Here is a 57,671-nt window from a genome sequence, read left to right as displayed (position 1 = left end):
GCTGGCGATAACCGGTGTGCTGGTGTTCGGCGTGGGCTGGTTCATGGAAAGAGCATTCCGCAAGTGAACGGTGGCAGGCAGGTTGGCATTTCCCCGCGCAGCAGCGTGCTGCGCCCGGGCTTGATCATAAATACTCTTGGGTGTAGGCTATGCGAAAAATATTGGCAATGATACTGGCCGGCGGCCGCGGGGATGAGCTTTCGGTGTTGACGCAAATGCGCCCCAAAGCCGCGGTGCCCTTCGGCGGGTTGTATCGCGTGATCGATTTTCCCATGAGCAATCTGATGCGCTCGGGAATCGAGAATGTCGGCATTCTCTCGCAATACCGCTCTTATTCCCTGATCAATCACATCGGCAACGGCGCCTCCTGGGAAATGGTGGGCCGGGAGCGCAGCGTCACCGTGCTGCCGCCGTTTACGAAGCAGAGGTATTCGGATTGGTACCGCGGCAGCGCCGACGCGGTTTTTCAAAACCTCGGCTTCATTCGCGTGCATAATCCCGATCTCGTGCTCGTGCTCTCCGGCGATCACGTCTATGCGATGAATTATGGCCCGCTCATCGATTTTCATCTCGAACACGACGCAGACTTGACCATCGCCTTCACCCCCACCGACCGCTCGCAAGCCTCGCGTTTCGGCTTGGGCCGTCTGGAGCTGGCGGCCGGCCGGCGCGGCGGCCGGCTGGTGGAATATCTCGAAAAGCCCGAGACCATTCCCGCTTGGCCGGAGCAGCGCTATTGGGCTTCGCTGACGATTTACCTGTTCTCCGCCAAAGTGCTGGCCGAGGTGCTCCGCCAGTACATGACCGGCGAGCCCAAGGGCTATGAATTCGGCCGCCACCTCATCCCGGAGATGGTGAAGAAGCATCGCGTGTTTGGCTATTGGGATGACGGCTACTGGGGCTACACCCGCACCATCGACGAGTATTGGCAGACGAACATGGATATGCTCGGCGAGCATCCCAGGATCGATCCCGAACAATGGCAGGTGCGCACCAATCTCGCGCACGATCTGGTGCGCGACCGGCCGCCGGCCCACGTCGACTCCGGCGCCCAGATCGAGAACTCCCTGCTCTACAGCGGTTGCCGCATCAAAGGCGCAGTGAAGAACAGCATTCTCTTCCCCGGCGTGGAGATCGGCGAGAACGTGCAGGTGGAAGATTCGATCTTGATGTTCGATGCCAAAGTCGCGGCCGGCTGTCGCCTGCACAAAGTCATCACTGATGCCGAGGTGCACATTGCGCCGGAGTGTGAGATCGGCAACGGCGACCCCGCGGTTCCCAATGAAGAATATCCCCAGCTTCTACGCAGCGGTATCACCCTGATCGGGCGCGGCGCCCATCTCCCCGAGCGCCGCAAGATCGGTTCGAACTGCATCGTGCATCCCAATCTGACGCCGGCCCAGTTTCGCGAGCGGGAGTATGAATCGGGAGTGTCGATCTCATGAAAAAGACCCTGGCCATGCTGCTCGCCGGCGGTGTCGGCAGCCGGTTGAACATTCTGGCGCATGCGCGCGCCAAGCCGGCAGTGCCCTTCGGCGGCCTGTATCGCATCATCGACTTCACGCTGAGCAACGCCCGCAATTCCGGCATCATCAACGTCGGCGTGCTCACGCAATACAAACCGCTCTCCCTGATGGAACACATTGGCAGCGGTGAGCCGTGGGACTTTGTCGGCCGCATGCGCGGCGCCAAAATTTTGCCGCCGCGCACCGGTGAAAAAGACTCCGATTGGTACAAAGGCACCGCCGACGCCATCCGCCAGAATATCGACTACATCCGTAATTTCGATGCCGATCAAGTGCTGGTCCTGTCCGGCGATCATATCTACTACATGGACTACAGCGAGATGGTCGACTTTCACAAGAGCCGCGGCGCGGATCTCACCATCGCCATGATGCGCGTGCCGTGGGAGGAGACCCGCCATTTCGGCATTGCCACCATCGATGAGCACGATCGCATCATGACCTGGGAGGAAAAGCCCAAGCAGACCAAGAGCAATCTCGCTTCCATGGGCGTTTATGTCTTCAACACCGATTTTCTCTATCACTGCCTGCGCACCATTCCGGAGCATGATTTCGGCAAGCACGTGATCACCGAAGTCATCAAAACCCACACGATTTGCGCCTATCCCTTCACCGGTTACTGGCGGGACGTGGGCACGCTCTTCGCCTATTGGGACGCCAACATGGATTTGCTGCGGCCCGGCTCCGGCCTCGACCTGCCGCGCTGGAAGGTCTACACCAACCTCGAAGAGGAAGGCCGCTCCGGCGACCGGCCGCCCACGCGCATTCTCGACGGCGCCAACGTCGTCAACAGCATCGTCGCGCAAGGCTGCGTCATCGAAGGTGAAGTGCGGAACAGTGTGCTCTCGCCGGGCGTTCGCGTTGGCAAGGGCGCGGTGGTGAGTGATTCGGTGGTCATGCACGACAGCGTCATTGAGCAGGACGCCGCGCTTTCCTTCGTCATCGCCGACAAGCTGACCCGTTTCCGGCCGGGCTGCCGCGTCGGCTTCGGCGACCGATCCCGGCCCAACCGCCGCTTCACTGATCATCTGAGCGAAGGGCTGACCATCGTGGGCAAGCTGGTGACGGTGCCCACCAAGGTGACGATCGGTTGCAACTGCATTATTCATCCGCAAAGCACGGAAATCAGTTATCATTCAGATTTCGTAAAGGACGGCGAGACAATCGGTTTCAATTAAACCAGCCCGTTGGAATTGATCAGGAGCCCGAACCGTTTTCCACGCTCGGAACCGAGTATGATTCCCCTGTGCATCATGGTTTTGCCGGATTGCCTCTTTGCCATTGGATTTCTCACACGCACGACAACGAACTTCTGTGAAAGCCATTCTACTTGCCGGTGGCATGGGGACGCGCTTGCACCCCCTCACCCTCACCCGCCCAAAGCCGCTGTTGCCCATTGGTAATCTTCCCATCATTGCGCGCATCATTCTTGCCTTGCGCCGGCAGAACATCCGCGAATTCCTTTTTCTGCTGCATTACCAGCCGGAGGCGTTCCTCGCCCAGCTCGGCAACGGCGAGGCTTTTGATGCCGCCTTCGAGTATTACATTCTCGAAAAAGATCTCAGCACCGCCGGCAGCGTGCGCTTCATTCGCGAGCAGATCCACGAAACGTGTTTGATTCACGCTGCAGATATTCTTACCGAAGCGCCCGTGGCGGCCATGCTCGAGTTTCATCGCAGCAAACGCAGCCTGGCAACCATAGCCCTGTGTCCGCAGCCTGCGCCTTTGTCATTCGGCATCGTGCGGCGCCAGCCGGAAGGCCGCATTCTGCAGTTTCTCGAAAAACCCACCTGGCCGGAAGTCTTCAGCGATTGGGTGAATGCCGGCGTCTATATCATCGAACCGGAATTGCTCGACCACATTCCGGAGTCCGGCGAGCAAGTCTATTTCGAAAAACATGTCTTTCCCCAACTCGCCGCCAAGGCCGCGCCGCTGTACGGCTTTCCCATTCAAGGCTACTGGCGCGACGTGGGCACGCCCGAAGACCTGCGCGTGGCGAATTTGGAATTTCTCGACGGCAAGCTGACGGCGGCATTTTTGACCCGCGAAGAAGCAGCGCGCCATCGCCAGGAGCGCAGCTATCTGGCGTACGGCGAGGGAAATCGCATCGCCAGCACCGCCCTGCTCTCGGAATCCGTCATCCGCAGCGGCTGCCAAATCGCGCCGCATACCCGCATTACTCGCAGCGTGCTGCTGGACGAGGTGAGCGTACTCGAGGGCGCGACCATCGACTCGGCGATCGTGATGGATCGCGTGCAAATCGGGCCGGCTGCGCGGCTGCTGCCGCACAGTCTGGTGGGCGAAGGCGCGCAGATCGAGGCACAATCCGTCATTCAAGCCAATGGCATCGTGCACCCCCGGCAGCGCGTGGCCTCGGGGCAGATCGTGGCCACACAGCGCGCGCTGCCGGTCGGCTATTTGCGGCGCTTGGTTGATTGCGGCGATCTGGTGGCAACAGACTTCAGTGCGGACTTTTTGAATTGGCTGGGCAGGTCTTTTGGCGTTCATCAAACCGCGCAGCGCCCTGCTTTGTTGGAATCCGGTGTTGCGCACACCGGCGGTGAGGCGGCCAGCATTCTGCTGGCTGCCGCGCACACGGCAGGTTCGGCGGAGGAAATTGCGCCGCTGCTGGCAGGGCTGCTTGCCGCTGGCTGTGAGGTCGCGTTGCTCCAGCCTGCCAGTGTGCCGCTGGCTCGCCAAGCTTTGCTCTCCCGGCGATACGCCGGCGGCATTTATCTGGGCAATGCCGGCGATGCCAATCTCTTGCGGGTGATTTTGCTCGATCACCATGGCCACGATTTTTCCACCGCTGCCACCTGCGCGCTCGAGTTCGAAGAATTGTCCCACCACCGCGGCATGGGCCGGTTCGAGAACCTGGATGCCGAGCAAGTCCGCCGCGAATATGTGAGCGCCCTGGCTGACTTTTTGGCCCCGCCCGCGGCGGGGATTCCCGCTTGTCATGTGCACGTGAGCGAAGCCGGACTTGGGCAGCTCGTCGCGCACTTCGCCAAAGCGCTTTCTATGCCGTTGGCAGTCGTGGTGGATGAACCGGCTGCGCGGCCTCACACGATTTGCGGCAGGCGGGAGAGTTGGTGTTTTTCTCTTGCGAGCAACGGTGAGCGGCTGCGCTTGCATCATGCGGACACCGGCCGCGCGGTCAGCGATTTGCTGTTCAGCCGCCTCCTGCAGCAGGAGGAATCCGCCACGCAGATCTTCAATTGGCTGATGGACGCGCTCGCGGGCACCGGCGGCCGCACCGGCAGGCGCGTTTTGTCGATTGCGGGCGTGCGGCCGCGCTTTGCGGAATTCGGCCGCACGGCGGGCCTGGAGTCCTGGTTTGGTTTTGACGGCCGCGGCGGAATCATTCATTCCGCCTGGCAGGCACATCCGGACGCGCTGGTGGCGCTCGCCTGTGTGCTGCCGCGCCTCGCTTCCGTGCCGGCATTAGAGTGGCAGGCCGATCCGCTGGGCCATCAGTTCTTTTCCTGCCCTGCCGAACTCAAGGCGGAGTTGATGCGCCGGCTGCTCGAACGATTTGCGGCCGAGGTGACGGGCATCAGCGACGGTGTGCGTTTCGGTGGGGAATTGGATTGGGTGATCGTGCGTCCGTGCGCCAGCGCAGCAGCCTTGGAGCTGTACTATTGGGAGAACGCCGGCCGCAGCGCTGATTCGTTCATCGCGCGGGTGTTGCACAGCCTGCAGGAGTGGAAGCAGGAAGCAGAGGGCCGGACGCCAAATGGCCGGTGGGAGTAGAAGACGTCGCGCCGGCACGCTGAGGTTCCTGCAACGCGTAGATGCAGTTTGGCGTTGTCGTGTCTGGCATGGTAGAAGGCGTTGCGCCGGCGCCAAGGTTCTGCAACGGCTTGGCCGTTGCATTCAAAACCTCAGAAGTTTCGGGTCGCTCGAAGTTTTGGAACCCCCCGGTTCAGCTTGGATTGGAACATTTTTGAGCGGCCACTACCTCGACAATGGCAAGGCAGAAAACTCACCCCGTAATGCGAACCAACTGCATCTCAAAGAAAATCTCCGATTGATAGAAATAACCGAGTCGATGGAGAAGACTGGCATCCATTGGGTTGTTTCTATCAGTTGGAAATATGGCTTTGCTTCTGAAACGACAATTTCACTTGGCAGGAGCCCGATTCCCCTCTCCTTTCAAGCGAGGGGAGTTACAGGCATTCTTTTGATTCGCTTTCCTCTTTCTCGTTCGAGCGCCACGGCTGGGGGAAATGCGCTGTTGGGCAGCAACAAATCTGGCTTGACATTGCCGAGCTACATTTCCTCGTAGAACGTAATCTCCACGATTTCGACCTTCTTGGTGCGGCGCGGCAGTTTGATTTCGACGAGATCTCCCACCTTGTGCTTCATTAATGCCTGGGCAATCGGCGATTGATAGCTGATGATGTTCTTCTCCAGATCAGTTTCACCGTCGCCGAGGATGATGTACTTTTCCGCTTCCTGGGTGGCAGTGTCGACGATGGTGACCATCTTGCCCAGCGTGACGATGCCTTCCGGCAAATCGCCCCTGCGGATGATGCGGGCGTTCTGAAAGCGTTCCTGCAGCATGCCGAGCTTGGCCATGTAGTTGGCCTGCTTGTTTTTGGCGGATTCATATTCGGCATTCTCGCGCAGATCGCCGTGCTCGCGCGCCGTCGCAATTTCTTTGGCGATGTCGGTCTTTAAATATTTCTCGATGCGCTCGATTTCCTTGCGCAGTTTCTCGTAGCCGGCTTCGGTGAAATAGTACTGCTTCATGACTGAGAGCTCCTTGAACAGAGTGATGCGGCGCCGCTTGCATGTCGGGATTGCCTCCCCCGCAGGATAAAGCAAAGCCATTCCGCAGGGCTGGAATGGCTGAAGGGTCAACGCATGATTTTGGAAGCGCGAAAATATACAAAATTCACCTGCCGGTATCAACCTCTTTTCTCCGGAAATTTCTTCGCAGCACCCGCCGCCGAGGTCACGGCCAAATTTCAAGTTGCGAATATCACTGTCCGGCCTTACATTCGCCCACAAAAAAAACGATGCCACGCACGATTCCCGATAATCAAGTCTACCTCGATCGCATTTCCTCCGCCCGGCGCAGGGCGTTGCAGCTAAAGCTGCTGCAGTGGTATGCCATTGCACGGCGCGACGTGCCCTGGCGCCGGCAGCGTGACCCGTACGCCATTTGGGTTTCGGAGGTGATGCTGCAGCAAACGCAAACCGCCAAAGTGCTGGATTACTACGAGCCTTTTCTCCGGCGCTTCCCCACGCTCACCGCGCTGGCGCAGGCCCCGCTCGATGACGTGCTCAAGGCGTGGGAGGGCATGGGCTACTATGCACGCGCCCGCCACTTGCACCAAGCCGCGCAATACGTCAGCGCATCCTTGCAGGGCGACCTGCCACGCGACTACCACAAGCTGCTGGAAATTCCGGGCATCGGGCCTTACACCGCAGCCGCAATTGCCAGCATCGCCTTCAATCGCGATCATGCCGTGGTGGATGGCAACGTCGAACGCGTGCTGTGCCGGCTCTTCCGCGTGACGGTGCCGCCGGCAGAACCGCGCGGCAAGCAGCTCTTGCGCGCGCTGGCGCAGGCGTTGCTCAAAGCCGGGCAGGCCCGCGATTGGAATCAAGCGGTAATGGAATTGGGCGCGCTGGTGTGCACGCCGCGCCGCCCCAGTTGCGGGCAGTGTCCTGCAAAGAAATACTGTTGTGCCCACAATCACCTGCGCGACCCGTCGCGGTTGCCGGCGCGCCGCCGCAAGCCGCCGGTGCCGCATCATCACCTGGTCGTGGGGCTGGTATGGAAAGAAGGCCGGCTGCTGATCGATCAGCGCCCCGCGCGCGGCCTGCTCGGCGGATTGTGGGAATTCCCCGGCGGGGCGCTGGCGCAAGGTGAGCGGCATGGCACCGCGCTGCGGCGCGCCCTGCGCCGGGAGCTGGCCGTCGAAACCAAAGTCGGCAAAAGCTTGATGACGGTCGAACACGGCTATACTCATTTTCGCGTGACGCTGCACGTATACCATTGCCGTTATCTCCGCGGCGAGCCGCAAACCGTGCGCTGCCAGCGCTGGAAATGGGTGCGGCCGGCGGAATTACAGAATTACGCCTTCTCCACCGCAAACCGGCACATCATTGCCGCGCTGACCAAAGATCTCGGAGTCGTATGAGCAGTATCGCTGTCACAAATCCGCGGCCGGAATTCCATTGGCGCCTCTGGCTGGGGCTTACGACGCCCGATGCCGACGAAGAAACCGTGGTCGATGATGATATCGGTTCCCGCCTCGGCGAACCCTGGAAGGTCATCCTCTACAACGACGACATTCACACCTTCGACGAAGTCATTGTGCAACTGCAAAAGGCGCTGGGCTGCGGTCAGCAGCGTGCCGGGAAAATCGCCTATGAAGCGCACACGCGCGGCAAGGCCATTGCCTATCACGGCGAATTCGCGGAGTGCTTTCGTGTCGCCGGCGTGTTGCGCGAAATCCAACTACTGGTAGAAATTGAAGGCTGAAGCGGCCCGCTGGCCGCCGGCTGCTCATCGTTTTGCTCTCGCCCTCGTCATGGAAGACCGCCACTATCTCCTCTTCAACGAGATTCAAGCCTCGCACTGGTGGTTTCAGGCGCGCAATCAAATCATGCGCGCGCTGCTCGACGAACACCTGCACAACCGGCCGGCTGTGACCAGCACCGCCGGTCTTGCTTTGTTGGACGTGGGCTGCGGCACCGGCGCCATGCTGCCGATGCTGCGCGAATTCGGTGCGGTTACCGGCGTCGATGCTTCACCGCACGCCGTTGCCTTTTGCCGGCAACATGACCGCAACCGCGTTTTTCTCGACAGCGATCCAGCCTGGCAGTACGCCCGCTATGATGTGCTGACCTTCTTCGATGTCATTGAACACGTCGATGATGATGCCGCCCTGCTGGCGCACTATCTGCGCTGGCTGAAGCCGCACGGCCTGGTCGTGATCACCGTGCCCGCGTTCATGTGTTTGTGGAGCGAGCATGATGAGATCAACCACCATCGCCGGCGGTACAGCAAATCCCGCCTGCTGCGGCTGCTGCAAGCCACCGGGCTTCAGCCGCTGCGTCTTTCCTACTATAACAGCCTGCTCTTTCTCCCCATCGCCGGCTGGCGGCTGCTGCAAAAGACTTGGCCCTCGCGGCCGCATCCGCCGCGCTCCGATTTCGAAACCTTGCCTCCGACGAATCGCTGGCTGCAGGCCATCTTCGCCGCCGAGCGGTTTTGGCTGCGGCGCGGTTCTTTTCCGGTGGGATTGTCTTTGGTTTGTCTGGCGAGGTTGAAGGCGTGAGGCCGCGGCACAACCGCTGGTGGGGGACAACCAACCCCAGGAAGCCAAATTCAGCACTGCGCTGTAACGCACGCCGGGAATTCCGGCAGTGTTTTCACGTGAGCGCGCCCGCCACCTGCAACATGCGCTGCTTGGCTCGAAATTCCTGTGCGGTGTCGACTTCAGCCAGTCCCCGCTTGAGCAGGTGCATGTTGATGAAGGTTTTGTTCTTCAAATAGAGATATGCCCAACGCCGGTTGTTCTCGTCGCATTCCTGTCGATCGAACTTCAAGAATACTTTCTGGCCATCAACCAGCTCCTGCATGAAGCTGATCGCCGCGGTTTCTCTCTCCGCAACCGGCTTGATGCCGAGCAGACGGATCTTGAGGCCCCCGCTCAGCTCGAGCAAGTGTGGGGCTTCGACGCGCGTCACCGCGTAGTACTTTGTCTTGTCTTTTTCCCGGCCGCTGATTTTTGAGCCGAAATGCTGCTGGCGCGGATCGACTTTCTTGTCGAACTTCACCTGGTCGCGAAAAACGTAGGGTTGTCTTGCAATCGCGGCATCGAAATCTATCGCCGCAGGCGGCTGTTCGATGATCTCCGCCTGGCAGGAGCTGTCTGCGCCGAACAGACTGTTTTCTTCGATACCCAGACGGCTCTTGATGACGGGCAGAAACTCGCGATTGATTTCATACCCGACCGAATTTCGCCCCAGCTCCTGCGCCGCCACGGCGGTAGTACCGCTGCCCAGAAACGGATCGAGCACGGTCTCGCCGGTGAAGGAGAACATGCGAATCAAGCGCCGCGGCAGCTCCACGGGAAATGCGGCGAGATGCTGATTCTGTTTTTCGCCGGGAAAGTTCCAGTGGCCGTGAAAATACTCGTTCCATTCCGCCGTTGTCATCGTCGAGCTTTCCTTTTGCGCCGGCGTCGGCTTGGGCGATTTGCCGAGCTTTTTGAACAGCAGGATGAATTCGTAATCGAGCTTGACGATGCCGTTGCGCGGGTGGGGAAAGGAGCCCATGATGGTCGCGCCGCCGCTGGTGTTGGTGGTGGTCACCTTCTGCCAGATGATCGCGCCCATGTAATCGCAGCCGATGGATTCGCAAAATTTGATGATTTCGGTGCGAATCGGAATGATCTTGTAGCGGCCGTAGTAAGCCGCGCGCGCGAACTGATCGCCGATGTTGATGCACAGCCGGCAGCCCGGATGCAACACGCGATAGCATTCCTGCCAGACGAGATTAAGATGGTTGATGTACTCTTCGTAGCTGTCGTTGAAGCCGATCTGCCCGGCATGGCCATAGTCTTTGAGCTGCCAGTAGGGCGGTGAGGTGATGATGAGATGGACGGAAGAATCCGCCAGTTCCGTCATCGCGCGGGCGTCACCGAGAATGATCTTGTGTTGTGTGGAGGCGATCGTCATTTTGTTTCCTCTTGAGATTCAATCCGGCTGCTTGTTCTCTTCCGCCCGCCGGCGGGCGCGCAATGCCCGCGCCTGTGCGAGTTCGATTTCCTCACGATGGCGGTTGGCTTCCTCGAGACTGCGAAATTTGAAGAGGCCCGCGGGATAGGAAATCGGATTCAATCGGTTGGCAAAGCGCCACAGCGCGGCCACTCTTTTGTAATAGGCGGCGTCGGGAGAGAAAGTCCACAAAGCTGCTTCGGCGTCTTCATGGGATTTGAATTTGTAAACCGGCATGGCAGGTTCGAGTGAATCAAAGAAGTTGCTGACCGGAGGAACGTGACTCAATCAGTTTGCGCAGAAAGTGGGCATCGGCTTTGTCCTTGTCGCGCAGGGTGTCATGTTTGAGCCGATACAAGGTTTCGGGCGAGGCCACCCTGATCTTGATGCCTTCTTGTTCCATGACTTCATACTGCAAATCTTCATAAACCACGGCTTCGCCCAGTCGCGCCATGAGGTCAACATAAAAGTGGCCGGGCGCACCGAAGCGAATAACCGCGTAGCGCTGCAACTCCGGCAGTGAGATTTCATCGATTGCCGGATCGTTGAAAACCGTCTTTAGAGCCGCACGCAGCTTGGCGATATTTTCGAGAGTAGGTCTCACGAAAATATCGATGTCACGGGTCAAGCGCTCCAGGCCGTGCAGAATGACGGCCACGCCGCCGATGAGAATGTATTCGACTTCCTGCCGGTCGAGGGCCTCGAACACGGTCAGGAAGCCGGCAAATTGATCCTTCATGTCAACCCACCAACGATTTGACGCCGGTCTCAGGCTGCTCCCGCGGTCAACGGCAAGGCTGCCGGCTGGCACTTTTCAACAAACTCGCGGAAGCGCTGAATCGCGGCGTGTTCGCGCTCGCCCAGGCGGTAGACAAAGCCGTCGAAATAGGCCTGTACTTCGGCGCTGGTCAAGCCTAGGCGCTTGCCGTGCATGCGGCCCCATTCGGGCTGGCGCTGCTCGGCGCTGTTGGCGGCGCGCTCGAGTTCCGCCACCAGTTGGTCGCGATCTTGCCGGCTCATGTCACGACGAATCGCCCAGACCGCGAAGACGAACGGGAGGCCGGTCCACGCATGCCACTCATGGCCGAGATCATAAACGTATTGAAAGCCCGCCAGGCCGGCCTGCAAGCGGCGCAGGGCCTCATCGCCAATCACCAGCGCGGCCTCGAAGCGGCCGGCCTCTTGCGATTGAAACACGGCGTGCATGCGCTCGAGCTGGGCGCGCACACCGTATTTGTGCTGCAAAATGACCTGCAAGAGTTCCATCGAGGTCGAAGTGTCGGCGGTGACGCCGATGCGCTTGCCTGCCAGCTCATGCCACTTGTGATTGGAATAGAGCCGCACGCTGTGCGCCAGGTCTTTCACCGCAATGCCGTAATCCAGCAGGTCATAATTGTGCTCGACGCGGAAGTAGTCCATCAACGAGAGCGGGCCGCCGTCGATTTGATTGCGCTCGGCGAGCCGCCCCATTTGCTGCGGTGACATCGGCACCTGATTGACGCGCGCCGGCTCGAACTCGCGGTAGAACGGCACACAATTGAGATAGGGAATCTTGCCGAGCGCGCGCGGCGCGTGCACCGCCAGCGGATTGTAGAGAATGTCGCGCTCAACCGGAATCTTGCCGCCGCTGCGAATCAGGCCGATGATGTGGTCCTTCGCCAGCGTCACCGGGCTGGTGGCGTGCGCCGCATGCGCGATGCGCTCCTCACCGACCGTGCCGTCCATGTCATCCGCGCCGAAATGCAACGCCACCGGCGCGACCTCCGCGGTGAGCATGATCCAGTAGGCCTTGATGTGCGGGAAGTTGTCGAGCATCAGCCGGGAGACGGCGATGGTTTTCAAATCATCCACCGCGGAGGTGTAGCGGTCGACCACGCCGTTGTCGCCGGGCTGATAGGCCAGCGGAATGAAGGTCAGAAAGCCGCGCGATTCCTCCTGCTGCTCGCGCAGCTTGATCAAATGCTCCACGCGTTCCTCCAGCGTTTCAATGTGGCCGTAGAGCATGGTGGCGTTGGTGGGAATGCCCAGCTCGTGCGCAGCGCGATGCACTTCGCGCCAGCGCTTTTCTCCGATCTTCTGATTGAACAGCCGCCGCCGCACGCGCTCGGAAAAAACCTCGGCGCCGCCGCCCGGCATGGTGCTCAGCCCGGCTGCCTTGAGCTGGCGCAAGACTTCTTGAATCGGCAGCTTGAATTTCTTGGAGAAGAAGTCGATTTCCACCGCGGTCCAGGCTTTGATATCGATTTTGGGAAAGTTGGCTTTGATTTGCCGCATCATGTCGAGATAGAATTCCCACGGCCACTCCGGATGCAAGCCGCCGACGATGTGCACCTCCTGCAGCTCGTGATTGAGCTTGCCGAGGATTTGCGTCATGGTCATGGCGTAGGCGCGCTCGTCATTGGCTTTTACCGCGAAGTCACAGAATTTGCAGGACAGCACGCAGATGTTGGTGGGATTGACCTGGCGATTGACGACGAAGTAAACCGCGTCGCCGCTTTTTTCCCGCTGCACCGCGTGCGCCATTTTGCCGAGGCTGAGCAGGTCCTCAGTTTGCAGCATGGTCACGCCGTCTTGCAGATCGAGCCGTTCGCCCGCCTGGATTTTTTCCCAAATGGGGAGGAGTTTGTGGTCGTGGAATTGGATTGCAGACATGAATGCCATGATTGATTCTTCCTTCGTTATCTGGATGCAGTATTCTTCTGTTTGCAGTAAAACCGACCAATCGTCATCGCCAATACTCCTCCCATCTCTTTTCCACACGCGCGCGAATCTCCTCCGTCATCACCAGCGGCCCGGGATAGCCCGGCTTCCAGGTGGCGTCGATGCCCATCACCCCCCGGTAGATCGGGCTAATGCCGAGGAGCGACTGCTCGCTGAAAATCACATCGCGCTCGGCATCGAAGCGCGTGAAAACGCCCCAAATGTAGCTTTCCCGGGAATGCAAATCAACATCCGCGCTCACCGCGGCAATTATTTTCAATGCGCGCAATTCCGGCAGCTTGACCAGCCGCGCGATGATTTCCCGGCCCTCGCCCGCGGTTTTCACCAGGAGCAGCGTTTCATCATGCAGGCAGGCTTCCTGCACGCCGGGAAATTCCTGCGGCAAGCGCGCCAGAACATTTTCCATCCTCTCCCTCTCTCCCTCGCTCCCGATCTCCCCCTCACCCTGTCTCCCCCTCGCCCCGTCCTTCACCGTGGCATCCAAGATCATTTTGCTGCCGAGATTCATTTTGAAAGAAGTGAAGTCCAGCGTGTCGAGCGGCACTTTGGGAATCATTACGAAATCGTAGTGCGGATCGAAATTCGCCTTGATCGCGGCGAGCACGGATTTCCAGTCGCGCACATTCACATGATCGGACACCAGCACGATGCACTTGGTGAGCGAAAGCTGATCCGTGCCCATCAAGCCGAGCGCGGACTTCATCGCTTCTTTCTGATAGCGCTGCTCCACCGCAACCACGAGCAGATTGTGAAACCCGGCTTCATAGTAGGCCCACAGACTTTTGATTTCCTTGTGAATCAGGCGGGCAAGCGGCCTGAGAATTTGCTGCGTGGCGTCGCCGAGAAATTTGTCTTCCATCGGCGGCTTGCCGACCACGGTGCAGGGATAGATCGCGCCACGGCGATGCGTGATCTGGTTGAGGTGAAACACGGGAAAATCGGCGGCGTGTGAGTAGTGGCCGAAGTGGTCGCCGAACGGACCTTCGCGCCGGCTTTCGTCGAGCGGCACCCGGCCCTCGAGAATGAATTCCGCCTCGGCGGGCACCGGCATGGCGATGGACTTGCCCTGGGCCATGGGCACGGGCGCGCCGCGCAAAAAGCCCGCGAACATTACCTCATCGATGCCCTCCGGCAGCGCTGCAATCGTCGCCAGCAGCGTCGCCGGATCTGTGCCCAGCGCCACCGCGATTTCAAATTCCCGCCCGAGCTTCTGCGCTTGATAGTAATGAAACCCGCCGCCCTTTTGAATTTGCCAGTGCATGCCGGTGCTGCGATCGTCATAGACTTGCATGCGGTACATGCCGACGTTGCGCTTGCCGTCGCGCGGATCGTGCGTGAAGACCTGGCCCAGCGTGATGAAGCGGCCACCGTCTTCCGGCCAGCATTTTTGAATCGGCAGGTGGGAGAGTTGCGGCGCGCTGATGATTTGTTGCGAGAGGGCGTTGCGGCTGCGTTTGGGCCGTGCCGCGAGCAGGCGCTTCACCACCGGCCAGTGATCGACGACCAGCCGGGGCCTGGGTGGCATGGCGGCTTCGACGAAATGGATCAGCTCTTCGCCCAGTTGATCGGGATGCCTGCCGAGCGCCAGCTCGAGGCGGCGCTCGCTGGCGAGCAGATTGATGGCGAGCGGAAAGCGCGCGCCTTTGACTTTTTCGAACAGCAGCGCCGGTCGCTGTTCCCGCAGGGCGCGCACCGCGATCTCAGTGATCTCCAATTCGGGATCGACTTCGACTTTGACGCGATGCAATTCACCGAGGGATTCGAGGTGGCGGGCAAAATCGCCGAGGGCTGGAAAGGGAAAGGGCATGTCGAATTGACCTGTAAAGCAAGGAGTCTATGAGTCCGTTGAGTGGTTTCCATCGGTTGGAAGAGCCTGTGCTGTTTTCGCAGCGACGCCAGCTTGAAAGGACTGGACGTTACTTCGCAATTGCAGCAGCGTCTCGCGCAACCCTTCCTCCAGCGGCCGTACGGTGTAACCCAGTTCGCGCCGCGCTTTCGCATTATCTCCAAGATAAGTCACTCCGGCGGAAACGCGCAGAGTCTCTGCCGCATACGTCACCGGCAACGGCAGGAAGGTACCGAAGAAGCCACTGAGCGTCGCCATGAAGCGCAGCAACCCCGGCTTGCCGCGCAACCGCGGCGCTTTGATGCCGGTGATTCGTTCCGCGATTTCAAATGCCTCGATCAAAGTGTATGGCGGCCCGGCGATGATGTAGCTTTCGCCGGGCCGGCCTTTTTCCATCGCCAGGAGATGGCCGCGCACCACGTCATCGACATGCGCCCAACAAAAGGCGGTGCGCTCGGGCAGCAGCGGCAGCCGGCGCTGCAGGTATTGTTTGAACGTCACGGCGATTGCACTGGTGTCGCCCGGGCCGTAGACCAGGCCCGGTTGCACGATTACCAACGGCAGTCCGGCGGCGGCCAGGGGCACGGCGACTTGGTAGTGCGCCAGCCATTTCGTGCGATCATACTCACTCAAATGCGGCCCGTCGTAGCGATAATTCTCCTCCACTTTCCGGCCGTGCGTGTCGGAAAAAACCGCGAGCGTGCTGGTGTACACGCCCTTGGGAATGCCAAGCTCCCGCATCAATTCCAGCACGTGGCGCGTGCCCGTCACGTTGATTCTTTCCGCCATTGTACTATCTTTGGCGCCGATCTTGTACCATGCCGCGAGGTGAAAGACGCCGTCGGCGCCGGCCATGGCCGGCCGCATGCTTGCTTTGTCGGTAATGTCGCCGGTTGCGAGTGTGATGCCCGCCTCTGCGAGTGGCGCGGCTTGGCCGGCATTGCGCACCAGCGCCACGACTTCATGGCCGTTGGCGACCAAAGCTGTGGCCAGCCGGCCGCCGATGAAACCGGTCGCGCCGGTGAGAAAATATCTCATCGCGGCTCCGGCAGTGCGCACGCCCGTTCCGTCGCACGGAGCGAAAAGGGACAGAAGGATTCGAATACGGTCATCAGGCGGTTTGCCGAGGTTGTGATCACATCATGTTTTGGATTTTCTCTCTGACGCTCAAAGGGTCGGCCACATCTTCGAAAATCACCTCGATGCCCGCCGTGCCCGAGCTGCTGAATTCGACGTTGCCGATGCCGAGCAACCGCTGCATGAACGTTTGCGTTACGTTGATGTTGCGGACGTCTTCCACGCGCACCGATTTGATCTCGCGCGCGATGTATCCGCGCCGGCTTTCGATGGTGCCGCGTTCGACCGTGAAGCGCCAGGCGTAATGGCGGAACATCATGATCAAAGCGAGCAGCAGAAGCGGCACGGCAAAGAGGGAGAGCGAGGCGACCAGATTGCGGCTGTCCTGCGAGGCATACGCCTCGTACAGCGCCGCGAGAATGCCGGCCACGAAAAAGAGGGCTAAAAACATGATGCCCCATTGCCGCCGCCAAGCCGGACGAGTGCGATAAGTCATTTTGCCGTCACCCTCTCACATTTTCCCCGGCAAGATGCGAAAAAGCCGGGCAACCTGCAAGTTGGAATTCTAACCGGCAAGGAGAAGAAACATGTGGCACTTGAGCGCAGAGAGTCTGTTGGTGGCCGTGTTGCTGGCGATGCTTGGGGAATGGGCCGCAGCGGCGGAGTCCGGCCCGGGCCGGCCGCGCACCCGCCAGGCCGGCGTCGAAGTCGGCATTTTGCCCACCGGTCCGTTGAATGCGATCACCGACGTCAACGGTGTCAAAGTCGGACATTGTACGTTGTGGCGCGGCGATTCGATTCGCACCGGCGTGACCGTGATCCTGCCGCACGCCGGCAACCTCTTTCAGGAGAAGGTGCCGGCCGCGGTTTACTGCGGTAATGCGTTCGGCAAGCTGGCGGGTTCCACGCAGGTCGTGGAGTTGGGCACGCTGGAAACCCCGATCGCCTTGACCAACACGCTGAGCGTGCCGGTGGCCATGCAAGCGCTGGTGAAGTACACGCTGCAGCAAGCCGGCAACGAAGAGGTGGCCTCGGTGAATGCGGTGGTGGGTGAGACCAACGACGGCTGGTTGAATGACATTCGCGGGATGCACGTGCAGGAAGAGCACGTGTGGCAAGCGCTGGCCGCAGCCAAAACCGGTGAAGTGGAAGAAGGCAGCGTGGGCGCGGGCACCGGCACGCAATGCCTGGGCTTCAAGGGCGGGATTGGCACTTCCTCGCGGCGGCTGCCGCAGGAGTTGGGCGGATACACCGTCGGGGTGCTGGTGCAAACGAACTTCGGCGGCATTCTCACCATCAACGGCGCGCCGGCGGGACGGGAGCTGGGCAAGTTCTATTTGAGCGAGCAGGTGGCGAAAGCGCAGGACGGCGGATCGTGCATGATCGTGGTCGCAACGGATGCGCCGCTCTCCCCGCGCAACCTCGAGCGCCTCGCCAGGCGCGCACTGTTCGGATTGGCGCGCGCCGGCGGGTTCATGGCCAACGGCAGCGGCGAATACGTCATCGCATTTTCCACGGCGTATCGCATTCCGCATCAACTACCGGCGGCCCGCCTGCATATCGCGAACGAGCTGGCGAACGAGGCCATGACCCCGCTTTTTCTCGCCGTGGTGGAAGCCGGCGAAGAGGCCGTTTACAATTCTCTGTTCAAAGCGACAACTGTTGTGGGAAGAAGCGGACGCAAGCTGGAGGCGCTGCCGTTGGCAGAGACGATCGCGCTGTTGCAGCGCTATCAGGTGCTGCATTTGCAGAAGCGTCTGCCCGGACTGCCGCAAGGCGGGAAGGACTAAACCGCGAACTCCCACGCCGGCCTGGCATGGGAGCATCGCAGCCATACATGAGGTGGAGGTTGTTTGCGATCACGCTGACGGAGGAAGATTGCCGTTGGATTCAATGCGCAGCCAGTCGATTTCCCACAATTGCAGGTTGCCGCGCGCATGCGGTGTCCCATTGTCGTAAAGACGCAGTGCACGCGGATGCTTGGGTGTGCCGATCAACCGGCAACCGTCGCGAAATTCGATTTCGAACTTGTTGGCCCAGAGATTCCGCCGCAGGGTCACGACGTGCGAGATGTTTTTCAGGTAGGCGACATTGCGCAGTGCAATCTTGGTGTTGCCCATGGCCGTCGCGAATGTCAGCAGCCTGTTTTCCGCCTGCACCGTGATTTCGGAACCATCGTACAGTCCCGCATGGATGGTCAACAACGGCACCACTTCATGGTTGCGATGTGAGGGGACTAGGAACATATTGTTCTCCTTGGGCGATTGGTTTCCATGCTGAGCCGGCGCGGCTCAGTGCGCCGTTTGCACGGCGCTGCTGCGGGCTTTCTCAACCGATTTGACTTCCACGGTGAAGAAGTCTTGGCTGAAGAGAAACCAGACGAGCAGGAAGAGGAACACAAAGAATTTTACCAGTCGCCACATCCCCTTGAGTGGACTGCGTCTGCCAACGGTGTCAAGGGAGGGCGACTCACTTCCATCGAGAAGTGAGAGCAGCAACACCAGGTCCGATGCCCGCATTTTGCACCTCCTTGGCGAATATGAATGCACAACACGAGTATGAATTGACGAAGCAGTCTGGAGAATTGCCGGACCGCTTTTGCTGACCATTGCGACAATGGTGTTGCCGGCAATTCCTGAAAGCTTTGGCCGTTTTTCGCGGCTGGCGCGGCGGCCCGCAACCGCAACCTCAGGACAAGTGCACCTTGTCCGGCTTTGCAACAAAGGAAGAACAGGTGTTTTCGCGCTGACAGGGATTCTGACTATTCAATGACCATTGCCGGCCATGAGTTCTTTTTGGTGGGGAAAGAATAATACCGCGTGGTCACAAGGCGGGCTCGTTGTCACAACATAAGCGAGGGAATGAGGGCCAGAAAATCCAGGAAACTCCCGGCAGTCACGTCATCATGAAGTGGCGTTTCGAGTGCCGGCGCGGCGCACATGATTTGCGATTGGTCGCCTCCGAGGAACGCCGGCACGAAGAGGAATCTGCTTTTGCCCTCCGCTTGCGCCGGCAACGGCACGCTGTGCATGAATCTGAGATTCTCCAGCTTGCCGTTGACGCTGGAGAATTTCTCCGTTGGCCGCGTGCCGGATGTGGGGATTTGTTTACTCTCCCAGTAACGATAAAACTGCCCCAACTCAACCGTGGGAAACGAGTAGAAGCATAGCACAACGGAAAGCAGGTTTCTGAGTTTGGGCAGCAAGTCTTGCGCTTGCATGTATGCCGCTTCGCCTTTTTCCAAGCGGTGCAAGTGTTCGGTCAGCGTTTTTTCTGCCGGGAGAAATTCCGCGCTGGTCATCACGCCGGGCCAGTCCAGCGCGGTCAGCGGCGCGGCTCTGAGCAGGTGGTTGGCAAGACGCCGGATGTGCAATTCCTTGAGCACGCGTATCGCCAGAATCAGCATGCGACGGGCTTGCAGAACCGGCACCAGGCGGGCCGGCCATTGGTGCCGGGCATCCAACTGGCCGAAAGTCTCCTGCCAAAACGCCGGCCAGTCAAACGCGTCGGCATAGGGAGTCTGCGCTCGATAAAAGGCGGGCGCAGGCTGCAGGGTACGGGCCAGGCGTTCGGCATCGTGTGCCGGCGGAAAGAGTTCAGGATGATCGTAGGTGGCATGCACCAGGGCCGCCGCCAGCAGTTCCGGCGTGGAATGAAAATAGACCTGCTGGCCGTCGTGCTTGTGCCGCACCGTCCAACTGCTGTGCATGAAGAAACATTTCGGAAACCAGCGCCGGCAAGCTAGTTCGAAGAGAATCCACCGGCCTTCATCGAAGGTCAAGGTCACGCGCTGGCGCGTGCCTTCGGGCGCCTGCAGTTCCAGCGTGAAGGATTCGTGCGAAACGGCACTCTTGAAGAAGCCCGGTGGCACCGTGAGCCACAGATTTTGCATCATGCGCGGCTGGCGTTCTTGCAGGCAATCCTGCATGTCCTCCAATGTCTGGCGGCGCAGTTCCGCCAGGAATTCCGCTTCGACGTTGCTTGCCTTTTCAAAGGCGCTGGTCAGCTCCGGAAAAAAAGCCTGGTGGCTGAAGGCGAAGCCGGCGTCACGTTCATCGATGAGCAGTTCTGCGGCGGCGTGGATGTTGTGCATTCGGGCCGCGACCGGGCTGATGTCGCTACTGATGGCAAAAGTATTCGCCCCGCGCCGCCGGCTGCGGAGGAAGAAGTACGGCCGCCGGCATTGGCGGAAGAGGCGGGCGAGATATTCCACCATGAGACGGTCACGCTGGCTGCCCTTGAAATCATGCTGGCCGACGATCACGTTTTCCGCCGGCCAGATGGCGGCAGCCTCCAGCAATTCGGCGCGGCGGCCGGGATAAGCGGTGTTGACCAGAAAGAGCGGATAGCCCTCCGGCGCCAGGCGTTTCAACTCCGCCAGCAGCGGATTGGCCTGGCTGTAGGCTTCATAGCCCCGGGCCCCCAGCGCGACGTGGCTGTAGAACTGCTCCGCCCAGGCGTGAAACAGAGTCCAACTTTGATCGCTCTTGGCATTGCGGCTCGGTACCAGTTCGCCGCGCGCCGCCTCCTGCCACTCTTCCATGCCTTTGCCATTCATTTCGAATTCCTTTTGGGCAGAGCTGCCCACCCATTGCTGCAGCTTGTGGAAGATGAAAGTGAGGGCATTGTGCACGTAGATGTTTTCCTCGCTGGCGCTGGTTGCGCCGTCGTGCGCTGCGGTGAGATAGAGCGCCATCAAGTCGAGCAGCGCGCTGAAGCTCGCCTGGGCCGCGGGCAGGCAATAGGGCAGGAACCTCTGCAGCACCGCGAGCTTTTCGCGGTCGCTGTAGTGCTCACTTTCCTTGTGCGGCGGCGTAATGGGCGCCTGCAAGAGGCCGATCAGTGCCGGCCAGCGCAGCTCAGTCACGGCATGCTGCTCCAAGAACGCGGCGGTGTCAATGATTTGAGAGAAGGATTTGGCCGCAATGATCTCGCCGTGATCGTCGTCGTAGGAAAAATAATCCAGATAAAGATCGACCCAAAAGAGGTCGTAAGGATTGCCCCGCAGCATTTGGCCTTTGACTTTGGCGATGGCCTGGCAGATGCTGGCGGCAAAATCCACATGCACGGCGTTGCCCAACAGCATGCCGAAGTTCCCGCGCAGCAGTTCGCGCAGGTTGGCGTTGTCTTCAAGCACGAGAATTGACCAGCAACTCTTCACGGCAGTCACGGCGTTCCCTCCCGAGATAGATGTGCCACAGGTAGTCTTCCAGCCGGATTTTGAAATCCGGTGTTCCCGCTCCTTCCGTCAAATGGATAAGGTATCGCAGAATCTGCAGACCATGAATTTCGTAGCCGTAGCGTAACAGCGCCCGGACATCCTCTACAAAAAGCTCCTTGGTGTCGGCACTGTTGCGGAAGTCATAGCTGAAATAGATGCCGTTTTCCCGCGGTTCTGCCGCAACGTGCATCACGCATTCCTGGCAGCCGGTGAGCGGCGAGGGCGTGATGTGGTTGAAGAAGTTGCACAGCAGGTTGTAGAGAATCGCTTCCGTGTCGAGCAAGGCCTCTTCACTCATCAGCAACGGCGGTGCCTGCACGTCGATGCGCGCCGCACCGGCGAGATTGCTGAAGCTATCGCGCAAAATGTTGAGACAAGCGCCCGCGGGCCGGTCTGGGCAGGCTTGCCGGTGGGCCTGCAGAAAACCATGTACCTCGGTGCGGCGGGAATCGGCATCGAGCCCAAACGCAGGATGGCGATTGCGGCGAAAGCTGGCGCGGAAGCGCCGGCTCTTGAGCCAGCCGCGCCAGGTCGAACAGAAGACATCGGTGAATACACCGGCGAGGTCCACGGGTTTCCGGTTCAGGCTGAGCTCCTGCTCCTGCCGGTCGCCGCGGCGCCGCAGCAAATAGTGGCGCATCACTCGTTCCTTGTGGCTCTGCTCGATCAACTGCTGCGCGGCCAGATCCGATTCCATGCCCTCCATCATGTCCGCAATCAACACCTCCCGCACCGTCTTGCTGTCATGCATCAACATATCGAGCATGCGCGCGCGTTCTTCATCGACTTTGTGTTGCGCCTGTTCATTCAGCGTCTCCAGTACGATTACTGCCTGGCCGAGATGGCTTTCGAGAATCGGCAGGCATTTCTCCCGGCCGGGCAACTGAGACCAATCGAAGATGAAGAGCAGGCGGTGCGCGAGAACAGTTTTGGGCACGGCATGCAGCTTGTCGAGACACAGGCGGGAATCGAGAGCGGTCAAACGGCCGATGAATTCGGGAGCTGCCGGCGCGAGTCCCGCCGGCCAGCGATGCTCTTCCAGACGCTTGCTGATTTCTCCCGGCTCCAGCTTGAAGGCGTACATCGTGCCGGTATCGCAGTCATAACAATAGTGGAAGGGCAGCTTGCTGTTGATGAGCTGCAGCAGATCGGCCACTGATTCGACGTGGTCGCGCGTGAACCGGCTGATGAGACGGCTGTTGTAGGCGTCAAAAATCATCGCCGGAAAGTAGTGATTGACGTAAGTCCAGCCCTTGGTCAATACGCGGCTGAGCTTCTCAGCAACGTTGCGGGTGCGATGGAAGTAGTCGGCAGGCAAAGCGAAATAGGCGATGCCGTAGTAGATGCCGTGGAATACGATGGGAAAGACGCAGTTGTAGAATTCGAAAACTTGAGTGCGGGCGTTGAGGTAACTGATGACGGGCGCGGGATTCGAAGTGCCCCAGTTCAGCAAATCATAAAGCTGGCCATAGAGTTCGTAGAGATCGCGGTCTCCGGGCTGCAAATCGAAGTATTCATCATTGCGCTTGAACGGCTTTTGATGCAGCACGGCGAACCTGTCCCGCAGGCGGTAAAAATCAATGGCATTGCTGGGAATGTCGATCTCGCGGCACAACACTTCCTCGGGCCGGCGATGGGCTTCGTCGTAGCGATAGTGATTCAGATAGATTTTTGAAAAACTGCTCTCATCTTCGCAGGCGCGGCGATAAAGCTGGCCGCAAATGTCCCAATAATGTTTGGTCGGCAGAAAGCTCACCAGGCGGGCGAGATGATTGGAAGTCAGGTGTGGGACGGAGCAGACCGGCTTGTTGTCCAGGACGATTTCAAAAAGTGCGCGAACTTCTTCTTCCGGAGCGTTCCGCAAATCATCCCACAGGTACCGCTTCAGCTTGGTGAAGGCGGGATTTTGCTGGCGCTGTTCATTGACATACCTCTGCGCGTGGCTCAAAAGCTGGCGCAGTTCGTGTTCCGGCAGCGGCGGTTTGAGGCCGTAGTTGTGAAAAACTTCGTCTCTGAAGTCGAGCAGGGAAAAATTGAAGCTCAGGCCCTCTTCGAGGCGAAACTTTTCGATGCATTCGTCGATGATGTCCGCGTAGAAGCGTTGCATGGCTTCCGTCCAATCAGCATGAGACGATTGGCTGCCGGTGCGGAGCTGTCGGGCACGAGGGGAACGGTTTTTATCGCTTCCAAGCCGGCTTGCGCCAGTTCGGCCGCCAGCGCTGCGGCGGTGAAGAAATACATGCGATGGCGGGCGCTTCGGCTGCCGGCGCTCAATGTCCGGTCGATCACGAATTCATCGGTTGCGGGCGATCCTGCCGGCGTGCGGGAACTGGCCTCTTGCGCCGCCGGAAAGGATTGGTGCAGCTTGAACGCCGCCTCGCAATGCGAGGTTTCTTGCCCGTGGCCGGCGGCCTCGCGCAACTCGAGATAGCGCTGCACCGTGGCAAAATCTGCCAGAAAAACGCCGTTGGGCCTGAGCACCCGCCGGATTTCAGCGAGCAGGCGGCGGCGGCCGGCGGCGCCATAGAGATTGAGCAGGCTGAAGACACCGAGTACCGCGTCAAAGCTTTCCTCTTGAAAACCGAGAGCCAGAAGATTGCCTTGCGCCAGCCCCGGCCGCGGATTAACAAAGGATTTTTTTGCGCAAATGTCAAGCATCGGCCGGCTCAAGTCAACGCCCACACAGGTTTGCCGCGGCACCGTGGCGATTTCCGCCAGCATGGCGCCGGTGCCGCAGCCCGCCTCCAAAATGCGGCGCGGCGGCGGCAGCAGCTCATCGAGCGCGCGCTGAATCAAACCGGCCCACGCCGGATAGTCGATCAGATCATAGAAATCGTTGTAGAACGGCGCAAAGGCGTCATAGAACTCGCGGAGGTACTGGGCTTCGGTGATGGGGGAATCGGGCATCATCATGGAGAATCGAAAACCGGCCGGCGCGGCGGGGAGAGGGGCAGAGCAGTGGCACCGGCCAATGGGACGTCGTTATCCTGTAAAACTCGTCTTATCCCCTGGTGTCATCCAGTGGGGATCTTGTGAAGTTGCTGGTGCATCTCGTATTGCTCACAAGCTTCGTCTGAATGACAAAACCGGGAGCTGTTTGCCGCAGGCCGCTAGAACGAGGCGAGAGGATCACCGTTTTGTATGCGGCGATCGTCCTTCCGGCAATGGCCGCGGCCAGCTCAGGCAGCATGCGGCACCGTCGCCCATTGGCTGCCGTAGCGCCGGTGCACCATGTCGACAATGCGCCTGCTGAAGCAACCCAGGCAGTATTGCTGCTCACGGAGGGTGTGGCCGCAGGGCTGCCGGTGCAGTTCCGCGATCATTTGATGGAACAGCGAATCCCGGCTGAGCGAGCGTTGCATGAGCTGCGGCAGGTCGGGCGTTTCGGCGAAGCTGCCGCTCGCCAGCTCGCGATAGTCGGGCGCCTGCAACAGATCGCACGTGCCGAGCCAGTAGCCGTCGTAGCTCAAGCGCGCGCTGCGCCAAAAGTACTCCGGCACCATGCGCAGAATGAAATCGATTTCGGCTTTGCCGAAGCGCTGGCGAATGTAGAGCGAATGCAGTTCGTCTTCTTCGATTTGCTCCGGCTCCAGAATGCCGGCATAGAACAGAGGCAGGGTCTGATCGCCGTTGAGCAGGATCGAAAAGCGCATCTGCCGGTCAGCGAGATTTTCCGCCAGCAGGCGCAGCCGGGTGACGAAGGCCAGAAGATTGCTCGCCGCCAGCGAGGGCACGTGCTTGTCAACCGCAGCGATGACCGGCTCGAAGTAGAAATAACTCGAGAATGCCGAGAGATGCTTGATCATCTCGAGCACATCAAAAATGTTGTCGTTGCGCAGCACGGTCGAGCTGCCGACGCGGGTGGCGGGCAGCCGCTCTTGGGCGAGCTTGAAATTGGCCACGACGCGGTCGCGCGTGCCGGAACGAATGAGGTTATGGGATTCCCAGCCGTCGATCGAAATGTCGATGAAGTCAACCGGCGTTTGTGCGAGCCGATCGAGATGCAACGGCAGCGTGAGGCCGTTGGTGATCAACCCGATCTTGGCCTGGGGCGCGAAGCTGGCGCGACTGGCACTCGCGGCAGTAATCGCCAAGCTGAAGTTCTTCGACAGCGTCGGTTCCATGCCGCTGAAAGTCAAGACGCTGACCTGCATGCGCAGGGCCTGGCGGATGGCCTCCTCCAGCAATTCGGCGGACAGCGCCGGCCGGCTGCTCTTGGGATAGTTGTCGTGGTAGAAGCAATGATTGCAAGTGAGATTGCACGCTTTGTGAAGATCAATATCGAACCACGTCAACTTGGCGTTTTCCACCAACAAGCGGTGCAGCGGCCCCACGCCCTGCGCTGACACCAGCGCGGAATCCGGCGCCAGCAGCGCCTCCCAGGCTTCAAAGGTCGAGACGGACATGCGCGCTCACGAGGCCGTGGGTTGACTGGTTGCTTTGCGTTTTGCGCGGCTCTTGATCAACGGCCGAAGGTCTTTGAGTTCCGACTGAAGTTCATCCCTGCTCTCGCTGCCGGCGTCCTTGCCTTTCCTCAACGGGATGCCATCGTTGAGGATTCCGTACTTTGATCCTGCTGCACCTGGCATCTTAGAGCCCTTTCCGACCTGCTGGAGGGCATTCCTTTGCTAAGAAGCCTTCCTTGGCAAAACCTTGGTGATTGCGAGAAACAGAGACACCGGCTAAAGATGGCGGCTCTCCGATCTCCGTGATTGTGTCAGTTGAGGTCATTGCGTTTTCATCCTTTGGCTGGCTCCCCATACACGGCACAGCGGAGATGGAATAATGAAAAAACCACGGTGTGGCTCTTTCCGCATCCTTCGCACAGAACTGCAGAATGGGAAGGTAGGAAGCGACAGCGTGGCGTCAAAGGGCGGCTGTTTACGGTTATGTGGTATCGAATTGGTGGCCGGGCTCAGTAGCATGGCAATGGCTTCATTCGATACCTCGACCGGCGCAGCCTTCATGATTCGAGTCGAACGAACTTGAAACACGAATGCGCCTAAAAATACAAGTTCAATGGAGTCACTGCGTAAATCTTCGGTGATGATTTCTCTGTAAAATTTTTCAATGATAATGCTTCGGGCATTCCTACACAATTCTGTTCTTTCATGAGCAGGCAAAATCTTCTCGGCTCATTGTGACAACCTGTATGCTGATCTTGTGTCACAGGCAAGTGACGGGCATTGAACTGGTTTTTTTCGCCGCTCCTCTCCACACTTCCAGCAATTGAATTCTCCATTCGTTGTGACTTGATGGTAATAATTCGTGTATGAATCGATACGACGGCATCGTTCATCCCCAAATGATTGAGATGAACCCAGCCCATCCTCCGCAGTCAGCTTCTCATACGCCGGCATTGCACCCGCACGCTCTCCACGTCTGGCGCATTTCGCTCGATCAGCCCAGCTCGCTGCGCGACAGCCTGCAGGATGCGCTTTCCGCTGATGAGCGCGAGCGCGCCGACCGTTTCGTTTTTGCAAAAGACCGCGAACGCTTCGTGGTGGCGCGGGCGGCGCTGCGCGACATTATCAGCCGCTACTTGCACGTGGCCGCCGGCGACATTCGATTCGAGTACAGCGAATTCGGCAAGCCTGGCCTTGCACGACTGCATCAGAGCAATCTGCAATTCAATCTCTCTCATTCCAACGGCGTGGCGCTGCTCGCTCTCACTCTGACCCGCCGGCTCGGCATCGATGTCGAATTCCTCCGGCCGGTAAATGACTTCGAACAAATCGCCCGGCGCTTCTTTTCCGCCAACGAATCAGCGACGCTGTTTCGCCTGCCCGCAGCGCAACAGCCACTCGCATTCTTCACCTGCTGGACACGCAAGGAGGCTTACATCAAGGCGATCGGAGAAGGCCTTTCCCATCCGCTTGAGCATTTCGATGTTTCATTGGCGCCCGATCAGCCTGCTGCCCTGCTCGCCACCCGCCCGGATCCTGCAGAAGCCGCACGCTGGTCACTGCATAGCCTCACCGCCGGCGCGGGCTACGTCGCGGCGCTGGCTGCCGAAGGCCGCGATCACCAACTCTCCTGCTGGCAATGGCAGCCAACCGGCATTCCCCATCGTTTTTCTATTCACCCTCCCGAGGCACACCTCAACCGCTAGCCCAGGTTGAAAGCGCGCCCACAATTCCCGCAGTTGGGGCAGGTTGTTTTTATAGAAGTATATCTTGCGACGGTTAGGGCTGAGCAACGACGCGCTGCGGAAATTTGTGAGCGTCCCCGAGCAACCTGATCGACTTTCACCCTGCCTGATTCACTCGTGTGAATACACCGCACGGATGAACCGCAACCAAAATGACAAAACCTCACGCCCAGACGCGAAGAATACGTCAAGTTGCCTGCTTGCGCCAACTTTGCGATTCTGCGCTTTTGCGTGAGGGTACTGTTTGCAGACATTGAACGTGCAACAGACTGGTGCTCTGCTACCGTAGTTTCGTAGTCCTGCCCCCTTGTGGGGCATTGTTGCAACCGCGAATTCAGTGGCTTCGACAGCGACCCACAAGGGGTCGAGACTACAAAGAATTAGGGTGACAGTGCACTTGAAGAAGTGAATTGATCACACCAGCCTCATTTTCAGTGCTCGTGTGATTGGGTGTGCAGTGGACAACACCGCCTGAGCGATGACGACGACAGCCAATTCCTGGATCAACACTTTCACTCTCCGGCCGCAGGCGCGGCTGCGGTTGTTTTGTTTTCCTTATGCCGGCGGCAGCGCCGCGGTCTACCGGCCCTGGCTGAATCACCTGCCGGCGAGCGTGGAGCTTTGCGCGGTGGAACTGCCGGGGCGGGGCGCGCGCCTGCGGGAACGGCCCTTTCAGCAACTGGGGCCGTTGGCTCAGGCTGCCGCCGAAGGTCTGCTTCCTTTTTTGGATAAACCCTTTGCCGTTTTTGGCCACAGTCTCGGCGGCTTGCTTGCGTTCGAAGTCGTGCGGCTGCTGCGCCGGCGCGGTTGCGAGCCGCTGCATCTGTTTGTTTCATCGCGGCGCGCGCCGCATGCGCCGGAAAACGATCCGCCCATTCACCATCTGCCGGAATCCGCATTTGTCGCGGAGGTGGGTAATCGTTACAACGGCATTCCCAAAGCTGTGCGCGAGAGTCCCGAGTTGATGCAACTCATGCTGCCGGTGATGCGCGCGGATTTTGCCGTGTTCGAAAGCTACGTGTACGCGCCGGCGGAGCCGCTGGCATGTCCGATTTCCGTGTTTGGCGGCCGCGCCGACCAGCGCGTGGCGCAGGAGCATCTCGCCGGCTGGCGCGAACACACGCGCAGCACCTGCACCTTGCGCCTGTTCGAGGGCGGCCATTTCTATTGGCAGGATGAAGTAAACCGTGCCGCGCTGCTCGCCGCGATTGCACAAGAACTGAAAATCTATCTGGAAAAGTGAAGGCTAGATAGGCAAGTTACCCGCTTGAAGCCCTGCTATAAGCGGATTTCTACAATCTGCCAAACGCAAATTGGGGACAGTGATGTGATATGATCTATACCAGTTTCCAGGAGATTCCATTTCACAGTAGCAGTCCTGAGAGACTCAGGCAAATCTATGCGGTGCTTTATTTCATGAAGCACGGCTACGATCCTACCGATGCTATCAGGAAAGCGAAGAATCGTTTTCCTACAGTGAAGGACTATCAGACAATCCAGGATAAATGTACCAGGCAGTTTGCTGGAAATATGGAAACATTTGTCGCGTGGTATCACTCAGGCGAGATGCTCTCAAGGCTCGTTGAGACAAACCGACTTGACGCGCATGATTCACAAATATTCACTGAGTTGTTAAGTTGCAGGCACCCTGGCGGGCCCACTTACAATAATCGTCAAAAACCCGCAATCATCTGTCACCTCTCAGATTATGCGGCAGATGTCGATACGGCTTTCGAAATCGTTCTTGAGGAAATTGAGAGCGCGATAGAGAATCTCAATCACGATGGGGCTAAGGCTTTCGAATCGAGTGACTACGATTTGGTACAGACTCTTCGTCAAGCCGGACATCGAATGACTGAGTTTCGTGACAAAGTCTACGCTCTTCAAAAAGAGTGGAATTCCAGTTTCATTTCGGAAAGAACCCAGTTTTCGAAAAGCGAAAGACAGAGCAAACGGACTCAAAAGCTCAGTCAAGGCCTTCGAACTCGAGAAGATGAGCTTCGCATTCCCATACTTCGGGCTCTAACCAAGCTCGGGGGAGCCGCAGCCTCAGTTGATGTCTTAAGAGAAGTAAGAGAGTCAATGAAATCTGCTTTGAATGAGTACGATCTGGCCACCCTTCCGAGTTCGGGCATGCTTAGGTGGGAAAACGCAGCGCATTGGGCGCGCTATGAGATGGTCAAGGATGGATTGCTGGCGTCTGGCTCGCCAAGAGGTGTCTGGGAACTAACGCCCAAAGGCAAATCCTGGTTGGCCTATCAGAACGGCAACATCAATCTGTGAATCCAGAAGATTGGCAGGTTCGCTTGCCAATTCTTCCACAAACCAGACCGGATGAGTTCGGCCGTGCGATAAGACAAGTTCGAGCTTCACAATATGAGTCTATTGCAAAAGCACCCCCAAAGCAGCTCACCGCTGTCCCTTGAGGAGAACTAGCCATGGTCGTGGGGAAACCGCCGGCAACGGCGGCCGAGAACGTTTCGCTTACAAAGGCGCTCACCCTGTTGAATCGCCTGTTCACACATCACGAAACCGTCGAGGCGTTGCTGCAGCAGGCCGCGCAAATTGCAGTCGAACTGCTGCCGCTCGATCATTGCCGCATCGCCTTGTTCGCCGAAGACAGTGTCACGCTCGAGACGCGCGGCAGCTTCAGCCGCAATGGCGGCTACCCGGTGCGCACTTTGGCCGACGGCATTCTGGAAAACCTGAATCCCGGCGTACGCATGCAAAGCAGGGCTGAGGAGGCTGGTGATGATAACCTCGAATGGTCGGGCGAGCTAAAAGTCAACGGCCAGGTCATCGGCCATTTCTACGGCTGGCCGGAGGCCAGGCTCAGCGGGCTGGAGGCTGTTCGCCAGCGCGAAGCGTTTCTGGCATTGGGCGCCCAAATTGGCCGGGCGCTGGAAGCGCAGAAAACGCGGCACATGCTGGCTTCCCATTATACCATGCTCGCCTTGAGCCGGAACGCTGATGATTCCGCCAGTCAGGAGCCGCTGGGTTCCCATATCCTGGCGGCGGTCAAAAGTCCCGAAAAAGTGGCGGTAATCGTGGCGCGCTCCTTCTATCGCGATTTGCGCAAGGCCGGCTTTGAGCCCAAGCAGGTGCTGGTGGTGGCCTCGGAATTGATCGAGAATTTGAATCTGGCCTTGCGCCGCACCAAAGCCAAGACCGAAGAGGAACACGAATCCGATTAAGCCCGCACCATTCGACAGCGGTCCGAACCGGCGCGCGTCGAATTTCGCGACCGGCAAAATCGCCTGCCGTCGCGCACGCGCCCGACTGCAATTCGCACCCGGCCGTCAACGTGCCGTTCGATCCACTGAACGTTGGAGAACAAGATGAACGCCAATCCGCCTGAAGTTGAGATGCTTTTCAAAGTCGTCATCAATCACGAAGAACAGTATTCCATTTGGCCGGCGGACCGCGAGAATGCCCTGGGCTGGCGCGACGCCGGTCCCACCGGCACCAAGGCCGAGTGTCTGGAATACATTCAGCAGGTGTGGCAGGACATGAGGCCGCTCAGCTTGCGCCGGCTGATGGAAACCACCACACCCGCCTGAGGAATTCTCCAGTGAGGTTGCACGTGCGCCGCCACGCGCGCCTGTTTTTACCGCCAGGAATCGAGGGAATTTGCAGCGAGGATGATCATGACTGAACCCCGCGATGACATGCCGTCGTGCGTCGAGTTTGTCGCCGAGGAACCGACGGCGACTTCCGCGTTTTCGAATGAACCGATCGCCATCATCGGCATCGGTTGCCGTTTTCCCGGCGGCGCTCATTCGCCGGAAAAATTCTGGCAGCTCATCCGCGACGGCAGCGATGCCATTACCGAGATCCCGCCCGATCGCTTCGACATTGCGCGATTCTACGATACCCGGCCCGCCACGCCCGGCAAAGTCATCAGCAAGTGGGGCGGCTTTCTGCCGGACGTGGACAAGTTCGACGCCACTTTCTTCGGCATCTCGCCGCGCGAAGCCGAGCGCCTCGATCCGCAGCAACGCTTGCTGCTGGAAGCCTCGTGGGAAGCTCTGGAAAACGCCGGGCAAACACCCGAGCGTTTGGCCGACAGCCCCGCCGGCGTGTTCATCGGCATGTGGATCAATGATTTCGAGGATCGCCTGTTCGCGGATCCCGACAAGATCGATTTCTACATGACCACCGGCAGCGGCCGTTACACCGCCTCCGGCCGGCTGTCTTACATGCTCGGTCTGCGCGGCCCGAGCGTGACGCTGGATACCGCCTGCTCGTCCTCGCTGGTGGCAGTGCATCTCGCTTGTCAGAGTCTGCGCAGCGGCGAATGCCAGGTGGCGCTCGCCGGCGGCGCCAATGCGATTCTGCGGCCGCACATTAGCATTGCCTATTCGCAGTCGCAAATGCTCGCGCCTGACGGCCGCTGTAAATTCGGCGACGAACGCGCTGACGGCTACGTGCGCAGTGAAGGCGCGGGCATCATCGTGCTCAAGCGCTTGTCGCAGGCGCTGGCGGACAATGACCCCATCACCGCGCTGATTCTGGGCAGCGTGGTGAACAACGATGGCCGCAGCAGCGGCTCACTCGGCACGCCGGGCGTGGCCGGCCAGGAGGACATGCTGCGCCAGGCTTATCGCCGCGCCGGCATTGCTCCCGGCAGCGTGCATTACCTCGAAGCGCACGGCACCGGCACGCGCGCCGGTGATCCCGTGGAGTTGGAAGCCATCGGCAATGTGTTGGGCGCGGATCGTCCCGCCGGCCGTCCGATTTTCGTGGGATCGGTCAAGACCAACATCGGCCACACCGAAGGCGCAGCGGGAGTGGCAGGCTTGATCAAAGTTGCGCTCAGCCTGCAGCATCGCCTGATTCCCCGGTCACTCCATTTCGAGAAGCCCAATCCCAACATTCCCTGGAGCCGGTTGAACGTTGCCATTCCAGCCACCGCGCAGGATTTGTCCACAGTCGCAGGCCCGCTCTGCGGCGGCGTCAGCGCTTTTGGCATTTCAGGCACGAATGCGCACGTCGTCCTGCAGGAATGGCAGGGCCAGGTGACTGAGACGCCGGAGAAATCAGTGGCCGCGTCTGCTGCGGCCGCCGGCAACGGTGCTACGGCAACCGGCAGCAATTATCTGCTTCCGCTTTCGGCGAAGACACCGGAAGCACTTGTCGATTTGGCGCGCGCCTACAAAGAGCATCTTGCCGCCACGGCTGACCCGCTGCCGGAGATTTGCAGCACCGCCGGCTTGCGCCGCGTGCCTCATGAGCAACGCCTGGCCGTGGCTGCGAGCAGCACGGCTGAAATGGTTGACAAGCTCGAAGGCTTTCTGCAGGGGGAAAAACGGCCGGGACTGGTGAGCGGCAGCAAAGAATCGGAAGAAAAGCGCAAGATCGTCTTCGTCTTTCCCGGCCAGGGTTCGCAATGGCTGGGCATGGCGCGCGGCTTGTTGGTGCGGGAGCCGTCGTTCCGCGCGAGTATGCAGCAGTGTGAAACGGCCTTGCGCCAATACGTCGATTGGTCGCTGCTCGAACAGCTCGCGTTGGCAGAAAGCGACAGCCGCTATCGGCTCAACCAAATCGACGTGATTCAACCCACTTTGTTTTCGATTCAGGTTTCACTCGCGGCGTTGTGGCGCGCGTGGGGCATCACGCCGGAGGCGGTGGTCGGCCACAGCATGGGAGAAGTGGCGGCCACGCATGTCGCCGGCGCTTTGAGCCTGGAGGAGGCCAGCCGCATCATTTGCCGCCGCAGCCAACTGTTGCGCCGCACCAGCGGCAAAGGCGCGATGGCCGTGGTCGAATTGACCATTGCCGAGGCCGGCAAAGCGATTCAAGGTTATGAAGACAAGCTCTCGATTGCGGTCAGCAACAGCTCGCGCTCGACCGTGCTCTCCGGCGATCCGGCCGCGCTCGACGCAGTGATTGCGCAATTGGAGAAGCGGGAAGTCTTCTGCCGCCGCATCAAAGTGGACGTGGCTTCCCACAGCCCGCAGATGGATCCCTTGCGCGAAGATCTGCTCGCGGCCATTCAAGGTTTGCAGCCACAGCCCGCCGGCGTGACCATCTGCTCGACGGTCACCGGCGACTTCATCCCCGGCGAGCGCCTCGACGAAAAATACTGGGTCAATAATCTGCGCCAGCCGGTGCTGTTTTCCACCGCGGTGCGCCGCCTGCGCGAGAGCGGCCACGACATTTTTATTGAGATCAGCGCGCATCCGTTGCTGCTGCCCGCCATTCAACAAGAGTTGCAGCAACTCGAGTTGAGCGCCACCACCCTGCCCTCCATGCGCCGCGACGAAGATGAGCAGCTCGTGATGCTGGAAGCGCTCGGCGGGCTTTATGTTCTCGGCCATCCTCTGGACTGGCGCCGGTTGCTACCGCAGGGCTGCCGGGCCGTGCGCTTGCCGAACTATCCCTGGCAGCGCGAACGGCACTGGATCGACGAGCGGCCGTCAGCGAACGGCCGTCGTGTGGCCCTGGCTGCGGGCTCGGGCACGCATCCGCTGCTGGGCGGCAGATTTCAATCGGCCCAGGACGGCACCAGCTTTTGGGAGAATGAGATCAGCACGCAGCTTCTGCCTTATCTTGCCGACCATCGCGTGCACGGCATGGCGGTGCTGCCGGCCGCGGCTTATGTTGAAATGGCGCTCGCGGCGGCGCGCGCAGCCTTCGGCGAAAGTCCGGCAGTGATCGAAAAAATCGTCTTTCACGAAGCACTGTTTGTGCCCAACGAGCCGCCGCTGCGTTTGCAGGCCATTCTCTCTCCCACCATGCCGGGATTGGCCTCGTTTCAAGTGTTGAGCCGGGCTGATCATGAAAAAGCCGTGTGGAAAGTGCATGCCACCGCCACGCTGAGTCTGCGTCCGGAAATTTCGGCTGGGGTGCAAGATCCGCCCGCCGCCCGGCGCGACCGCCTGAACGGTAGTGTGACTGCCGCCTCGCATTTTGCGGCGCAGGCCCGGCGCGGTTTGCACTACGGCCCTCGCTTTCAAGGCCTCCGCGAGTTGTGGCAGGCAGCGGGTGAAGTTCTGAGCCGGTTGGAATTGCCTTCTGACTTATCCGCGGAGACGGCGGCGTATCGCATTCATCCGGCGCTGTTGGATGCCTGCTTCCAAACGCTGTTGGCAGCCGCTGCTGACGACGCCAAAACCTACTTGCCGGTGCAACTCGCGAGTCTGCGCTGGCGGCAAGCGCCGGAGACGGCTCAGCCTCTGTGGGCGCATGCGATTCGCGCCACCAACGGCAAGGCCGATGAAATCGCCGGCGACGTGTTCCTGCTCGATGAATCCGGCAAGGTGTTGCTCGAAGCGCGCGGCTTGCGGCTGCAGGGTTTGCAGAATGAAACCCAGACCGTGCGCAGCGACTGGTTTCACCGCTTGGTTTGGCGCGAACTCCCGCTGGCCGCGGCGCCTGCCACCAATGGCAACGCGGCGGGTTTGCAGTGGCTGCTCTTTGCGGATCAATCCGGCGCGGGCCGGCGCCTGGCGTCGTTGCTGCATGAACGCGGCGCCGCGGTCACCCTGGTTACTGCCGGGCCGGCATTCCGCCGGAGGAAGCCGGATCACTTCGAGATCGATCCGGCCGCGCGTGCAGATTACCAGCGTCTGCTCAGCGAAGCTGCGGCGGACTGGCATGGCATCGTGCATCTGTGGAGCCTGGATGCGGCGGAATCGCCCGAGCCGATGGCAGCGCTCAACGCGGCGCAGGAAACGGGATGCCTGAGTGTGATGTATCTGGTGCAGGCGCTCGGCGAGGCGGAGTTGAGGCAAAATCCACGGCTGTGGCTGGTCACTGCCGGCGCGCAAGCGGTCGCAGAAGCGGCACCGCCATCGGCCATTGCGCAATCGCCATTATGGGGACTCGGTGCGGTGATCGCCAACGAACATCCGGAATTCAAATGCACGCGCCTCGATCTCGCAGCGGTGCGAGCTGCCGCCGGTGCGGCGCAAACCGCTTTCGATCTCACCCCGCTGTTGCAGGAACTACTCGCCGGCGCTGCCGAAGATCAAGTCGCATTCCGCAACGGCAAGCGTTACGCCGTGCGTCTGGTGAAATTGGATTTGGCAACCGGGCCGGATTCAACCAGTGACTCTGTTCCAGAAATCGAGAAGGCGCCGGCACAACCCGGTCAGGGTTTTCGCGTCGAAATCTCCCGGCCCGGCATTTTGGATCATCTGCTGCTGCGAGCTGCGCCCCGCCGTGCGCCCGGCCCCGATGAGATTGAAATTCAAGTGCGGGCGGCGGGCCTCAATTTCCTCGACGTGATGAAAGCGCTGGGAGTCTATCCCGGACTGGATCCGGACGCGCCGGTTGCGCTGGGCGGCGAATGCGCGGGCATCGTCTGTGCGGTGGGTGAAGGCGTTGCCAACTTCGCGATCGGTGACGAAGTGATGGCGATCACACCGTCATTCATTCACACTTCGTTGCTGGCTTCGTTTGTGACGGTGCCGGCCAGGCTGGCAGTGCCCAAACCGGCGCATTTGAGTTTTGCTGAAGCCGCGGCGATTCCCGCGGTGTTTCTGACGGCTCATTATGCTTTGCATCATCTCGGCCGCATGAGCGCCGGCGAGCGCGTGTTGATTCATTCCGCGGCCGGCGGCGTGGGTTTGGCGGCCCTGCAACTCGCGCAGGCCGCCGGCTGTGAAGTTTTTGCGACGGCCGGCACCGCCGAAAAACGCGCCTTTCTGCAGAGCCGCGGCGTTGCCCACGTGTTCGACTCACGCACGCTGGATTTCGCCGATGAGATCAGGCAGGTCACCACGGCGGCGCCGGAGGGAGAGGGCGGTGCCGGCGTGGATCTGGTGCTGAACTCGCTGGCCGGCGAAGCCATTCCCCAGAGCTTGAATTTGTTGCGCGCCTACGGCCGTTTTCTGGAAATCGGCAAGCGTGACATCTATCAAAACAGCCGCCTCGGACTCGAACCGTTCAAGAACAATCTCGCCTACTTTGCCATCGATCTCGCGGCGGTGATCAGCGACCGGCCCAAGCTGATCGCAGCGCTGCTGGCTGAGTTGGGGCAAATGTTCGAAGCCCGCCGTCTGCAGCCGCTGCCGGTGCAGGTGTTTTCGATTACCGCAGCAACGGAAGCGTTTCGCACGCTGGCGCAGGGCCGGCACATCGGCAAGATTGTTCTGTCCTGCGAAGAGCAAAACGTGCCAATCGCGCCGGAAGCCGCAAAGCCGCGCTGGTTGGATGAGCAGGCCACGTATCTCATCACCGGCGGCTTGGGCGGCCTCGGCCTGACGCTGGCGCAATGGCTGGTCGAGCAGGGCGCCCGTTCGTTGATGTTGTTGGGAAGAAAAGCCCCCACGGCCACAGCGCAAGCCGCACTTGCCACGCTGGAGGCGAACGGTGCGCGCGTGCACGTGGCGCAGGCTGATGTGAGTCAGGCTGATGAAGTCGAGCGCGTGTTCGCGCAGATTCGGCAAACGCTGCCGCCGCTCAAAGGGGTGTTTCACGCGGCAGGTCTGCTGGCAGACAGCACGCTGGCGCAAATGACGGCCGCGCGCTTTGCGGAAGCGTTGCGGCCCAAGGTGCAGGGCGCGTGGCATCTGCATCGGCTCACACTCGAGGAGAAGCTCGATCATTTCGTGCTGTTCTCCTCGGTGGCGGCGCTGTTGGGCACCACCGGGCAGGCCAACTACGCGGCTGCCAACGCGTTCATGGATAGTCTGGCGCATTATCGCCGCAGCCTCGGCCTGCCGGCAATCAGCATCAACTGGGGGCCGTGGTCGCAAGTCGGCCTGGCGGCGGCGCAAACGAATCGCGGCGAGCGTTTGGAAAGCCGCGGGCTTGGCAGCCTCGCGCCGGCGCAGGGTCTCGCGGCGCTGGCGGCCCTGCTCGCCGCCAACCCGGCGCAGGCCGCGGTGATGCCGTTTGATTTCGCGCAGTGGCGGCAGTTTCATCCGGCCGCTGCTCAGGCTTCGTTGCTGGCGGATTTCGTGCACGCGCAGCCGGCGGAGCCGGCGCCCGCAGCCGCAAGCGTGAAGCCGGCGAATCTCAAAGAACAACTGCGCAATCTCGAACCCGGGCGCAAGCGCCGCACGCTGCTGGAGTCGCATCTGCAGGAACAAGTCGCGCAAGTGCTCAAACTCAAACCCGCAGTGGTGACCTTGAGCAAGCCGCTGCGCACGCTGGGCATGGATTCGCTGATGGCGCTCGAGCTGCGTAATCGCCTGGAGCGCAGCCTCGGCCTCACCCTGCCCGCCACCACCTTTTTCAATTACCCGACGGTTGCGGCCCTGACCAAGCATCTGGCGGAGAAAATGGAAATTTCACTGGAGATCGACATGAAGTCGCAAGAAACCGAAACCAAGTCCTCCAAATCTGAAGCAAGCCCGCTCTCGTTCGAAGACACGCAAGACATCGGAAAGATTCTGGACGAATTGGAACAGCTTTCGGAAGAGGAAGCCAGAAAGATTCTGACGAAGTGAACGCCGCGCTTGGTTGGAATTCAAGGTTTCGTCATTGCCCGGTTTGGTGGCCGCGCCGCCTACCGCTGTCATCGCCTGACCCCACATCACGAACTGCAACGGGAACTTGTTGATGGAAGACCTCTCCACGCGCATTGCCAACCTGACGCCCGAAAAACGCGCTCTGCTGGAAAAGCGATTAAAAGAAAAGTCCGAGAAAAAAGAACCGCTCGCGCCGGAGCCGCTTGCCGTGATCGGCATGAGCTGCCGTTTCCCCGGCGGCGCCAACGGCACCGCGGCCTTCTGGCATCTGCTGAAGAACGGCGTCGATGCCATCCGGGAAGTGCCGGAAGAGCGCTGGCCGGTGGCGGCCCACTTCGATCCCACCCCCGCCACGCCCGAAAAGATGAACACCCGCTGGGGCGGATTCATTGACGGCGTCGATCAATTCGACGCCAACTTTTTCGGCATCTCCCCGCGGGAAGCCGCGCAAATGGACCCGCAACAGCGCCTGCTGCTGGAAGTGGCCTGGGAGGCGCTGGAACAGAGCGGCCAGACGCTGCCGGAGTTGCGCGGCAGTGCCACCGGCGTGTTCGTCGGCATTCACAGCCACAGCAGTGAATACGCCATGATGCAACTCGCCGACCCGGCTGCCGTCGGCACGTACACCAGCACTGGCACCGCGCACAGCGTCGTGGCAAACCGCATTTCCTACTGGTTCGATTTGCGCGGGCCCAGCATCGCGCTGGACACCGCCTGCTCTTCCTCGCTGGTGGCGACCCATCTTGCCTGCCAGAGTCTGCGCCAGCACGAATGCCGCCTGGCGCTGGCCGGCGGCGTGAATCTCATGCTCGCGCCTGAATTCACCATTGCGCTGTCGCAGATGAACATGATGGCCGCGGACGGCCGTTGCAAAACCTTCGATGCCAGCGCCGATGGTTTCGTGCGCGGCGAAGGCTGCGGTGTGGTCGTGCTCAAGCGGCTGGCAGACGCGCTCGCCGACGGCGACCCGATTCTGGCGTTGATCCGCGGCAGCGCGGTCAATCAGGACGGCAGCACCAACGGCATCACCGCACCCAATGCACTGTCGCAGCAGGAAGTGATTCGCGCCGCGTTGCAGAATGCCGGCGTGGCGCCCGAGGAGATCGGCTACGTCGAAACGCACGGCACCGGCACCATTCTCGGCGATCCCATCGAAATCGAAGCGCTCACCGCGGTGATCGGCCAGCCGCGGCCGCAGCAATTGCCCTGCGTGCTCGGCTCAGTGAAAGCGAATCTCGGCCATCTGGAAGGCGCGGCCGGCATTGCCGGACTCATCAAAACCGTGCTGTGTTTGCACCATGGCGAGATTCCGCCGCAGCTTCATTTCAATCAGCTCAACCCGCACATCACGCTGGCCAACACGCCCTTTGTCATTCACCGCAAGGGCTGCCCCTGGCCCGCCGCGGAGAGAAAACTCGCGGGTGTCAGCTCCTTCGGTTTCGGCGGCACCAATGCGCACCTCGTGCTGGAAGCATGGCGCGCAGAGCAGGAGGAAGAAAAAGAAAATGCGACTCCTGATTCCGAAGCGAGCTACTTGCTGCCGCTTTCAGCGCGCAGTCCCGAAGCATTGCGCGTCTTGGTGGAATCCTATCGCCGTTTCTTGCCCGAAGCAGATTGCGCGCTCGCTGATTTGGCTTACACTGCCGGCGTACGCCGCACACATCATGAGCACCGTGTGGCAGTTGCCGGCCGTTCCCTGCGCGAGATGGCGCAGAAGCTCGCGGCTTATGCCGCCGGAGAGGAAAGCCCCGGTGTGATGGCCGCGACTCGCAAGCCCGCCGATCGGCAGCCGCCGTTGGCATTCGTGTTTTCCGGACAAGGCCCGAATTGGTTCGGCGTGGGCCGGCAATTGCTCGCGCAGGAGCCGGTCTTTCGTGCCAAGATGGAAGCCTGCGACACCGTACTGCGCCAGCTCGCCGGCTGGTCTTTGCTGGAGGAATTGCAGCGCGAGGAATCCCACTCCCGCCTCGAAGACGCAGAGATTGCCCAGCCCGCGTTTTGCGCGATGCAGATCAGTCTGGCGGCACTGTGGCAGTCGTGGGGCATCGTTCCTGATGCGGTGATCGGTCACAGCGTCGGCGAAATCGCGGCCGCGCACGTGGCCGGCGCGCTCACGCTCGCAGAAGCGCTGACAGTGGTGTATCATCGCGGCCGGCTGCTGCAACGCGAAACCGGCCGCGGCAAAATGGCTTCGGTGGAGTTGTCGCCGGAAGAGATGCAGAAAATGCTCGCCGGCTACGAAGACCGTCTCGCGATCGCCTCGATCAACAGTCCCAATGCCGTGGTCATTTCCGGCGATGCCGCCGCGCTGGACGAAATGGCGCGCCTGCTGGCACAGCGCGAAATCTCCTGCCGCCAGCTCACGGTCAAGTTCGCCTCGCACAGCCCGCAGATGGAGCCTTACCGTTTTGAATTGACCAAGCTGCTGCAGGGCTTGAAGCCGCAATCGGCAACGATGCCGATGATTTCAACCGTGACGGCCGAGCCCATCGCCGGCGACTTTCTCGATGCCGGCTATTGGGGCCGCAACGTGCGCGCCACGGTGCGCTTCGCCGAAGGCATTGCCCGCCTGCTGCAGGATGATTTCCGCGCCTTCGTGGAAATCAGCCCGCATCCTGTCATCGCCGGCGCGATCAGCCAGTGCGCGCATGATCGCCAGAAAGAGGCCGTGGTGGTGAGTTCGCTGCGCCGCGGACAAGAAGATCGCGCCATGCTGCTGGCGGCACTGGGCACGCTTTACGTGCACGGCTACGAGGTGAATTGGAAAGCGCTGCACGCCGCGGCCGGCAAGGTCGTGGCACTGCCCGGTTATCCCTGGCAGCACCAGCGTTACTGGCTCGAAGCACGCAAACCATCCGGCCGCCGCACGAGCGCGCAGCGGAGCGGCAGCCCGGTGCGTGCCGTGCAGCCGCTGCTGGGCGAGCGCGTGTTTTCGCCGCTTCCCATTTTCGAGGCAGTATTCAATTTTGCCGAACTGCCTTTTCTCGAAGATCATCGCGTGGCCGGCGCCGGCATTGTGCCGGCTGCGGTTTATTTGGAAATGGTGCGCGCCGCGGCCGCAGAGGTTTTGGGCGAAGGCCCGCATGCGATCACCGGCATGAGCATTCACGCGGCGCTGGTCTTGCCGGAGTCCGGCGAGGTCACGCTGCAGCTCGTTCTCACGCCGCAACCGGCGGATTCGTATTCGTTTCAAATCTTCAGCCTGGCCGGCGCAGCGCAGTCTCCCGCGCATGCGTGGCTATTGCATGCCGCGGGCAGTATCGCTGCGGTTGATGATGCGAAATCTGCCCGGACCGAATCGTTGGCGCCGGCTGATTTGCAAACGCGTTTGGCGGAGTCCCTCAGCGGCGAAGCCTTCTATGAAAAACTGCGGGCGCAGGACTTTCACTTCGGCCCGCGTTTTCGCGGTCTGCGCCAGCTTTGGCTGGGAAAAGAGGAAGCGCTCGGACGCGTCGAATTGCCGGAGGCGCTGTCACCGGAAACGGGTAACTATTTCATCCATCCGGCGCTGTTGGATGCCGGGCTGCAAACGCTCGCGGCGCTGCTGCCCGACACCGGTCCGCTGCCGGAGCCGGTATTGATGGTCAACCTCGGCCGGTTTCAAATGCTCCGCCGTCCCGGCGCGTTGTTGTGGAGCCATGCCGTGCTGCGGCCGGAGGACAGCCAGACCGCCGGTGTCTTGCACGGCGAAGTTCATCTCTATTCCGAAACCGGCGAGTTGATCGCAGCCGCAGAGAATTTGCTGCTGAAACGCGTGCCGCGCGGTTTGTTGCGCCGCGAGCCGCCCGCCTTCAAATCCAACTGGCTGTACGAGATGAGCTGGCAACTCATGCCGCCTTCGCAGCCGCCGCCTGCTGAAGAAACGCCGGCTCCGGTGATTTCGCCGGCTGAGATCATGACCAGCCTGCGGCCGGCAGTGGCAGAAACGGCAGCGCAACACGGCCTCACACAATTCGCCGATCTCGCGCCTCATCTCGAAAGCTTGAGTTTGATGTACGTGCTGCACGCCTTTCATCTGTTGGGATGGGATTGCAGGGCCGGCGAGGAATTCACTGCTCTTGCCCTGTTCGAGAAACTGAAGATCGCTCCCCTGCAGCAACGCCTGGCCAAGCGCATGCTGGACATGCTGGTCGAAGACGGCCTGCTCACGCCGGCGAGCGGCGGCGGCTATCAAGTGGCGGCCACCACCACGGCCATGGATCCGCAGTGGTATTTGCAGGAATTGCTGAAGGAGAATCCGGCTTGCGCCACGGAGCTGAAGCTGCTGAGCCAATGCGGCGACCAGCTCGCTGAAGTCTTGTGCGGCAAGCTCGATCCGTTGACGTTGTTGTTTCCCGCCGAAGAAGAAGCTTCCGCGGAAAAACTGTACCGTGATTCCGCATTTGCCAAAACGGCCAACGTGCTGGCGCATCAGACGCTGGCGGCCACAGTGGCGCAGTGGCCGGCGGACCGCAAGATTCGCGTGCTGGAGATCGGTGCGGGCACCGGCGGCACCACGGCTTTTGTGCTGGGCGCACTGCCGCCGGACCGAATCGAGTATGTGTTTACCGACGTCTCGCAACTCTTTCTCAACGCGGCTGCAGAGAAGTTTCGCGGCCATGCCGGCATGCGCTATCAGTTGCTGGATATCGAAAAGGATCCGGCAGCGCAGGGTTTTGCCGGCCGGCAGTTCGACTTCATTCTCGCGGCCAACGTGCTGCACGCCACCGCGGATTTGCGTCAGACCCTGCGACATCTCAAAGCGCTGCTGGCTGCGCAGGGATTGTTACTCCTGCTGGAAGGCACGGTGCAGCAGCGCTGGATCGATCTCATTTTCGGAATGACTGAAGGCTGGTGGCGTTTCCGCGATCATGATTTGCGGCCGGCGCATCCACTGCTTTCGGAATTTCAGTGGCAGGATCTGCTGGCACAATCCGGTTTTGAACAGACGGCGACGCTCGCTGAAGTCGACGGCTTGCACAAGCAGGCGGTATTGCTGGCGCGCGGCCCACGGGTCAAATCGGAAGCGAGCTGGTTGATCTTCGCGGATACCGGCGGCGTGGGCCGGCAGCTCGCCGAATATCTGGCCGCCCGCAATCAGGAGGCGCGGCTGGTGATTGCCGGCGCAGGTTTCGAAGCGCTGGGCGAAGCGGGCTTCCGTGTCAATCCCGCGAACGGCGCTGACTTCAAACAGCTCCTGCGCGAAACGCCGGCGCAACAACGCCGGGTGGTTTATCTCTGGGGAATGAATGCCACGCCGCTCGCCGCGACTGCGCTCGAACAAGCGGAGGCTGAGCAAGCCATGAGCTGTGGCGGCCTGCTGCATCTCGTGCAGGCTTTGGCGGAGGAACAACCGGCAGCAGCGGCGAAGTTGTGGGTGATCACCGCCGGCGCGCAACCGGCAGGCGAACTGACCGGCGGCCTCGCCGCTCAGCAGGCGCCCTTGTGGGGAATGACCCGGGTGATTGCGCTCGAACATCCCGAGTTTTGGGGCGGCGCGATCGACGTGGATCCCAAGGCCGGCGCGGCGGCGATTGCACCGCAGCTTTGGCTGGAGATGACCGCCGCTGCGGAAGAAGACCAGATTGCGTGGCGCGGAGACCAACGTTACGTGGCGCGTCTCACGCGCCGGCTGCTTGCCGATGATTCAACAGCGAATGCCGCGGCCAACGGTCGCAGCCGGCCGGTTATTCATTCCGATGCCAGCTACTTGATTACCGGCGGTTTTGGCGGCCTGGGTTTGCTGCTGGCCAAATGGCTGGTGGAACAAGGCGGCCGGCATTTGTTTCTCCTCAGCCGCCGCGGTTTGCCGGAGCGCGCAAGCTGGCCCAGTTTGACCAAAGACAGCGAAGTGGCGCAGCAGGTGGAAGCCATTCGCGAGCTGGAAGCCTTGGGCGCGCAAGTGACACCGCTCGCCGCTGATGTCAGCGACCTGGCGCAGATGTCCGCTCTGTTTGCACGTTTCGGAACCGAAGCTCCGCCCCTACGTGGCCTCCTGCATGCGGCCGCCGTGATTCACCTGCAATCCCTGCGCGAGACCACACTCGAAAAATTCCAGGCTGCGCTGCGACCCAAGCTGTACGGCACGTGGGTGCTGCACCATTTGACCCAAAAGCAGGCGCTGGATTTCTTCGTGCTGTTTTCCTCGACGACTGCCCTGCTCGGCGCCAGCGCCATGGCGGACTACGCGGCCGCCAATCAGTTCCTCGATGCCTGCGCGCATGCGCGCCGCCATTCAGGATTGCCGGCGCTCAGCATCAACTGGGGCACGTGGGAGAAAATGCGTTTGTTCTCGACCGCCGAGCAGGAGATGGCCGCACGTTCCGGTTTGCGGCCCATGCCGGCGGAGTCAGCGCTGGCAACGCTGCAGCATGTGCTGGCGTCTGATCTGCCGCAAATCGCGATTGCCGATGTCGATTGGAGCACGCTCAAATCCGCGTACGAGGCCAGACGGCGACGGCCTTTCCTCGACGGCATGACGGACGCGGCGCCGGCGGTGGAAAGCAAGCCGGCCACAGGCAAGATCGATATTCTCACGCAATTGCAGCAGACGCCGCCCGACGATCGCCAGGAGGTGTTGCTGCAATTCGTACAAACCCAGGCCGCGCGTGTGCTGGGGATCGCGTCCGCGCAGGGCCTCGATCCGGCGCGCGGCTTCTTCGAGATGGGCATGGACTCGCTCACTTCGGTGGAATTGCGCCGTCGCCTGGAGAGCAGCTTCGGCGAGTCGCTGCCGAGCACGCTGACTTTCAACTATCCCAATGTCGCCGCGCTAACGGATTATCTTGCGCAGCGTGTGCTGCGCTGGGAGCAACCTGAGCCTGCCGCCGCCACCGCCACGCCGGCGAACGGCAGCGCGGCTGCGCCGGCGAACGAGGCCGGGCAGGATGATTTCTCCGAGGAAGAGTTGGTGGCGATGCTGGCCGCCAAGCTGCAAAAGGCATGATGATTCAAAAAGGATGATGTCGCCATGAGCAACGGTGTAACTCCGGATCGCAAGGCCATTCTCAAAGAGGCTTTGCATCGCATTCAAGAGCTGGAAGCCCGGCTCGCTGCCGCGGAACAGGCAAAGCGCGAGCCGCTGGCAGTGATCGGGCTGGGCTGCCGTTATCCCGGCGGGGTCAACAGCCCGCAAAGCTATTGGCAGCTTTTGCGCGATGGCGTGCATGCCGTCACCGAGATTCCGCCGGATCGGTTCGACATCAACGCCTACTATGATCCCGATCACACCACGCCGGGTAAAGTCACCACGCGCTGGGGCGGCTACATGTCGGACGTCGACAAGTTCGATCCGCACTTTTTCGGCATCTCGCCGCGCGAGGCAGTGCACATGGATCCCCAGCACCGCTTGCTGCTGCAAGTGGTGTGGGAGGCGCTGGAACATGCCGGCCAGGCGCCGGACAAGCTGCACGGCAGCAACACCGGCGTGTTTGTCGGCATCACCACCAACGAGTATTTGCAGCTTCACTACAAACTCATCGATCCGGCGCAGATCAACGCCTATCTCGTTTCCAACAATGTTTTGAATGTCGCCTCCGGCCGCATTGCCTTTCATCTCGGCTTGCACGGCCCCGCGGTTTCGGTGGATACCGCTTGTTCGTCGTCACTGGTGGCGACTTACCTCGCCTGCCAAAGCTTGCGCAGCGGCGACTGTGACATCGCAATCGTCGGCGGCGTGAATGTGATTTTGTCACCCGAAACGCTGATCTCGTTTTCGAAGTGGGGCATGATGTCGCCCTCGGGTCGCTGCCGCACCTTCGACGCGGCGGCCGACGGTTTCGTGCGTTCGGAAGGCTGCGGCGCCGTGGTTTTGAAACGCCTGTCCGATGCGCTCGCCCACAACGACAACATTCTCGCGGTTATTCGCGGCGTGGCGGCCAACCAGGACGGCCCGAGCAGCGGCATTTCGGTGCCGAACGGGCCGGCGCAAGAGGCGGTGATCCGCCGCGCGCTGGCGAATGCCGGCATCGCACCGGGCTTGGTCGGCTACGTGGAGACGCACGGCACCGGCACAACGCTCGGTGATCCCATCGAGGTCGAAGCGCTCGGCGCGGTTTACAGCGAGGGCCACACTCGCGACAATCCCCTGCGCCTGGGCGCGGCCAAAACCAATCTCGGCCACATGGAATCAGCCTCGGGCCTGGCGGGATTGATCAAAACGGTTTTGGTGCTGCAACACGAAGAGATTCCGCCGCATCTCCATTTGCAGCAACTCACCCGGCACATTCCGTGGGAGCATCTGCCCATCGTCGTGCCGACGCAGCGCACGCCCTGGCCGCGTTCCGCCTCCGGCCCGGCGCGCTTCGCCGGCGTCAGCGGCTTCGGTTTCAGCGGCACCAACGTGCACGTGATTCTCGCAGAAGCGCCGCCTGCCGGTCATCAGCCGTCAGTGAGCAGTGCGCAGTTGGCGGCTGGCGGAGAGGAGGCCAGGCACTCTGCGCGCAGCACGGATCACCGCGTCGTGATCACTGCTGCGGCAAGGCAGCGGCCGTTACATTTGCTCACGCTTTCAGCCAAAGACGGCAATGCGCTCAAGCAATTGGCGGAGCGCTATCAGCAGCATTTTGCCGCGCATGCGGATTTGTCCCTGCCGGATGTCTGCTACACGGCGGGCCTCGGCCGCGCACGCTTCGAGCAGCGTCTTGCCATCGTAGCCGGTTCCCTGGCGCAGGCGGGCAGCAAGCTGGCTGATTTTGTCGCGGGCCGCGAAGCGCCGGGCGTGATTCGCGGTGAAACCCAGTCCGGCAAGCGCAAGAAAATGGCGTTTCTCTACTGCGGCCAGGGCTACCAGCACGCGGGCATGGGTCGCCAGCTTTTCGAGACGCAACCGGTTTTCCGCCGTGCTTTGGAAACGTGTGAGGAATTGTTCCGGCCCTACATTCAGAAATCTCTGCTGGCCATTCTCTATCCCGAAACGCCGGAGGGCGCGGCGTTGATCGATCAAACGATCTACACGCAACCGGCGATGTTTTCCCTGCAATACGCGCTCACGCAGTTGTGGCTGTCGTGGGGCCTCGAGCCGGCCGTGGTGATGGGTCACAGCCTGGGCGAATTCATGGCGGCGCATTTGGCGGGAATGTACAGCCTGGAAGATGCGGTCAAGCTGGTGGCCACGCGCGGCTTGATCACCCAGGATTTGCCGGCGGTGGGCAAAATGGCCTCGGTGCAAACCAGCGCAGAACGCGTGCGCCAGGCGCTCGCGCCGCACGGCGACCAGGTCTGCATCGCCGCGATCAACGGGCCGGACAGCGTCGTGATCTCGGGCATCAAGGAGAATGTCGAAGAGGTGTTGCAGCATTTCGAGCGTGCCGGCGTCAATGTTCGCCGCCTCGCGATTTCGAATGCGTTTCATTCTCCGTTCATCGAGCCGGCGCTCGACCGATTCACCCGGGTGGCCGCGGAAGTCAAATTCTCACCCGGCCGCATGCGGGTGGTTTCCACGCTCACCGGCCGTGAGATTACGCAGGTGGTGGATGCCGACTACTGGCGCCGCCATCTGCGCGAGCCGGTGCAATTCCATCAAGCCATGCAGACGCTCTACAGCCTGGGCTGCGAGTACTTCGTCGAACTCGGACCCAATCCCACGCTGCTCGGCATGGCGCGCCGGTTCACGCCGGAAGACTTCGGGCATTGGTTTGCCTCGTTGCGCAAGGATCGCGAAGACTGGCAGCAGATGCTCGAAAGCGCCGGCGGACTGTTTGCCTGCGGCCTCGAGCTGGATTGGCAGGGCTTCGATCGCGACGATGCCCGCCGCCGCGTGGAATTGCCGACCTATCCCTTCCAAAACAAACGCTATTGGGTCGACCAAGGCGCGCGCCGCAACGGCAGGCACACGCAGCCGGTCTCGGACATTCATCCTTTGCTGCAGCGGCAAACGCGCTCCCCGTTGTTGAAGGAAATCGTTTTCGAGTCGCAACTGAGCACCGCGCACTATTCCTATTTCGCCGATCACCAAGTGCACGGCCTGGTGGTGCTGCCGCTCACCGGCTATCTTGAAATGGTGCTGGCGGGTGCCCAAGCCGCGTTTGCCGGCCAGAAGCACGCTCTCGAAGAAATCACGCTGCGCGAGCCCCTGGTGCTCACGGAGCAGGAAGCGCGCACCATTCAACTCATCTTCACGCCGGAAGCGCCGGGCACCGCTTCGTTTCAACTGATCAGCCTGCATCAAGCAGACAAAGCCGGCCACCAGGTTCACGTTACCGGCAGAGTGGTGGTCGGCAAGGAGCTTGAGCCGGCAGACTCGGCGATACTCGCCGAAGAGGCAATCCGCGCGCGCTGCACCGAAGCGCTCGCGATTGCGCCCTATTATCAACAACTGTGGGAACGCGGTCTGCAATTCGGGCCGCAATTCCGCGGCCTGCAACAGCTCTGGCGCCGCGACGGCGAATCCTTCGCGCAGGTGCAGGCGCCGGAAGAGGTGCAGCCGCAACTGTCCGCCTATCAATTTCACCCGGCGCTGCTCGATGCCTGTCTGCAGGCCTTTGTTGCCGGCTGGCCGGCGGCGGACGGACACAGCGATGAAACTTATTTGCCGCTGCGCGTCGAGAGCTATCGCTGCTACGGCCGCCCCACGGCCCAGGTGATGAGCCACATTCTCATGCGCGAGGGCGAACAAAAGAATCGCGAGACCTACACCGGCGACGTGACCATTTACGACGAGGCCGGCCGGCTCGTGGCCGAGTTGCGCGGCGTGCTGGTGAAGCGCACGAATGCAGAAGCGTTGCAGAGTTTGGCCGCGGACAACGTTACCGGCTGGCTTTATGAGATTGCCTGGCGGACCAAACCGCTCGCCACGCAGAACGCCGCGCATGCGCTGACCGGCCCCAACGGCTGGTTGCCGCAGGTGCATTCGCTGTTGCCGCAACTGCGCGCTACGCCCGAGCTGGCGGCTTACGAAGAATTGCTGCCGCAGCTCGATGCGCTGTGCCTGGCTTACGTCCAGCATGCGCTGCACCAGTTTGGCTGCCAGTGGCAGCCGCAGCAACGCTTCACCACCGCGGCGCTGGCGCAGCAAACGGGCGTGGTCGAGCGGCATCGCCGCTTGCTGCACCGCCTGCTCGAGATGCTGGCGGAGGAAGGTGTGTTGCAGTGGCAGCAGGACGAGTGGATCGTGCAACGGCCGCCGGTCTATGCCAATCCTGAGACGCAATTTAAGACGTTGCTGGCAACGTATCCGGCGAGCAACACCGAACTCGCGCTCACCGGCAAATGTGGCCAACAGCTTGCCCGAACGTTGCGCGGCGAGCAAGATCCGCTGCAATTGCTTTTCCCGGGCGGATCCGTCGCAGTGTTGGAGAAGCTCTATCAAGACTCGCCGATTACGCAGGCGATGAACCGGCTGGCGGCGCAGGCGGTGGCAGCGGCGCTCGCCGGCCTGCCGAATGATCGCAAACTGCGCGTGCTCGAAATCGGCGCGGGCACCGGCGGCACCACTGCGTTTGTTTTGCCCCTGCTGCCGGCCGATCGCACCGAGTATTTTTTCACCGACGTTTCGCCGTTGTTCTTGAACAAGGCGCAGGACAAGTTTCGCGCTTTTCCCTTCGTGCAATATCAAACGCTGGATATCGAAGCAGCGCCGCAGGCGCAGGGTTTCGCCGCGCATGCTTTCGATCTCATCATTGCCGCCAATGTGGTGCATGCCACCGCCGATTTGCGGCAGACGCTGCAACACGTGCGGCAGCTTCTGGCCGTGCAGGGCTTGCTGGTTTTGCTCGAAGGCACGGAACGCGAGCGCTGGGTCGATTTGACCTTCGGCTTGACCGAAGGCTGGTGGAAATTTCGCGACCGCGATTTGCGCAGTTCCTACGCCCTGCTGGACAAACCGAACTGGCTCAGCCTGCTGGCAGAGCTGCGTTTCAGCGACGCCCAGGTTGTGCCCGCCCCCGAAGAGAAAGCAGAGGTCGGTCGTGCGTTGGCGCAGCATGCACTGATTCTGGCGTGCGGCCCGCAGGTCGAAGCGCCGGCGGCGGCCGCAGCCGTTGTGGCGCCGCCCCGCAACTGGTTGATCCTGGCGGACCAAAACGGCGTGGGCGAACGCCTCGCCGCCGCGTTGGCGCGTGATCAGCATCAGTGCGTCCTCGCTTATGCCGGCTCCGCTGTTGAACAAGTTGGTGAGCAGCGGTGGCAACTCGCGCCCGGCCAGCCCGAGGATTATCTCCGGCTGTTGCAGGAGGCCTTCACGCAGAAGCAAAGGGCCTGCAATGGTGTGATCCATCTTTGGTCGTTGGACGCGGCTGAGATCGAAGGCTTGACGCTGGAGAGTTTGCAGCACGCCAAAACCGCGAGCGTGGCCAGCGTGTTGCATCTCGTGCAGGCGATGATCAAACAAACCGGTGGCGAAGCGCCGGCGCTGTGGCTGGTGACGCGCGGCGCGCAGGCCGTGGGCAACGCGCAGACCGCGGTCGCGTGCACGCAGGCGCCGGCATGGGGATTGGGCAAGGTGATTGCGCTCGAGCATCCTGAATTGCGCTGCAAGCGCATCGATCTTGATCCGGAAATTACTCGCCGTTCTGCCAGCGAAAGCGCAGCCGCGACTGAAGCGCCAAATGCAAACGAGATTGCCGATCTTCTGCAGGAGCTGTTTGCCGAAGATGGAGAAGATTTGATTGCCTGGCGCGGCCGCGTGCGCCATGCTGCGCGGCTGATACGCCACGTGCCCGGCAGTACGCCGGTGTTGGCAGCGCCGGCCGCACGGGAAATCGCACCGGCACTCGATCCCGCCATCACGGAAGAGGCGGTGCAATTGCAGCCGACGGTCCCGGGTGTGCTCGATGGCCTGGACTATCGCCGCGTCACGCGCCGGCCGCCTGGCCCCGGGGAGGTCGAGATTCGGGTGCGCGTCACGGGATTGAATTTCAGGGATGTGCTCAATGCACTCGGCATGTATCCCGGTGAAGCCGGCCCGCTCGGCGGCGAATGCGCCGGTGAAATCGTGGCCTTGGGCGAGGGCGTCAGAGGATTCCAGCCCGGCCAGGAAGTAATGGGCATTGCGGCCGGCAGCTTCGGCAACTATGTCACCACCGCCGCGGATTTGATCGTCGCCAAGCCGGAATCGCTCAGTCTCGCGGAGGCCTGCACCATTCCGAGCGCGTTCATGACCGCGTACTACACGCTCATTCATCTCGGCAAACTCTCGCGCGGCGAACGCGTGCTGATTCATTCGGCGGCGGGCGGGGTCGGCCTGGCCGCGGTGCAGCTTGCGCAACGCGCCGGCGCCATCATCTTCGCGACCGCCGGCAGCGGCGAAAAGCGCGAGCGCTTGCGCGAACTCGGCGTGCGTTACGTCATGGACTCACGCTCGCTCGACTTTGCCCACGAGATCATGCAGTTCACCGACGAAGAAGGCGTAGACGTGGTGCTCAATTCGCTCAGCGGCGAATTCATCCCCACCACCCTGTCGGTGTTGAAGGATGACGGCCGTTTCCTCGAGATCGGCAAGCGCGGCATTTGGAGCGCAGCGCAGGTTAATGACTTCAAACGCGTCGGTGCCTATCACGTCATCGATCTCGCGGCCGCGGCCGCCGAGAATCCCGGCTTGATCAAAGAAATGCTCGATCACGTGATGGTGGGTTTTCAAGACGGCCACCTGCGGCCGCTGCCGCTGCAAGTGTTCTCCAGCCGTGCAGTGGTGAAAGCGTTTCGCTTGATGCAAAGCGGCCGCCACTTTGGCAAGATCGTTGTAAGCCAGCAAGTGGCAGAGGGCGATGGGCAAGAGGCAAAGGGCAATGAGCAAGAGGCGATTGACGGGCTGGACCAAACCGCCGGCCGGCAGGAACCGCCAGCATCCAGCATCCAGCATCCAATATCTATCATCCAGCATCCAGCATCCAGCATCGAGCATCCAGTATCCAGCATCGAGCATCCAGTATCCAGCATCCAGATACATGCCGACGCCACGTATTTGATCACCGGCGGCTTGGCGGGCCTGGGACTGTTGACGGCGCAGTGGCTGGTCGAGCGCGGCGCGCGCCATCTGGTGTTGATAGGCCGCAGCGGCGCTGCGGAATTTGCCCGTGAGAAGATTGCGGAGATGGAGCAAGCCGGTGGCAGCCTCACGATCGTGCAGGGTGACGTCACGCGTGAGACCGATGTGCGGCAGGCGCTGGCGCTGATCCGGGAAAAGTTGCCGCCGTTGCGCGGCTTGATTCATTCCGTCGGCGTGCTCGATGACGGTGCGCTGCTGCAGCAGAATTGGCAGCGCTTCACCAGCGTGCTCGGCCCGAAAATCGACGGCGCCTGGCTGCTGCATCGGCACACTGCCGGAATGGGCCTCGACTTCTTCATCTTGTATTCCTCGATGTCTTCGGTGTTGGGCCAGCGCGGCCAGGGTAATCACGCCGCCGCCAACGCCTTTCTCGACGGTTTGGCGCAGCATCGCCGGCGGCGGGGACTCGCGGGCACCAGCATTCACTGGGGCGCGTGGTCGGAAATCGGCGCAGCGGCGGCACGGCATGTCGGCGAAAGAGTTTCGATCCAGGGCATCGGCGTCATCACGCCGCAAAAGGGTTTGGAGGTGCTGGAGCTCATCCTGGCGGAGCACGCCGTGGAAGTCGGCGTGCTGCCGGTGAATTGGAATGTGTTCGCGCGGCAATTCGCCGCGCTGCCGGCGTTCTATTCGGGATTGGTGAGTGCGCCGCCGCCCCCGCCCACGACGGCAGCCGCAGCCGTGCCACCACCGCCCGCAATCTTGCAGCGACTCGCAACGGCGCCGGCCGCAAAGCGCCGCGGCCTGCTGGCAGGATATGTGAAGGAGCAGGCCGCCAAAGTGCTGGGCCTGGAGGCCTCCCATCCCATTGACAAGGATCAGCCGCTGCAGAAACTCGGTTTGGATTCACTCATGGCGGTGGAGCTGCGCAATCTCATCGGTTCGGGTTTGGGATTGCAGCGCTCGTTGCCCGCCACGCTGTTGTTCGATTATCCCACCATCACGGCGGTGGCGGATTATCTCGCGAGCGAAGTGCTCAAGTTGGAAGCTGCACCCGAGTCGGAGAAAGGCAATGGCCGGCAGGAGGCGGCGCTGACCGAGTTGCAGCAAATGACCGACGCCGATGCCGAAGCGCTGTTGTTGAAAGAGCTCGAGGGCGCGTGAGGCAAGTGGCACCAGCCGGTTTTTCCAATTCCGGACCAATACCAATTCGAAGGATTCTCTCATGGCCAATGCTGCCGAACAATCCGACCAACTCTCCCCCATCAAGCGCGCACTCGTCGAGATTCGCGAGCTGAAAGCCAAACTCGCCGAAGCCGAGGCGGCCAGGAATGAGCCGATTGCCCTCATCGGCATGGGCCTGCGCTTTCCCGGCGGCGCGCATGATTCCGATTCCGCCTGGCGCATGTTGCGTGACGGCGTGGACGGCATTCGCGAAGTGCCGCCCGACCGCTGGAACATCGACTCGTTCTACGATCCCGATCCCGACAAGCCCGGCAAAATGTCGACGCGCTGGGGCGGCTTCCTCGATCACATCGATCACTTCGACGCGGATTTCTTCGGCATCTCGCCGCGCGAAGCCATGACCATGGATCCGCAGCAGCGGCTGCTGCTCACCGTGGCCTGGGAAGCGCTGGAGCATGCCGGTCAGGCGCCCGACCAGCTCATGGGCAGCCGCACCGGCGTGTTCATCGGCATCGCCGCCTTCGACTATCCGGCCATGCAGATGCAGTTCCTCGAGCACAACCAGATCGATGCCTACTATGCCAGCGGCTCTTCGCACAGCATCGCCTCGGGGCGGCTTTCTTATTTCTTTGGACTGCAAGGCCCGAGCATTTCGCTGGACACCGCCTGCTCCTCGTCGCTGGTGTGCGTGCACCTTGCCTGCAACAGCTTGCGCCAGCGCGAATGCAATCTCGCGCTGGCGGGCGGCGTGAATTTGATCATCGCGCCCGAGCTGCTGATCAATTTCTCCAAAGCGCACATGATGGCCGGCGACGGCCGCTGCAAAACTTTCGATGCCGCCGCTGACGGCTTCGTGCGCGGCGAAGGCGCGGCGCTGGTGGTGCTCAAACGGCTTTCCGATGCCCTCGCTGATCGCGACAATATTCTGGCGGTGATTCGCGGCTCGGCGGTGAATCAGGACGGCCGCAGCAGCGGCATCACCGCGCCCAACGGCCCGGCGCAGAAGGCGGTGATCCGCCAGGCGCTGCAAAACGCGGGCGTCACCGCCGCGGAGATCGGCTACGTTGAAACCCACGGCACCGGCACCTCGCTGGGCGATCCCATCGAGGCGCAGGCGCTCGGCGCGGTGATGGCGGAGGCGCGCAGCCTCGCTCAACCGGTGGCGATTGGCTCGATCAAGACCAACATCGGCCATCTCGAAACCGCTGCCGGCGTGGCGGGCTTGATCAAAGTCGTGCTCGCCATGCAGCACGGCCAGATTCCGCCGCATTTGAATCTGCGCACCATGAGTCCGCATATTCCGTGGCAGGAACTGCCGTTGACGGTTCCCACGCAGCTCACGCCGTGGCCCGCGCTTGCCGGCCGGCGGCTGGGCGCGGTGAGTTCGTTCGGCTTCAGCGGCACCAACGCGCATATCATCATCGAAGGTCGCGACCACGCCGCGCCCGGCAATGATCAACTCGAACGGTCGCGCCATTTGCTCAGCCTCTCGGCGCGCAGCGCCGCGAGCTTGCAGGAACTGGCCGGCCGCTATGCCAAACATCTGGCGGAGAATTCCACCCTGCCGGCCACCGAGGTCTGCTTCACCGCCAATGCCGGCCGCGCCCATTTCGATCACCGGCTGGCCCTCGTGGCAGAAGACACGGCGCAATTGCAGCAAAAGCTCTCTGCTTTTCTCGCAAAAAGGGAAACGCCGGGCTTGACGCTCGGCCGCTGTGATCTCACCAACCGGCCGGAAGTGGTTTTTCTCTTCACCGGCCAGGGCGGGCAATATGCCAACATGGGCCGCCGGCTTTTTGAGACGCAACCGGTCTTTCGCGCCGCGCTCGAACGCTGCGAGGCAATCCTGCGTGCGCATCTCGACCGGCCGCTGTTGTCCGTGCTTTATCCCCAGCCCGGCAATGAAGCGCTGCTCGACCAGACGAATTACACCCAGCCGGCAACCTTTGCCTTGCAGTACGCGCTGGCTGAGTTGTGGCGTTCCTGGGGAATTGCGCCGGGTCTGATCATGGGGCACAGCGTCGGCGAAATTGTGGCCGCCACCGTGGCCGGCATGATCAGTCTCGAAGACGGCTTGATGATCGTGAGCGAGCGCGGCCGCCTGATGCACAGCCTGCCGCACAACGGCCTGATGGCTTCGATTCTCGCGGACGAAAAGCGCGTGGCCGACACGTTGGCGGCATACAGTGACCGTGTCGCGATCGCCGCGATCAACGGGCCGGAGAGTACGGTGATCTCCGGCGAGCGCCAGGCGGTGCAGGAGATTCTGCGCCAGCTCGAAGCGCAGGGCATCAAAACCAAGCCGCTGCTGGTTTCCAATTCCTTTCATTCGCCGCTGGTGGAACCGGTGTTGGACGAGTTCGAAGCCTCGTGCCGCCGCGCCACCTACCGGCCACCCGCCACGGCGCTGTTTTCCAGCATGCGACTGGAGTTCGTCGGCGAAAACAATTTGCTCGATGCGGCCTATTGGCGTCACAACCTGCGTTACACCGTGCGCTATGCTGACGCCATGCAGGCGCTCTACCGCCAGGGCTATCGCATTTTCGTGGAGCTGGGGCCGGCGCCGATTCTGGTAGTGATGGGACAAAAGTGTTATCCGGAGGGCGAAGGCGTGTGGCTGCCTTCGTTGCGCAATGGCCGCGACGATTGGGAGCAAATGCTCGACAGCCTTGCCAGCTTGTACGTCAATGGCGTCGAGGTCGATTGGGCGGGTTTCGATCAGCCTTATCGCCGGCGGCGGGTGGCGCTGCCTGCTTATCCGATGTCGCCCAAGAGTTACTGGCTCGAAGAGTTAAAAGTCTGGCAGCAGGGCTTCACGCCGAAGACGGCGAGCCGCTGGGACGAAGTGGAGGAGGCCGGCCGCCATCAAGCGCGGCAGGTGCCGGTGGATTTGGGATTGCACACGTATCCCGCGAAATGGGAATGTCTCGACCGTTTGACCAGCGCGTATGTCATCGCGGCGTTGCAGAATTTGGGCATTTTCGCAAAAACCGGCGTTGCCGTCACGGTGGCGGAGTGCCTGACGCAATCTCAGGTTCTGCCGACGTATCGCAATTTGCTGCAGCGCTGGTTCGAGAAACTTACTGCCGAAGGCGTGCTCGCACGCGCCGGCGAAGACTTCGTGCGCACCCAATCCTGGCCGGCCCTGACCGCCGAGGCCATTCTGGCGCAGGACGGTTCTCTCTTTGCGGATATCCCGGCTTTGCTGGAATACCTGCAACGCTGCGGCCGCATGCTGGCGCCCATTCTCACCGGCAAGGAAAGCCCGCTGGAAACGCTTTTCCCCGGCGGCACCAACACGACTTCGGATTTCATGTATCACGAATGGGCGTTGTCGCGCTACTACACCGGCATTGCCCGCAGCCTGGCGGAAGCCATGGTGCGCACCCTGCCCTCGACGCGGCCGCTGCGCGTGCTCGAAATCGGCGCGGGCACCGGCGGCACCACCGCGGCGATTCTGCCGGTGCTGCCGGCGGAGCGCACGCTTTACTATTTCACCGACATGTCGGAGTATTTTTTCACACAGGCTGCTGAGCGCTTTCGCGCTTATCCGTTTTTGCGCTACGGCATTCTCAACATCGAAAACCCGCCGCAGGAGCAGGGCTTCGGAGCGCATGATTTCGACGTGGTGGTGGCGGCAAACGTGTTGCATGCGACCAAAAACTTGCATGCCACGATCGAGAATGCCAAGTCGTTGCTCAAGCCCGGCGGCCTGTTGCTTCTCTACGAGACCACGCATCATCCCCACTGGTTCGACATTTCGATTGGGTTGATCGAGGGCTGGCAATTGTTCGAAGACGATCTCCGCAGCGACAATCCGCTGCTCTCGACTGACAAGTGGCAAGCGCTGCTGCGCGAGCACGGCTGCGAAAAGGTCGCGGCTTTCCCCGAGGCCGGCTCAGCCGCGGAAATTCTGAACCAGCACGTCTTTCTCGCCCAGATGCCGCTGGCCGGCGACGGCGTTCAGACTCATGCTGCCGCGGATCAAGCAAGCTCGCACGCTGCCCATCTGCCCGCGGCAGGCGAAGCGGCGGCAGCAGAGGCCGGCCTGGCGCTGGTGCAGCAGATGCAAAGCCTGCCGGAGGCCGAGCGCTTCGAGCAGTTGATCGAATATGTGCGCCGGCACGTGGTGAAAGTGTTGCGCCGTGATCCCGATCAAACACTGGGGCGGCGCCAGCGCTTGATGGACGTCGGCATCGATTCGCTGATGGCGGTCGAGCTGCGCAACTTGCTGGCGCGCGGCCTGGGCATGGCCAATTCTCTGCCCGCAACCTTGATCTTCGATTATCCCAACATCGAGGCGATTGCTCGGCTGCTGGAGAAGATGGTGTTTGCCTCCGGCGCATCGCCGGCCCCGGAGGCCGCCGCTCCCGCCACTGAGGGCAACGGCAAGACTGTGACGGCTTCGGAAATCGAAGGCCTGTCCGATGAAGAAGTGGCGGCGATGCTGGAGCGCAAGCTGGAAGTGATGTGAAGATTGTTTGTAGTGACTGTTTGTAGTAATGCCTTTAGGCATCGAGCGTTGGGTGGGAAAACAAGCGGCTCGTAGTGATGCCTTCAGGCATCGAGCGTTGGGTGGGAAAACAAGCGGCTCGTAGTGATGCCTTCAGGCATCGAGCGTTGGGTGGGAAAACAAGCGGCTCGTAGTGATGCCTTCAGGCATCGAGCGTTGGGTGGGAAAACAAGCGGCTCGTAGTGATGCCTTCAGGCATCGAGCGTTGGGTGGGAAAACAAGCGGCTCGTAGTGATGCCTTCAGGCATCGAGCGTTGGGTGGGAAAACAAGCGGCTCGTAGTGATGCCTTCAGGCATCGAGCGTTGGGTGGGAAAACAAGCGGCTCGTAGTGATGCCTTCAGGCATCGAGCGTTGGGTGGGAAAACAA

33 protein-coding genes and 2 pseudogenes (1 of these 35 running past the window's edge) are annotated in these 57,671 nt (G+C 61.0%); 19 read left to right on the top strand and 16 right to left on the bottom strand.

Features of this window, described 5'->3' with window-relative positions:
- From L6R21_09800 to L6R21_09780, 5 genes are all read left to right on the top strand, one after another.
- Positions 1 to 67: the 3' end of a hypothetical protein gene (locus L6R21_09800; protein ID MCK6559479.1), read on the top strand. Its footprint begins 137 nt before the window's first position; only the last 67 of its 204 coding nucleotides appear in the window; the start codon falls outside the window, past its left edge; its stop codon occupies positions 65 to 67.
- 82 nt (positions 68 to 149) lie between these two features.
- Positions 150 to 1,445, top strand: coding sequence for a glucose-1-phosphate adenylyltransferase (locus tag L6R21_09795; protein ID MCK6559478.1), 1,296 nt, complete (start codon positions 150 to 152; stop codon positions 1,443 to 1,445).
- A complete protein-coding gene (locus L6R21_09790; GenBank protein ID MCK6559477.1) occupies positions 1,442 to 2,701 on the top strand; it encodes an NTP transferase domain-containing protein in 1,260 nt (419 codons plus the stop codon). The genes L6R21_09795 and L6R21_09790 overlap by 4 nt, the downstream gene beginning before the upstream one ends.
- Positions 2,702 to 2,837: 136 nt before the next feature.
- Complete coding sequence (locus L6R21_09785) at positions 2,838 to 5,276, top strand: NTP transferase domain-containing protein (protein ID MCK6559476.1); 2,439 nt, start codon at positions 2,838 to 2,840, stop codon at positions 5,274 to 5,276.
- Between the two features lie 193 nt (positions 5,277 to 5,469).
- On the top strand, positions 5,470 to 5,811 hold the full coding sequence (locus L6R21_09780) for a hypothetical protein (GenBank protein MCK6559475.1): 342 nt from the start codon (positions 5,470 to 5,472) through the stop codon (positions 5,809 to 5,811).
- On the opposite strand, the gene greA is transcribed toward L6R21_09780, so the two are convergent.
- Complete coding sequence (greA, locus tag L6R21_09775; GenBank protein MCK6559474.1) at positions 5,796 to 6,278, bottom strand: transcription elongation factor GreA; 483 nt, start codon at positions 6,276 to 6,278, stop codon at positions 5,796 to 5,798. The genes L6R21_09780 and greA overlap by 16 nt on opposite strands.
- Positions 6,279 to 6,547: 269 nt before the next feature.
- Between greA and mutY the strand changes: the two genes are divergently transcribed.
- The 3 genes from mutY to L6R21_09760 are packed head-to-tail and all read left to right on the top strand — an operon-like array spanning position 6,548 to position 8,821.
- On the top strand, positions 6,548 to 7,678 hold the full coding sequence (mutY, locus tag L6R21_09770) for an A/G-specific adenine glycosylase (protein ID MCK6559473.1): 1,131 nt from the start codon (positions 6,548 to 6,550) through the stop codon (positions 7,676 to 7,678).
- Positions 7,675 to 8,022 carry an ATP-dependent Clp protease adaptor ClpS gene (locus L6R21_09765; GenBank protein ID MCK6559472.1) on the top strand — a complete coding sequence of 116 codons (348 nt, stop codon included), beginning with the start codon at positions 7,675 to 7,677 and terminating at the stop codon, positions 8,020 to 8,022. The genes mutY and L6R21_09765 overlap by 4 nt, the downstream gene beginning before the upstream one ends.
- Positions 8,012 to 8,821 (top strand): class I SAM-dependent methyltransferase, encoded by an 810-nt coding sequence (locus tag L6R21_09760; protein MCK6559471.1) that lies wholly within the window; start codon positions 8,012 to 8,014, stop codon positions 8,819 to 8,821. The genes L6R21_09765 and L6R21_09760 overlap by 11 nt, the downstream gene beginning before the upstream one ends.
- Before the next feature lie 94 nt (positions 8,822 to 8,915).
- On the opposite strand, the gene L6R21_09755 is transcribed toward L6R21_09760, so the two are convergent.
- The 8 genes and pseudogenes from L6R21_09755 to L6R21_09720 all read right to left on the bottom strand — a co-directional run bounded on the left by L6R21_09755 (position 8,916) and on the right by L6R21_09720 (position 16,405).
- On the bottom strand, positions 8,916 to 10,226 hold the full coding sequence (locus tag L6R21_09755) for a thermonuclease family protein (protein MCK6559470.1): 1,311 nt from the start codon (positions 10,224 to 10,226) through the stop codon (positions 8,916 to 8,918).
- Between the two features lie 18 nt (positions 10,227 to 10,244).
- Complete coding sequence (locus L6R21_09750; protein ID MCK6559469.1) at positions 10,245 to 10,502, bottom strand: hypothetical protein; 258 nt, start codon at positions 10,500 to 10,502, stop codon at positions 10,245 to 10,247.
- A 16-nt stretch (positions 10,503 to 10,518) separates the two neighbouring features.
- On the bottom strand, positions 10,519 to 11,004 hold the full coding sequence (locus L6R21_09745) for a nucleotidyl transferase AbiEii/AbiGii toxin family protein (GenBank protein MCK6559468.1): 486 nt from the start codon (positions 11,002 to 11,004) through the stop codon (positions 10,519 to 10,521).
- Positions 11,005 to 11,033: 29 nt separating this feature from the next.
- Positions 11,034 to 11,798 (bottom strand): menaquinone biosynthesis protein, encoded by a 765-nt coding sequence (locus tag L6R21_09740; protein MCK6559467.1) that lies wholly within the window; start codon positions 11,796 to 11,798, stop codon positions 11,034 to 11,036.
- Positions 11,799 to 11,837: 39 nt separating this feature from the next.
- A pseudogene (mqnE, locus tag L6R21_09735) lies at positions 11,838 to 12,926 on the bottom strand (aminofutalosine synthase MqnE).
- 64 nt (positions 12,927 to 12,990) lie between these two features.
- Positions 12,991 to 14,793: a menaquinone biosynthesis decarboxylase gene (locus L6R21_09730; GenBank protein MCK6559466.1), complete on the bottom strand. Its 1,803-nt coding sequence runs from the start codon at positions 14,791 to 14,793 to the stop codon at positions 12,991 to 12,993.
- A 27-nt stretch (positions 14,794 to 14,820) separates the two neighbouring features.
- Complete coding sequence (locus L6R21_09725) at positions 14,821 to 15,870, bottom strand: NAD-dependent epimerase/dehydratase family protein (protein ID MCK6559465.1); 1,050 nt, start codon at positions 15,868 to 15,870, stop codon at positions 14,821 to 14,823.
- A gap of 97 nt (positions 15,871 to 15,967) precedes the next feature.
- Positions 15,968 to 16,405 (bottom strand): PH domain-containing protein, encoded by a 438-nt coding sequence (locus L6R21_09720; GenBank protein ID MCK6559464.1) that lies wholly within the window; start codon positions 16,403 to 16,405, stop codon positions 15,968 to 15,970.
- Between the two features lie 91 nt (positions 16,406 to 16,496).
- Between L6R21_09720 and L6R21_09715 the strand changes: the two genes are divergently transcribed.
- The gene (locus tag L6R21_09715) at positions 16,497 to 17,699 is read left to right on the top strand and encodes a P1 family peptidase (protein ID MCK6559463.1); all 1,203 of its coding nucleotides are present in this window, start codon (positions 16,497 to 16,499) and stop codon (positions 17,697 to 17,699) included.
- Between the two features lie 69 nt (positions 17,700 to 17,768).
- Here L6R21_09715 and L6R21_09710 read toward each other — a convergent pair whose 3' ends face one another.
- From L6R21_09710 to L6R21_09680, 7 genes are all read right to left on the bottom strand, one after another.
- Positions 17,769 to 18,155, bottom strand: coding sequence for a hypothetical protein (locus L6R21_09710; GenBank protein MCK6559462.1), 387 nt, complete (start codon positions 18,153 to 18,155; stop codon positions 17,769 to 17,771).
- A gap of 45 nt (positions 18,156 to 18,200) precedes the next feature.
- Positions 18,201 to 18,428, bottom strand: a complete 228-nt coding sequence (locus tag L6R21_09705; protein MCK6559461.1) for a hypothetical protein — start codon at positions 18,426 to 18,428, stop codon at positions 18,201 to 18,203.
- Positions 18,429 to 18,751: 323 nt separating this feature from the next.
- Entirely contained in the window at positions 18,752 to 21,079 is a 2,328-nt protein-coding gene (locus L6R21_09700; GenBank protein MCK6559460.1) for a response regulator, read from the bottom strand.
- Positions 21,039 to 23,237 (bottom strand): hypothetical protein, encoded by a 2,199-nt coding sequence (locus tag L6R21_09695; GenBank protein MCK6559459.1) that lies wholly within the window; start codon positions 23,235 to 23,237, stop codon positions 21,039 to 21,041. The genes L6R21_09700 and L6R21_09695 overlap by 41 nt, the downstream gene beginning before the upstream one ends.
- Positions 23,171 to 24,043, bottom strand: a complete 873-nt coding sequence (locus tag L6R21_09690; protein MCK6559458.1) for a class I SAM-dependent methyltransferase — start codon at positions 24,041 to 24,043, stop codon at positions 23,171 to 23,173. Before L6R21_09690 ends, L6R21_09695 begins: the two co-directional genes overlap by 67 nt.
- 266 nt (positions 24,044 to 24,309) lie before the next feature.
- The gene (locus L6R21_09685; GenBank protein MCK6559457.1) at positions 24,310 to 25,536 is read right to left on the bottom strand and encodes a radical SAM protein; all 1,227 of its coding nucleotides are present in this window, start codon (positions 25,534 to 25,536) and stop codon (positions 24,310 to 24,312) included.
- Between the two features lie 321 nt (positions 25,537 to 25,857).
- Positions 25,858 to 26,253, bottom strand: coding sequence for a hypothetical protein (locus L6R21_09680; GenBank protein ID MCK6559456.1), 396 nt, complete (start codon positions 26,251 to 26,253; stop codon positions 25,858 to 25,860).
- A 149-nt stretch (positions 26,254 to 26,402) separates the two neighbouring features.
- On the opposite strand from L6R21_09680, the gene L6R21_09675 reads away from it, so the two are divergent.
- The 10 genes and pseudogenes from L6R21_09675 (at position 26,403) to L6R21_09630 (ending at position 57,264) form a co-directional block, all read left to right on the top strand.
- Complete coding sequence (locus tag L6R21_09675; GenBank protein MCK6559455.1) at positions 26,403 to 27,242, top strand: 4'-phosphopantetheinyl transferase superfamily protein; 840 nt, start codon at positions 26,403 to 26,405, stop codon at positions 27,240 to 27,242.
- A 517-nt stretch (positions 27,243 to 27,759) separates the two neighbouring features.
- Positions 27,760 to 28,524 carry an alpha/beta fold hydrolase gene (locus L6R21_09670; protein MCK6559454.1) on the top strand — a complete coding sequence of 255 codons (765 nt, stop codon included), beginning with the start codon at positions 27,760 to 27,762 and terminating at the stop codon, positions 28,522 to 28,524.
- An 89-nt stretch (positions 28,525 to 28,613) separates the two neighbouring features.
- Positions 28,614 to 29,564, top strand: a complete 951-nt coding sequence (locus L6R21_09665; protein ID MCK6559453.1) for a winged helix-turn-helix domain-containing protein — start codon at positions 28,614 to 28,616, stop codon at positions 29,562 to 29,564.
- 155 nt (positions 29,565 to 29,719) lie between these two features.
- Positions 29,720 to 30,475, top strand: coding sequence for a hypothetical protein (locus tag L6R21_09660; GenBank protein ID MCK6559452.1), 756 nt, complete (start codon positions 29,720 to 29,722; stop codon positions 30,473 to 30,475).
- Positions 30,476 to 30,619: 144 nt separating this feature from the next.
- Positions 30,620 to 30,841 carry an MbtH family protein gene (locus L6R21_09655; GenBank protein MCK6559451.1) on the top strand — a complete coding sequence of 74 codons (222 nt, stop codon included), beginning with the start codon at positions 30,620 to 30,622 and terminating at the stop codon, positions 30,839 to 30,841.
- An 87-nt stretch (positions 30,842 to 30,928) separates the two neighbouring features.
- A complete protein-coding gene (locus L6R21_09650; protein MCK6559450.1) occupies positions 30,929 to 37,681 on the top strand; it encodes a type I polyketide synthase in 6,753 nt (2,250 codons plus the stop codon).
- Positions 37,682 to 37,793: 112 nt separating this feature from the next.
- Entirely contained in the window at positions 37,794 to 44,627 is a 6,834-nt protein-coding gene (locus L6R21_09645) for a type I polyketide synthase (GenBank protein MCK6559449.1), read from the top strand.
- A 24-nt stretch (positions 44,628 to 44,651) separates the two neighbouring features.
- Positions 44,652 to 51,302, top strand: a pseudogene (locus tag L6R21_09640) (polyketide synthase dehydratase domain-containing protein).
- A 279-nt stretch (positions 51,303 to 51,581) separates the two neighbouring features.
- Positions 51,582 to 52,769, top strand: a complete 1,188-nt coding sequence (locus tag L6R21_09635) for a beta-ketoacyl reductase (GenBank protein MCK6559448.1) — start codon at positions 51,582 to 51,584, stop codon at positions 52,767 to 52,769.
- A gap of 61 nt (positions 52,770 to 52,830) precedes the next feature.
- The gene (locus L6R21_09630; GenBank protein ID MCK6559447.1) at positions 52,831 to 57,264 is read left to right on the top strand and encodes an acyltransferase domain-containing protein; all 4,434 of its coding nucleotides are present in this window, start codon (positions 52,831 to 52,833) and stop codon (positions 57,262 to 57,264) included.
- Positions 57,265 to 57,671 lie beyond the last annotated feature (407 nt).

This window comes from bacterium (assembly GCA_023150945.1).
Lineage (GTDB): Bacteria > Zhuqueibacterota > Zhuqueibacteria > Zhuqueibacterales > Zhuqueibacteraceae > Coneutiohabitans.
Note: the sequence above shows the minus strand (reverse complement) of the source record. Positions and strands in the feature narration are given on the sequence as shown.

Bases quoted from the DNA above. Each gene is read 5' to 3' on its own strand.
- L6R21_09795 (MCK6559478.1), top strand. From the start codon at position 150: ATGCGAAAAATATTGGCAATGATACTGGCCGGCGGCCGCGGGGATGAG.
- L6R21_09790 (MCK6559477.1), top strand. From the start codon at position 1,442: ATGAAAAAGACCCTGGCCATGCTGCTCGCCGGCGGTGTCGGCAGCCGG.
- greA (MCK6559474.1), bottom strand. From the start codon at position 6,278: ATGAAGCAGTACTATTTCACCGAAGCCGGCTACGAGAAACTGCGCAAG.
- mutY (MCK6559473.1), top strand. From the start codon at position 6,548: ATGCCACGCACGATTCCCGATAATCAAGTCTACCTCGATCGCATTTCC.
- L6R21_09765 (MCK6559472.1), top strand. From the start codon at position 7,675: ATGAGCAGTATCGCTGTCACAAATCCGCGGCCGGAATTCCATTGGCGC.
- L6R21_09755 (MCK6559470.1), bottom strand. From the start codon at position 10,226: ATGACGATCGCCTCCACACAACACAAGATCATTCTCGGTGACGCCCGC.
- L6R21_09750 (MCK6559469.1), bottom strand. From the start codon at position 10,502: ATGCCGGTTTACAAATTCAAATCCCATGAAGACGCCGAAGCAGCTTTG.
- L6R21_09745 (MCK6559468.1), bottom strand. From the start codon at position 11,004: ATGAAGGATCAATTTGCCGGCTTCCTGACCGTGTTCGAGGCCCTCGAC.
- L6R21_09730 (MCK6559466.1), bottom strand. From the start codon at position 14,793: ATGCCCTTTCCCTTTCCAGCCCTCGGCGATTTTGCCCGCCACCTCGAA.
- L6R21_09725 (MCK6559465.1), bottom strand. From the start codon at position 15,870: ATGAGATATTTTCTCACCGGCGCGACCGGTTTCATCGGCGGCCGGCTG.
- L6R21_09720 (MCK6559464.1), bottom strand. From the start codon at position 16,405: ATGACTTATCGCACTCGTCCGGCTTGGCGGCGGCAATGGGGCATCATG.
- L6R21_09715 (MCK6559463.1), top strand. From the start codon at position 16,497: ATGTGGCACTTGAGCGCAGAGAGTCTGTTGGTGGCCGTGTTGCTGGCG.
- L6R21_09710 (MCK6559462.1), bottom strand. From the start codon at position 18,155: ATGTTCCTAGTCCCCTCACATCGCAACCATGAAGTGGTGCCGTTGTTG.
- L6R21_09705 (MCK6559461.1), bottom strand. From the start codon at position 18,428: ATGCGGGCATCGGACCTGGTGTTGCTGCTCTCACTTCTCGATGGAAGT.
- L6R21_09695 (MCK6559459.1), bottom strand. From the start codon at position 23,237: ATGCAACGCTTCTACGCGGACATCATCGACGAATGCATCGAAAAGTTT.
- L6R21_09690 (MCK6559458.1), bottom strand. From the start codon at position 24,043: ATGATGATGCCCGATTCCCCCATCACCGAAGCCCAGTACCTCCGCGAG.
- L6R21_09685 (MCK6559457.1), bottom strand. From the start codon at position 25,536: ATGTCCGTCTCGACCTTTGAAGCCTGGGAGGCGCTGCTGGCGCCGGAT.
- L6R21_09675 (MCK6559455.1), top strand. From the start codon at position 26,403: ATGAATCGATACGACGGCATCGTTCATCCCCAAATGATTGAGATGAAC.
- L6R21_09670 (MCK6559454.1), top strand. From the start codon at position 27,760: ATGACGACGACAGCCAATTCCTGGATCAACACTTTCACTCTCCGGCCG.
- L6R21_09665 (MCK6559453.1), top strand. From the start codon at position 28,614: ATGATCTATACCAGTTTCCAGGAGATTCCATTTCACAGTAGCAGTCCT.
- L6R21_09660 (MCK6559452.1), top strand. From the start codon at position 29,720: ATGGTCGTGGGGAAACCGCCGGCAACGGCGGCCGAGAACGTTTCGCTT.
- L6R21_09655 (MCK6559451.1), top strand. From the start codon at position 30,620: ATGAACGCCAATCCGCCTGAAGTTGAGATGCTTTTCAAAGTCGTCATC.
- L6R21_09650 (MCK6559450.1), top strand. From the start codon at position 30,929: ATGACTGAACCCCGCGATGACATGCCGTCGTGCGTCGAGTTTGTCGCC.
- L6R21_09645 (MCK6559449.1), top strand. From the start codon at position 37,794: ATGGAAGACCTCTCCACGCGCATTGCCAACCTGACGCCCGAAAAACGC.
- L6R21_09630 (MCK6559447.1), top strand. From the start codon at position 52,831: ATGGCCAATGCTGCCGAACAATCCGACCAACTCTCCCCCATCAAGCGC.